The organism is Pseudomonas sp. P7758 (assembly GCF_013386485.1).
Classification (GTDB): domain Bacteria; phylum Pseudomonadota; class Gammaproteobacteria; order Pseudomonadales; family Pseudomonadaceae; genus Aquipseudomonas.
Map to the genome: position 1 here is coordinate 1 of NZ_JACARS010000022.1, position 45,035 is coordinate 45,035.

Consider the following 45,035-nt stretch of genomic DNA (forward strand, 5'->3'; position numbering starts at 1 on the left):
GACTGACAGACCGCCTTCGCGAGCAAGCCCGCTCCCACATTTGTTCAGCGGTGCTTTTGAAAATATTGTGCAATATGTTGCTATCTCACCCCACCCATTGAAACCACTGCCGACCCGCCCCATCTAACTTGCATACTTCCCTATGCAGGTGCCCCATGAGCGACCAGCAAGAATTCCCGGACATCGACCTCAACGACTACGCCGACCCGGAAAACGCTGAACACACTTCCGCCAACACTGGCTTGGCCCTCCCAGGGCAAAACCTGCCCGACAAGGTCTACATCATCCCGATCCACAACCGGCCTTTCTTCCCGGCGCAAGTGTTGCCGGTGATCGTCAATGAAGAGCCGTGGGCCGAAACCCTGGAGCTGGTGAGCAAGTCCGACCACCACTCCCTTGCCCTGTTCTTCATGGAAACCCCGCCTGAAGATCCGCGCCACTTCGACACCTCCAGCCTGCCGCTGTACGGCACCCTGGTGAAGGTGCNNNNCGCTCAACCCGCTGTACAGCGAAGAACTGAAGAACTACCTCAACCGCTTCAGCCCCAACGACCCGTCGCCGCTGACCGACTTCGCCGCCGCCCTCACCTCGGCCACCGGCACTGAACTGCAGCAAGTGCTGGACTGCGTGCCCATGCTCAAGCGCATGGAAAAAGTCCTGCCGATGCTGCGCAAGGAAGTCGAAGTCGCGCGCCTGCAAAAAGAAATCTCCGCCGAAGTGAACCGCAAGATCGGCGAACACCAGCGCGAGTTCTTCCTCAAGGAACAACTCAAGGTCATCCAGCAAGAGCTGGGGCTGACCAAGGACGATCGCAGCGCCGACGTCGAGCAATTCGAACAACGCCTGGTGGACAAGGTCCTGCCGACCCAGGCGCAGAAACGCATCAGCGAAGAAATGAACAAGCTGTCGATCCTGGAAACCGGTTCGCCGGAGTACGCGGTCACCCGCAACTACCTGGACTGGGCCACCTCGGTGCCGTGGGGCGTGTATGGCGAGGACAAACTTGACCTCAAGCACGCTCGCAAGGTGCTCGACAAACACCACGCCGGCCTGGACGACATCAAGAGTCGCATCCTCGAGTTCCTCGCCGTCGGCGCCTATAAGGGCGAAGTCGCCGGCTCCATCGTGTTGCTGGTGGGCCCGCCGGGCGTGGGCAAGACCAGTGTCGGCAAATCGATTGCCGAATCCCTCGGCCGGCCGTTCTACCGCTTCAGCGTCGGCGGCATGCGTGACGAGGCCGAGATCAAGGGCCATCGCCGCACCTACATCGGTGCGATGCCGGGCAAGTTGGTGCAAGCCCTCAAAGATGTGGAAGTGATGAACCCGGTGATCATGCTCGACGAGATCGACAAGATGGGCCAGAGCTACCAGGGCGACCCGGCCTCGGCCCTGCTCGAAACCCTCGACCCGGAACAGAACGTCGAATTCCTCGACCACTACCTGGACCTGCGCCTGGACCTGTCCAAAGTGCTGTTCGTGTGCACCGCCAACACCCTGGATTCGATCCCCGGCCCGTTGCTGGACCGGATGGAAGTGATTCGCCTGTCGGGCTACATCACCGAAGAAAAGGTCGCGATTGCCAAGCGTCACCTGTGGCCCAAGCAGCTGGAAAAAGCCGGCGTGTCGAAAAACAGCCTGTCCATCAGCGACGGCGCCCTGCGCGCCCTGATCGATGGTTACGCTCGCGAAGCCGGGGTGCGCCAACTGGAGAAACAGCTGGGCAAACTGGTGCGCAAGGCGGTGGTCAAGCTGCTGGATGAGCCGGACTCGGTGATCAAGATCGGCAACAAGGACCTGGAAGCCTCCCTGGGCATGCCGGTGTTCCGTAACGAGCAAGTGCTGTCGGGCACCGGTGTGATCACCGGCCTGGCCTGGACCAGCATGGGCGGCGCGACCCTGCCGATCGAGGCGACGCGCATCCACACGCTGAACCGTGGCTTCAAGCTCACCGGGCAACTGGGTGAAGTGATGAAGGAGTCGGCCGAGATTGCCTACAGCTACATCAGCTCGAACCTGAAGTCGTTTGGCGGTGACCCGAAGTTCTTCGATGAAGCCTTCGTGCACCTGCACGTGCCGGAAGGCGCCACACCGAAAGACGGCCCGAGCGCGGGCGTGACCATGGCCAGTGCGCTGCTGTCGCTGGCGCGTAACCAGCCGCCGAAAAAAGGCGTGGCGATGACCGGTGAACTGACGCTGACCGGGCATGTGCTGCCGATTGGCGGGGTGCGCGAGAAGGTGATTGCGGCGCGGCGCCAGAAGATTCACGAGTTGATCTTGCCGGAGCCTAACCGGGGGAGCTTTGAAGAGCTGCCGGAGTACCTGAAGGAAGGGATGACGGTGCACTTTGCCAAGCGCTTTGCGGATGTGGCGAAGGTGTTGTTCTGATAGTTATGTAGCGCCTGAGCTGGCCTCTTCGCGAGCAAGCCCGCTCCCACACTTGACCGAGTCCATGCTTTGGAATGCGGTCGAATGTGGGAGCGGGCTTGCTCGCGAAGAGGCCGGTGCAGCCAACACAACGCCATCTGTCATACCTTGTCTCATCTTCGGTTATGCTCGCCCTTCGTCGCCAAACAACGGAGCCCCCATGACCGCTGCCCGTCTGCTTCTCCCCCTGAGCCTTTGCCTGCTCGCCGCCTGCGCCAGTGCGCCGAAGCAAAACGTCACCGTGGAAAAACAGAGCGCCTGCCCGCTGCAACTCAAGACCGGGCAAAACCTGATCCTGACCCTGCCCAGCAATCCCACCACCGGTTACCGCTGGGCCATCCAGGACTCGGCCGGCGGCGTGCTGCGCAGCCTGAGCCCCGAGGTCTACAGCAACACCGACGACACCGGCGTGGTCGGCAGTGGCGGCCAATCCACCTGGCGCTTCCAGGCCTTCAACGCCGGCCAGGGCCGTTTGCGCCTCACCTCACAACAACCCTGGGAGCCGGAAGCTGAACCGGCCGAAACCTTCGACTGCGCCATTACGGTGAACTGATATGCCATGGATGATCCTTGCGTTGATGGGGGCGGTAACCTTTATCTACGGCCTGAGCACCCACGCCACCCTGCTCTGCCTGTTGGTAAAGCCATTGCCGGTACTGGCGCTGCTGGGCTGGCTGCATGATGCGCCGCCCACCGACTATCGACGCTGGATCAGCCTGGGGCTGATTTTTTCCCTGGTGGGCGATGTGCTGCTGGCCTGGCCCGGCGACCTGTTCATCTTCGGCCTCGGTGCGTTTTTGTTCGCGCACCTGGCGTACCTGAAAGCCTACTTGAGCGACTGCCGCCGCCCGGCCATTTTGCCGCTGGTGTTGGCGCTGGTGGTGGGTGCGATCTTGCTGAGCATCCTGATTTCCCATGGCCTGGGCCCATTGCTGGTGCCGGTGGTGGTTTATGCACTGGTGATCAGCGCGATGCTGTGGCGAGCGCTGGCACGATTGGGCAGCGATGTACCCAAGCGCTCGGCATACCTGGCGGCCGCAGGTGCGGCGTCGTTCGTGTTTTCCGACACGCTGATCGGGATCAATCGGTTTGTGGTGGCGTTTGAAGCGGCGCCGTATTTGCTGATTGTCAGCTACTGGCTGGGGCAGTGGGGCATTACGGCCTCTTCCTTTCCTCAGAAAAAAACCGTCAACCTGTAGGAGCTGGCTTGCCAGCGAAAAAACCCACAGTTGCCGCGTTCATCCAGAAAGTCCGCGTCATCGTTAACGAACATCGCCGGCAAGCCAGCTCCTACGCTAAAATGCCCGGCTTTCCCCCTTCGTCGCCGGAACAGCCGTGAGCAAAGAACCCGATCGCCTATTCGCCCAGCCCCTGCCCCAGGTGCCGGACTTCGCCTTCAACGAAGACGTGGTGCGGGTTTTCCCGGACATGATCAAGCGCTCGGTGCCCGGCTACCCGACCATCGTCGAAAACCTCGGCGTGCTCGCGGCGCAATTTGCCCAGCCCAATAGCGTGCTCTACGACCTCGGTTCGTCCCTCGGCGCCGTGACCCAGGCCCTGCGCCGTCACGTGCGCACCGACGGTTGCCGGGTGATCGCGGTGGATAACTCGGCGGCGATGGTCGAGCGTTGCCGCGAATACCTCAACGGCCAGGACTCGATGTTCCAGGAGTTGCTGCCGGTGGAGGTGATCGAGGGCGATATCCTCGCCCTGCAATTCCAGCCGGCTTCGGTAGTGGCGCTGAACTTCACCCTGCAATTTATCGCCCCCGAACAACGCCTGGCCTTGCTCTCGCGCATTCGCCAATCGCTGCTGCCGAGCGGCGCGCTGATCCTTTCGGAAAAGCTGCGCTTCAATGACCCGGAAGAACATGCGCTGCTCACCGATTTGCACATCGCCTTCAAGCGTGCCAACGGCTACAGCGAACTGGAAATCGCCCAGAAGCGCAGCGCCATCGAAAACGTCATGAAGCCCGACAGCCTCGAAGAACACCGCGAACGCCTGCTGGCGGCCGGGTTCTCGAAAGTCGTGCCGTGGTTCCAGTGTCTTAACTTTGCTTCGTTGATTGCCTTGCCATGATTGATCTGTCTCCCCTCGCCCGCCATCTGGTCGGCACTCCCCTGGCCGTATGGGCCCAGGGCCTGCAAGCGCAACTCGATGCAAAGATGGAAAAAGGCCATGGCGACCTGGAACGCTGGCAGAGCGCGCTGGATGCGCTGCCGAAGATCATGCCCAGTGAAATCGACCTGCTGAACGGCCTCGTGCTCGATACCGACTGCGACGACGACACCCGTGCGCAAATGCGTACTGCGCTGATGGGCCTTTGCCCGTGGCGCAAGGGCCCGTTCGATCTGTTCGGCGTGCACGTGGACACCGAGTGGCGCTCGGACTGGAAATGGTCGCGGGTCGCGCCGCACCTGGACCTCAAGGGCAAACGCATCCTCGATGTGGGTTGCGGCAACGGCTATTACATGTGGCGCATGCTCGGCGCCGGCGCCGACAGTGTGATTGGCGTTGACCCGAACTGGTTGTTCTTCTGCCAGTTCCAGGCGGTGCAGCGTTATCTGCCGACGCCCAAGGCCTGGCACCTGCCGTTCCCGTTTGAAGACCTGCCGTCGAACATGGAAGGCTTCGACACGGTATTTTCCATGGGTGTGTTCTACCATCGCCGCTCGCCCATCGAGCATTTGCTGGCGCTGAAGGATTGCCTGGTCAAGGGTGGGGAGCTGGTGCTGGAGACGCTGGTGGTTGAAGGCGATCAGCAGCAAGTGCTGGTGCCGGAAGACCGCTACGCGCAGATGCGCAACGTCTGGTTCCTGCCGTCGGTGCCGGCGCTGATGCTGTGGCTGCGACGCGCGGGCTTCAGTGAGGTGCGCTGTGTGGACGTGAGCGTGACCACGGTCGAGGAACAGCGCGGCACGGCGTGGATGAAGTATCAGTCCCTCAGCGACTTCCTGGACCCTGAAGATCACAGCAAGACCATCGAAGGGCTGCCGGCGCCGATGCGGGCGGTGATTGTCGCGAAGAAATAAGACTGCTGTTGTGTTGAAGAAATAAGACTGCTGTTGTGGCGAGGGAGCTTGCTCCTGCTGGAGTGCGCAGCGCTCCCCAGATTTTGGGGCCGCTACGCAGCCCAGCGGGAGCAAGCTCCCTCGCCACAGGGTATCGCGTCAGCCTTTGGCTCTTCGCGCCTTGAAGAACTCGCTCAACACCGTCCCGCACTCCTCGGCCAACACCCCGCCCTCATACAGCACCCGATGGTTGAGAAAGCCCTGGGTAAAAAACTGCCCCTGGCTTTGCACAATCCCGGCTTTCGGCTCCAGCGCGCCGTACACCACCCGGGCAATCCGTGAATGCACGATCAGCCCGGCGCACATGCTGCACGGCTCCAGCGTGACGTAGAGCGTACTGCCCGGCAGTCGATAATTACTGACAGCCTGAGCAGCGGCCCGAATCGCGACCATCTCGGCATGCGCACTGGGGTCGTTGCCGCTGATGGGGCAGTTGAAGCCGCGCCCGATTACTTCGCCATCCTGCACCAGCACCGCGCCCACCGGCACTTCGCCCAGCGCGGCACCCTGGGCAGCCAGGGCCAGCGCTTCACGCATGAAGTCCTGGTCGCGGCTGCGGTCGATAATCGCCGTGGGGCGAAACTGGCGCATCACGCCACCTCGATGGCGGCCATCAGGCCGGTTTCCATGTGGTCGATCACATGGCAGTGGAACATCCAGACACCCGGGTTATCCGCCACCAGCGCCACGCGGGCACGCTCGTTCTTGCCCAGCAGGTAGGTGTCGGTGAAGTACGGAATCACCTTGTGGCGGTTCGAGGCGATGACCTTGAAACTCATGCCGTGCAGGTGGATCGGGTGTTGGTACTGGGTCATGTTCTTCAATTCGAAAATGTAGCTCTTGCCCTTTGCAAGCTTGGCAATCGGGCGGTCGGCGCAGGTCTTGTCGGTGATGTCCCAGGCCTGGCCGTTGATCTGCCACAGGCTCGGTGGCTTATTGTCCACGTTCACCGAGACCGATCCAACCCATTCGAAATTGAAGTTGAGTTTCTCGGCATTGGCCAGGTCCGGCTCGGCAATCGGGTTCGCCGGCAACGCAGGCGGCCATTCGGTCGCCGTGTCGGTGCTGGCCACCGAGCGGAAGGTGCCCAGGCGTACCGGGCCGTTGCGGATCGACAATTCTTCACCGGCGGGCGGCGCCTTGATCGCCAGGCAGATGCGCATGCCAGGGCCGAGCCAGTATTCCTTGCCCAGCGGGCGCGGTTCGATGGGGTTGCCGTCCAGGGCATAGATCTGCGCTTCAACGTCGGGGATGTTGATGCGATAGGTCAGGGTGTTATCGAGGTTGAGCAGGCGCACACGGGTGATCTGCCCGGCCGGCAAATCAATCACCGCCTGGGACACGCCATTGATGGTCGACAGGCGTCCGGCGGTGCCGCCCCGGGCCGCTTCGCGGGGAATGCTGAAGGCGACAAAAGCGCCCTCTTCGTCCACGTGCCAGCTTTTCAGGCTCAGGGTGCGTTCGTGCTTGAAACCGGTGGGTTCGCGCTCCTCGATGATCAGCGGGCCCACCAGGCCACGGCCCAGTTCTTCGCTGCTGTTCACGTGGGGGTGATACCAATAGCTGCCGGCATCGGGCACGCGGAATTTGTAGTCGAAGTATTCGCCCGGCAGTACCGGCAATTGCGAGACATACGGCACGCCGTCCATTTCCAGCGGCAGGCGTATGCCATGCCAGTGGATGGTGGTGGCGACCGGCAGGTGGTTGATAAAGCGTACCCGCAGCCATTCACCCTGGCGCACTCGCAACTCGGTGCCCGGCGCCGAAGGGCCGAAGGCCCAGGCCTGGGTCTTGTGCCCCGGCACCAGCTCCACGTCCAGCGGCGCGGCGATCAGCTCGTAATCGTGCCCCGCCTCGGCCTCGGCCACCTTCCCGAGCCAGTAGCGATAGGCGCCACCGGCACCGACGCCCACCACCGCGAGACCGGCAAGACCACCCAGGATTTGTCGACGGGAAAACGATTGGGACACAACAACCTCACGTATCTGCCGCGGGTCCGAGACCCGCAAAGGGCAGATACCATACACCGGCATCACCTAAACAGTAAGGGTTCGCATTGCCACATGTGGGAGCGGGCTTGTGTGGGAGCGGGCTTGCTCGCGAAAGCGGCGTGTCAGACGATGCATGAGTAACAGACCCACCGCCTTCGCGAGCAAGCCCGCTCCCACATTGGATCTTCAGCGCTCTTTTTAATGTTTGGCGGCGGCCAGAATCAAGGCTTTCATCTCGGCGACGGCGCCTTTGAAGCCGACGAACAGCGCATGAGCCACCAGCGCATGGCCGATGTTCAGCTCGTTGATGCCCTTGATCGCAGCCACGGCTTCGACGTTATGGTAGTGCAGGCCGTGGCCGGCGTTGACGATCAGGCCTTCGCCCAGGCCGCAGTTGACGCCGTCGATGATGCGCTGTAATTCGTCGGCAACTTCGGTCGGCGTGGTCGCGTCGGCATAACGGCCGGTGTGCAGTTCGATGGCCGGGGCACCGACACGGCGCGAAGCTTCGATCTGGCGCTCATCGGCATCAATGAACAGCGAGACTTCACTGCCGATCTTCGACAGGCGCTCCACGGCAGCCTTGATCCGCGCTTCCTGGCCAGCCACATCGAGGCCGCCTTCGGTGGTCAGTTCCTGGCGGGTTTCCGGCACCAGGCAGATATGCGCCGGGCGGATGCGCTCGGCGAACGCCATCATTTCCTCGGTGACGCCCATTTCGAAGTTCATGCGGGTTTGCAGCACGTCCTTGAGCAGCAGCACGTCGCGCTCCTGGATGTGGCGCCGGTCTTCGCGCAGGTGCACGGTGATGCCGTCGGCGCCCGCTTCTTCGGCGTCCAGCGCGGCCTTGACCGGGTCCGGGTAACGGGTGCCCCGGGCCTGGCGCAGGGTGGCTACGTGGTCGATGTTCACGCCGAGAAGAATGCGATTGCTGGTGGTCACGAAAAGCGCTCCTGAAGAGGGAAGGAATCGCTGCACAGCATACACGGGGATGTCAGGGCTTTCGAAACAACTCGCGGCTGACCAGTGGTCGACCGCCCAGATGCACGGCCAGGGCTTGGCGCATCAGGCGCTTGGCGGCGGACAGGGCGCCGGGGGCGGTCCAGTCGGCTTCACTCATGGCGAGCAATTCGGTGCCCTGGAACAAGCCGGGTTGCAGCAGGTAGACCCGCTCCAGGCCTGCGTCCACTTGCAGGCGATACATGCCGTCGGCGGCGATGGGCTCGCCGTGCAGGTCGTTGCTCAGTTCGAAGCCGTAGCCCAAGTCATCCAGCAGGCGCCATTCGAATGCGCGCAGCAGCGGCTCCAGGGGACGGCCTTCGGCGAGGGCGAGCAAGGTGGCGGCATAATGATCGAAGACGCCGGGGTGCGGGTCTTCGGCGGGGAGCAGGCGGATCAGCAATTCGTTGAGGTAGAGGCCGCTGAACAGCGCCTCACCGTTGAGCCAGTTGGAGGCGCCGGCAGCTTCCATGCGGCCGACGTTCTTCAGCTCGCCGCGTCCACGAAACTCCACTTCCAGGGCCACGAAGGGCCGCGCCAGGGTGCCGGCCTTGCCGCGTGCACTGCGCAAGACCGCGCGCAGGCGGCCTTGGGGCGTGAGGAAGTCCACCAGGGCGCTGGTCTCGCGGTAGGCGCGGCTGTGCAAGACGTAGGCGGGTTGGCCGGTGGGTGGGGTTTGAGACATGGGGTTCTCGCTGCGGGAACACGGTCTGGAAAACAACGACTATCCAATGTTGGAGCGGGCTTGCTCGCGAATGCGGGGTGTCAGTCAACACATCTGGTGACTGACACCCCGCATTCGCGAGCAAGCCCGCTCCCACATTTGTCCTGCGGTGTTCCGGAGACCTGTTACAGGTCGCCGTAACCCAACGAACGCAACGCACGCTCATCATCGGACCAACCACCCTTAACCTTCACCCACAGGTTGAGCATGATCTTGGAATCAAACAGCAACTCCATGTCCTTGCGCGCTTCGGTGCCGATGCGCTTGATGCGCTCGCCCTTGTCGCCAATGATGATTTTCTTCTGGCCGTCACGCTCGACGAGGATCAGCGCATGGATATGCAGGGTCTTGCCCTGCTGCTTGAACTCTTCGATTTCGACGGTGATCTGGTACGGCAGCTCGGCACCCATCTGGCGCATGATTTTCTCGCGTACCAGTTCGGCGGCGAGGAAACGGCTGCTGCGGTCGGTGATCTGGTCTTCCGGGAAGAAGTGTTCGTTCTCCGGCAGGTAGCCAGCAATCACACGTTCCAGGGCTTCAAGGTTGTGCCCGTGCTGGGCCGAGATCGGCATGATCTGGGCGTTCGGCAGTTGTTCCTGCAGCCAGCTCAGGTGCGGCATCAGCTCGGCCTTGTCTTCGATGCGGTCGGTCTTGTTCAACGCGACGATCAACGGGCCGGTGACGTACTGCACGCGCTCCAGAACCATCTGGTCTTCGTCGGTCCACTTGGTGCGGTCGACCACGAAGATCACCACGTCGACGTCTTTCAACGCTGCCGAAGCGGTTTTGTTCATGTAGCGGTTGAGGGCCTTTTCGCCGCCTTTGTGCATGCCCGGGGTATCAACGTAGACAGCCTGTACGGCGCCTTCGGTCTTGATGCCCAGCATGTTGTGGCGGGTGGTCTGGGGCTTGCGCGAGGTGATCGCCAGCTTCTGTCCCAGGATGTGGTTCAGCAACGTGGACTTGCCCACGTTCGGACGGCCGACGATGGCAACATAGCCACAGCGAGTTGCGGTTGAATCAGTCATGGCCATTCTCCACGCCCAGGGCAATCAGTGCTGCAGCGGCCGCTACCTGTTCGGCAATACGACGGCTCACACCCTGACCTCGGCTTTTTTCATTCAGTAAGGTGATTTCGCATTCGACGAAGAAGACTCGGCAATGCGGTTCACCCTGGATATCCACCACTTCGTAACGCGGCAGGTCGCAACCACGGGACTGCAGGAATTCCTGCAGGCGGGTCTTTGGATCTTTGTTGGTGTCTACCAGCGTCAGGCTTTCGATTTCGGTCGACAGCCAGGCGACGACGCGCTCTTTCGCCGCTTCCATGCCCGCGTCGAGGTAGATCGCGCCGATCAGTGCCTCAAGGGCGTCGGCCAGGATCGACTCGCGACGGAAACCGCCGCTCTTCAGCTCGCCGGAGCCCAGGCGCAGGTAATCACCCAGGTCGAAACCACGGGCCAGTACAGCCAGGGTCTCGCCTTTCACCAGGCGCGCACGCAAGCGCGACAACTGGCCTTCGCGGGCCAGCGGGAAGCGATTGAACAGGGCTTCGCCGGCGACGAAATTGAGGATGGCATCACCGAGGAATTCCAGGCGCTCGTTGTTACGCCCGGCAAAACTGCGGTGTGTGAGGGCAAGGATCATCAATTCCTGATCCTTGAAGGTGTAGCCGAGCTGGCGCTCGAGACGGCTTAGAGAAACGCTCACGGTTTACCCACATTCAGTTCGAGGCACCGGTGGCCTGCGACGATTAACGCTGTGTTCAAATTCAAATCCTGGTGGTTGCTGCATGGGGCCTGGTTTTGTCCAAGCCCCAGAAAAGCATTCGGCGCTGTGTTCACAGCGCCGCATGGATTACTTGATCAGCCCGACCCGCGAGAAGTTCGGCAGGTGGCTGAGCTTGGGTTCCGGCCAACTCATCCATACCGCGAAGGCCTTGCCGACGATATTCTGGTCGGGGACCATGCCCAGCAGGTCCTTGGGAATATTCGGGTCATCCCAGTAGCGGCTGTCGTTGGAGTTGTCGCGGTTGTCGCCCATCATGAAGTAGTGCCCGGCAGGCACTGTCCACTGGTTGTCAGGCGGCGAACGGTAGCGGCTCATCTCCTTGCGGATTTCGTGCTCTACCGCCCCGAGTTTTTCCTGGTACAGCTCGGCGCTGCCCAGGGTGTTCGGCTCGGAGCCGATCAGTTTTTCTGCCACCGACTCGCCGTTGACGAACAGGCGCTTGTCGCTGGTGTAGCGAATCACGTCGCCCGGCAGGCCCACTACACGCTTGATGTAGTTGACGTTCGGGTCGCTTGGGTAGCGAAACACCATCACATCGCCGCGCTGCGGGTCACCGATCTCGATCACTTTCTTGTCGATCACCGGCAAGCGGATCCCGTAGGAAAACTTGTTCACCAGGATGAAGTCGCCCACGTCCAGGGTAGGTTTCATCGAGCCCGAAGGGATCTGAAACGGTTCCACCAGGAACGAACGCAGCACCAGCACGATGAACAACACCGGGAAGAACGACTTGCCGTATTCAACCAGCATCGGCTCTTTGTTCAGTTTCTCGATCACCGCCACATCGGGCTGGCTGACGCTGCCCTGATAGGACGCGATGGCTGCCCGGCGACGCGGGGCGAAGAACACCAGATCGAGCAACGCCAATAGACCGCAAACGGCAACGGCGATGACCAGCAACAGCGGGAAATTTAGTGACATAGGACCTAACTATCCAACCTGAGCACCGCAAGGAAGGCTTCTTGTGGAATTTCCACGTTACCCACTTGCTTCATGCGTTTTTTACCGGCCTTTTGCTTCTCGAGCAGCTTGCGCTTACGGCTGACGTCGCCGCCATAGCATTTGGCCAGTACGTTCTTTCTGAGTGCCTTGACGGAAGTCCGTGCAATGATCTGCCCGCCAATGGCGGCCTGGATCGCAACGTCGAACATCTGGCGCGGAATCAGTTCTTTCATCTTTTCGGTCAACTGGCGACCTTTGTAGTGCGCGTTGTCCTTGTGCACGATCAGCGCCAGGGCATCCACCTTGTCGCCGTTGATCAGTACATCCAGCTTCACCAGATTAGCTGATTGGTAACGGTCAAAATGGTAATCCAGCGAAGCATAGCCGCGGCTGGTGGATTTGAGACGGTCGAAGAAGTCCAGGACCACTTCGTTCATCGGCAAATCGTAGGTCACTTGCACCTGGGTACCGAGGAACAGCATGTCGTGCTGTACGCCACGCTTTTCGATACACAGGGTAATGACGTTGCCCAGATGCTCTTGCGGCACAAGAATATTGGCCCGCACGATCGGTTCGCGCATGTCTTCGATGGAAGACAGATCCGGAAGCTTGGACGGGTTGTCGACGTAAATCGTTTCACCGGTTTTCAGCGCCAGTTCAAAAATAACCGTCGGCGCGGTGGTGATCAGATCCAGGTCGTATTCGCGCTCGAGGCGCTCCTGGATGATTTCCATGTGCAGCATGCCCAGGAACCCGCAGCGGAAACCGAAGCCCAGGGCGTCGGAGCTTTCCGGGGTGTACTGCAACGACGAGTCGTTGAGGGTCAGCTTCTGCAGGGCTTCGCGGAAATCCTCGAAGTCGTCGGAGCTGACCGGGAATAGGCCGGCGTAAACCTGCGGCTGGATGCGTTTGAAGCCCGGCAGCACGTCGACGTCAGGGGTGGAGCTCAAGGTCAGGGTGTCACCTACCGGTGCACCGTGGATGTCCTTGATACCGGCGATGATGAAGCCTACTTCGCCGGCTTTCAGATCAGTGGTAGCCGTGTGCTTCGGGTTGAATACACCGACGCTGTCCACCAGGTGGATCTTGCCGGTGGACTTGACCAGGATCTTGTCGCCCTTCTTCACACGGCCGTGGCGTACGCGTACCAGGGAAACAACACCCAGGTAGTTGTCGAACCAGGAGTCGATGATCAACGCTTGCAGCGGATCTTCGTAGTTGCCGGTGGGGGCTGGAATGGTCTTGACCAGGCGCTCGAGCACCTCGTCGACGCCCAGGCCGGTCTTGGCGCTGCACTCGACGGCGTCGGTGGCGTCAATGCCGATGATCTTCTCAATCTCTTCCTTGACGCGGTCCGGATCGGCCTGTGGCAGGTCGATCTTGTTCAGCACCGGCATCACCTCCAGGCCTTGCTCGATGGCGGTGTAGCAGTTGGCCACGGACTGGGCTTCAACGCCCTGGCCCGCATCCACTACCAGCAACGCACCTTCGCAGGCCGCCAGGGAACGGCTGACTTCATAGGTGAAGTCGACGTGACCCGGGGTGTCAATGAAGTTGAGCTGGTACTTGATACCGTCTTTGGCGGTGTAGTACAGGGTTACGCTGTGGGCCTTGATGGTGATCCCGCGCTCGCGCTCGAGGTCCATGGAGTCCAGCACCTGGGCTTCCATTTCACGCTCGGCAAGGCCGCCGCACATCTGGATGAATCGATCGGCCAGCGTCGACTTGCCATGGTCAATGTGGGCGATGATGGAGAAATTGCGGATATGACTCAAATCACTCACGGATCAACACTCAAAAAGGCTGCAGGCAGACTGCCCGCTGAAAAATAGCCGGGAATTGTACCTGATGCGCAGACCAGACGTCATCCATGGCGACCAAGAACAAAAATGCCCCGGTCGTTCGAACGGGGCATTTTTTGTTCATAAGCGCGGGCTCAACCGGCCCGACGCAACAGCCAGAAGCCGGCCACGGCGCAGATGGCGGTCGGCACCAGCACCGCAAACAGCGGCGAGAAACCGAATACCAGGCTGGACGGCCCCAGCAGGTCCTGGGCGATACGAAAGGTGAAACCCACCAGTACGCCGGTAAACACGCGCTGGCCGAGGGTCACGGAACGCAACGGGCCAAAGATGAACGAGATCGCCATCAGCACCAGCGCAGCCGTCACCACCGGCTGCAACACCTTGACCCAAAACGCCAGCCAGTAACGGCCGTTGTTCAAGCCCTGGTCCTTGAGGTAATGGATATACCCCCACAGGCCGGAGATAGGCAGGCTTTCCGGGATCATCACCACGGTATTCAGCAATTCGGGCTTGAGGGAAATATCCCACTGCTCCGTCGGCACATTGATCACTTCGGTGGTCGATGCCGCACCCTTGCCGATATCACGGAAATAGGTGGTGGTCACATCGCTCAGTTGCCACTTTTCGTCGGCGTACTGTGCACGTTTGGCGAAGCTCGACGACAGCAGGTGACGTTCCTTGTCGAAGTGGTAGCGGGTGACACCCACCAGCAAGCCACCCGGCTGCACGGCGTTGATGTGGATAAACTCCTCACCCTGGCGGTGCCACAGGCCATGCTTGGAGCTCTGGGCGTCGCCCGAACCCTGGGCCAGGGCACGATTGGCCTGGGCCGTGGACTCGGCGGGAGGCGCCACGTATTCACCGATCAGCACGCTGACCACCATCAGCAACAGCATGGGCTTCATGACCGCCCACACGATGCGACCGATGGAAACACCCGCCGCGCGCATGATGGTCAGCTCGCTGTTGCTGGCCAGGCTGCCCAGGCCGATCAGGCAGCCGATCAGCGCAGCCATCGGCATCATGTCGTACAGGCGACGGGGCGCCGTCAGCGCCACGTAGCTCAGGACGTCGGTGACGGTGTAGGTATCGCTGACGTTGCCGACTTCATCAATGAAGGCGAACAACGAGGCCAGCCCCAGAATAATGCCCAATACCGCAAGGATTGCGACCAGGACGCTGCTACCAATGTAGCGGTCGAGCTTAACCACGGGCCATCTCCTTCACGCTGCGACGACTCCGCATCTTCAACCGCATCGGTTCCCAATAAAGCAGCCCCAGGCCAATGGCCAGGAAGACCCCGTGGACCCACCACAACCCAAGGGCCGGCGGCAGTTTGCCCTTCTCCAGGGAGCCGCGGGCGGAAATCAGGATGGTCAGGTAAGCCATATAAAGCAGGATCGCCGGCAGCAGCTTGAGGAAGCGGCCCTGGCGCGGGTTGACCCGGGACAGCGGCACTGCCATCAAGGTCACGATAAACACCAGCAACGGCAGGGAAATCCGCCATTGCAGCTCGGCGATCGAACGCAGTTCCTTGCTGCCGATCAGGTCTGGGGTCGGGATCGCGTCGCGGTCGGTGACCTCATCGCTGACATCCGGCCGGGCCAGCATCACGCCATAGGTGTCGTACTTGATTGCGCGGTAATCGGCCTGACCGGGGCTGCCGTCATAGCGATAGCCATCTTCCAGGATCAGGTAACGGCTGCCATCCGGACGCACTTCCTGGCGCCCCTTGTCGGCCACCAGAATCGAAATACCACGGTCTTTCTGGTTCTGGCCGAGGTTTTTCTGGGAGATGAACACCCCTCCCAGGTTGGCACGGTCATCCGACATTTGCTCGGTATAGGTCACCCGGGTGCCGTCGTTGAGCGCTTGGAAGCGGCCCGGCTCCAGGGTGTCGAATTCGGTCATGGCGTCCTGTTTGTTCAGCACCAGCTGGAACTGCAGGGCACCCTGGGGTGCCAGGCTCAAGCTCAGCCAGGCCACCACCAGCGCGATACCGGTGGCCGGAACCATGGTCATGGCCAGCAAACGTTGCTGGCTCATGCCGGTGGCCGACAACACGGTCATTTCGCTTTCAAGGTACAAGCGGCCGTAGGCCAGCAGAATCCCGAGAAACAGGCCCAATGGCAGGATCAACTGCAGGAAGCCCGGCAGGCGAAAGCCCATGATCAGGAACAGCGAACCCGGATCCAGGGCACCCGAGGCAGCCTGGGCGAGGTATTTGACGAAGCGACCACTCATGATGATGACCAGCAATACCGCACTCACGGCACTCAGGGTCAACAGGACTTCGCGGGATAGATAACGGAAGACGATCAAACCAGACACTCCAGGGTTGTCAGGCTAAGGCGGCCAAACAAGCAAGCATATCGAGTCGACCCATTGCTGCAGGCCGGCTAAAAAGATGGCGCATTATCCTGTGATTGACCGCACCTGTCACGGAGCTTGCTCATACGCGTGCACAAAGCTGCCCGCAAGGGTTGTCAGGCTCGGGCGGCGAGGTTCAAACTGCGGCCTTTGTCGCGGGCGGCCTACAGGCTGCCAAGCTTACAAGCCGGAGTACAGACTCCTGGCTCACTGACCTTTATAAGGGACCCGAAAATGGAACTGGTTGTAAAAAGCGTTAGCCCCGAAACGTTGAAAACCGCCACCCTCGTGGTCGCTGTCGGCGAAGGCCGCAAGCTGGGCGTTGCCGCCAAGCAACTGGACGAACTGAGCGGCGGCGCCATCAGCGCAGTCCTCAAGCGCGGCGACCTGGCCGGCAAGGTCGGCCAAAGCCTGCTGCTGCAAAGCCTGCCTAACCTTAAAGCCGACCGCGTATTGCTGGTGGGCGTTGGTAAAGACGCCGAACTGGGCGACCGTCCGTTCCGCAAGATCATCGCCGGCATCCTCAACACCCTCAAGGGCCTGGGCGGCACCGACGCGGCCCTGGCGCTGGACGAAGTCGTGGTCAAGGGCCGCGACAGCTACGGCAAGACCCGCCTGCTGGCCGAAAGCCTGCTGGACGGCGGCTACGTCTTCGACCAGTTCAAGAGCACCAAGGCCGAACCCCGCGCCCTGAAGAAAGTCACCCTGCTGACCATCAAGGCGGCCCAGGCTGAAGTCGAACGCGCCGTGACCCACGCCCAGGCCATCGCCGGCGGCATGGCGTTCACCCGTGACCTGGGCAACCTGCCACCGAACATCTGCCACCCAACCTACCTGGGCGAGCAAGCCAAGGCGCTGGGCAAGGAATTCAAGGGCCTGAAAGTCGAAGTCCTGGATGAGAAGAAGATCAAGGAACTGGGCATGGGCTCGTTCTATGCCGTGGGCCAGGGCAGCGACCAGCCGCCACGCCTGATCGTGATGCAATACAACGGCGGCAAGAAGTCCGAGAAGCCATTTGCCCTGGTCGGCAAAGGCATCACCTTCGACACCGGCGGCATCAGCCTCAAGCCGGGCCTGGGCATGGACGAGATGAAGTACGACATGGGCGGCGCCGCCAGCGTGTTCGGCACCCTGCGTGCCGTGCTGGAACTCAAGCTGCCGATCAACCTGGTGTGCATCCTGGCCTGCGCCGAGAACATGCCGAGCGGCGGCGCGACCCGTCCGGGCGACATCGTCACCACCCTCAGCGGCCAGACCGTGGAAATCCTCAACACCGACGCCGAAGGCCGCCTGGTGCTGTGCGACGCCCTGACCTACGCCGAGCGCTTCAAGCCGCAAGCCGTGATCGACATCGCCACCCTGACCGGTGCCTGCGTAGTTGCCCTGGGCGCCCACACATCGGGCCTGCTGGGCAACAATGACGAACTGATCGGCCAACTGCTCAGCGCCGGCCAGGCTGCAGACGACCGCGCCTGGCAACTGCCGCTGTTCGATGAGTATCAGGAACAGCTGGACAGCCCGTTCGCCGACATCGCCAACATTGGTGGCCCGAAAGCCGGCACCATCACTGCGGCGTGCTTCCTGTCGCGTTTCGCCAAGAACTTCAACTGGGCGCACCTGGACATCGCCGGCACTGCCTGGACCAGCGGCGGCAAGGACAAGGGCGCCACTGGCCGTCCGGTTCCATTGCTGACCCAGTACCTGCTGGACCGCGCCAAAGCCTGAAACTGAAGATCCCCGGGCGCCTGTAAAGCCGCCCGGGGCTCAGGAACCGCAATGACCCAAGTCGACTTCTATATATTGCCCAGCGCCGATCCTTCCGCGCGCCTGGACTTTGCCTGCAAGCTCACCGAAAAAGCCTGGCGCATGGGCCACCGTATCTACCTGCATTGCAGCGATGCCGCCCAGCGTGACGACCTCGACGCCCGCCTGTGGCGCTTCAAGGGCGAAAGCTTCGTGCCCCACGGCCCCGCCGAATCAGAGCCGGAAGGCCTGGTGGTACTGGGTTTGGGCGACAGCTGTGGCGATCACACAGACCTGCTGGTCAACCTTGACCTGAAAGTACCGGCCTTCGCCAAGGGTTTCGCCCGCGTGGCGGAAGTGGTGGTGGAAGACCCGGCTATTCGTCAGGCCGCGCGGGAGAGTTTCCGTTTCTACCGCGAACAGGGCTATTCTCTGCAAGATCACCGGCTACAACGACTTTGAGCACACGATGGACACTCCAAACCCGCTAAAAGACTCTGACCACCTGCTGGACGACCTTGAGTCGATCCGCAAGCTGCTCGGTGATGATGACCTGCAACCGCCATTGCTGACCGATGCGGTCAACGGTGACGTACAAATTCCCCTGCTGTTCGATATGGTGGGTGGCAAGCCGGTTACGCCGGAACCTGTCGAAACGCCCGCGGTGCAAGCTGCGCCGGCTGCGGCTGTTGCCGTACCTGCCGCCGAAAAAGCCCCCGACGCCCTGCTGCTGCACCTGGACAACGAACTGCGCGCCGCCGCGCAACTGATCATGCAAGACGTGATCGACGATTTTGCCCCGCATATCGAAACCGAGATCAAGCGCCGGCTGGATGCGCGCATGGAACGGTTGTTGAGCCAGTACCAGAACTAAGGCTGACACATATCCCCTGTGGGAGCGGGCTTGCTCGCGAAGGGCGTGAACGATAACGCGTACATCCTGAATGAACGCGCCGCCCTCAGGTTTTTCGCGAGCAAGCTCGCTCCTACCCCTCTCCCCTATCCCCCGTTATACTTGTCGGCTTTCCTGAATTAATGCCAACTAGGGTCCCGCCGCGCATGGATAAGACCTACCAGCCGCACGCTATTGAAACTTCCTGGTACCAGACCTGGGAGTCCGAGAATTATTTCGCTCCGCAAGGCGCGGGCGATGCCTACACCATCATGATTCCGCCACCGAACGTCACTGGCAGCCTACACATGGGCCATGGCTTCAACAATGCGATCATGGATGCCCTGATTCGTTTCCGCCGCATGCAGGGTCGCAATACCCTATGGCAACCAGGTACAGACCACGCCGGTATCGCCACCCAGATGCTGGTGGAACGCCAACTGGAAGCCACCGGCCAGAACCGTCACGACCTGGGCCGCGAGAAATTCCTCGAGAAAATCTGGGAATGGAAGGATCAGTCCGGCGGCAATATCAGCCGTCAGATCCGTCGCCTGGGCTCGTCCGTCGACTGGAGCCGCGAGCGCTTCACCATGGACGACGGCCTGTCGGAAGCCGTGAAGGAAGCCTTCGTGCGCCTGCATGAAGACGGCCTGATCTACCGCGGCAAGCGCCTGGTCAACTGGGACACCAAGCTGCACACGGCGATTTCCGACCTTGAAGTGGAAAACCACGACGAGAAAGGTTTCCTGTGGAACCTCAAGTACCCGTTGGCTGACGGCGCCAAGACCGCCGAAGGCAATGATTACCTGATCGTCGCCACCACCCGTCCGGAAACCATGCTCGGCGACGCCGCCGTCGCGGTCAACCCGAATGACGAACGCTACCAGGCGCTGATCGGCAAGTTCGTCGAGCTGCCGCTGGTTGGCCGTCGCATCCCGATTATCGCGGACGACTACTGCGACCCTGAATTCGGCACCGGCTGCGTGAAAATCACCCCGGCCCACGATTTCAACGACTACGAAGTCGGCAAGCGCCACAACCTGCCGCTGCTGAACATTTTCGACAAAAACGCCGCTGTCCTGCCGGCCTGCCAGGTGTTCAACCTCGACGGCACGCTGAACGAGAGCATCGACGGCAAGATCCCGGCTGAATACGCCGGCCTCGACCGTTTTGAAGCGCGCAAGCAGATCGTTGCCGCCTTCGACGCCGCCGGCCTGCTGGTGAGCGTTGACGACCACGGCCTGAAAGTGCCGAAGGGCGACCGCTCCGGCACCATCATCGAGCCCTGGCTGACCGACCAGTGGTACGTGTCCACCAAGCCGCTGGCTGAGCCGGCGATCGCTGCCGTGGAAGACGGCCGCATCGCGTTCGTGCCGAAACAGTACGAAAACATGTACTTCTCGTGGATGCGTGACATCCAGGATTGGTGCATCAGCCGCCAGCTGTGGTGGGGCCACCGGATTCCGGCCTGGTACGACGAGTCGGGCAAGGTCTACGTGGGCCGCGACGAAGCCGAAGTACGTGCCAAGCACAACCTTGGCGCGGACGTGGCGCTGCAACAGGACAACGACGTACTGGACACCTGGTTCAGCTCGGGCCTGTGGACGTTCTCCACCCTCGGCTGGCCGCAACAGACCGAATTCCTGAAGAAATTCCATTCCACCGACGTGCTGGTCACCGGCTTCGACATCATTTTCTTCTGGGTTGCCCGGATGATCATGCTCACCATGCACTTGGTGAAGAACGAAGACGGCACCCCGCAGGTACCGTTCAAGACCGTGTACGTGCACGGCCTGGTGCGTGATGGCCAGGGCCAGAAGATGTCCAAGTCCAAGGGCAACGTCCTGGACCCGCTGGACATCATCGACGGCATCGACCTGGAAACCCTGGTGCAGAAACGCACCTCGGGCCTGATGCAGCCGAAACTGGCGAAGAAGATCGAGAAGCAGACCCGCGACGAGTTCGCCGATGGCATCGCCAGCTACGGCACCGACGCCCTGCGCTTTACCTTCTGCTCGCTGGCGTCCACCGGTCGCGACATCAAGTTCGACATGGGCCGCGTCGAAGGCTATCGCAACTTCTGCAACAAGATCTGGAATGCCGCGCGCTACGTGCTGGATAAAGGCGAAGACTGCGGCCAGAACGGCGAGGCCATCGAGCTGTCCCTGGCGGACCGCTGGATCATCTCCCAGTTGCAGCGCACCGAAGCCGAAGTGACCCGTCAACTCGACCAGTTCCGCTTTGACCTGGCGGCACAGGCCCTGTACGAGTTCATCTGGAACCAGTATTGCGACTGGTACCTGGAACTGTCCAAGCCCGTGCTGTGGGACGAGAACTCGCCGATCGAACGTCAGCGCGGCACCCGTCACACCCTGGTACGCGTGCTGGAAGTGGCGTTGCGCCTGGCGCATCCGTTCATGCCGTTCATCACCGAAGAAATCTGGCAGCGCATCGCGCCGCTGGCCGGCAAAGACGGCAAGACCATCATGCTGCAACCTTGGCCGGTGGCCAACGAAGCCCGCATCGATGAGGCGGCCGAAAGCGATATCGAGTGGCTCAAGACCCTGATGATGGGTACGCGCAACATCCGCGCCGAGATGAACATCGGTCCGGGCAAGCCACTGGCCGTGTTCGTGAAGAATGCCAGCAGCGAAGACCTGCGTCGCCTCACCGAGAACGACGCGCTGCTCAAGAAGCTGGCGAAGCTGGAGTCGATCACCGTATTGGCCGCTGGCGAAGAAGCACCGCTGTCCGCCACCGCACTGGTGGGCGAGATGGAAGTGCTGGTGCCGATGGCCGGCCTGATCGACAAGGGTGCCGAACTGGCGCGCCTGGACAAGGAAATCCTGCGCCTGCAAGGCGAAGTGCAGCGGGTGGGCGGCAAGCTGTCCAACGCGGCGTTCGTCGACAAGGCTCCGGCTGAAGTGATCGAGAAAGAACGCGCCAAACTGGCTGAGGCTGAACAGGCTTTGGGCAAGCTGGCGGAGCAACACGCGCGGATTTCCAGCCTGTAAGGGGCTGCCCGTGCGGAAAAAGAGACCTTCGGGTCTCTTTTTTTTGCTTGGAAAAACACCGCTGTTTCTCTTTGGAAACCCGACCAATGTGGGAGCTGGCTTGCCTGCGATGGCATCGCCTCGGTCTGGCAGATACACCGAGTCACCTGCATCGCAGGCAAGCCAGCTCCCACATTTGACCGAGTTCGACCAAGGAATGTGTGACAATACCCACCACTTTTGAAACAAACGCAGAATCGACGCAGCCCATGACCGCCCCCAGCACACCCAAAGCACCGCGCAAGAAGCCAAAATCCAGTACGCCGGCCAAGCCCGTCGTTCCGCGCAAAGAGGCCACCTTGCACCCGCGTAACCGCCACCAGGGCCGTTACGACTTCCAGGCGCTGATCAAGACCACGCCCGAACTGGCGCAATTCGTGATCATCAACCCGTACGGCAAGGAAAGCATCGACTTTGCCAGCCCAGACGCGGTGCGGGTGTTCAACCGGGCGTTGCTCAAGGCGTTCTACGGCATCAATCACTGGGACATCCCGGCTGACTACCTGTGCCCACCGGTACCGGGGCGTGCCGACTACGTGCACTTCCTCGCCGACCTGCTGGCCAGCGTCAACGAAGGCGTGATCCCCCGTGGCGCGCCGGTGAAGGTGCTGGACATCGGCATGGGCGCCAACTGCGTCTATCCGTTGATTGGCTACAGCGAGTACCGCTGGAATTTCCTCGGCTCGGAAGTCGACCCGACGGCCGTGGCCGCCGCCAAGGCGATCGTGCAGTCCAACGGGCTGAACAAGGCCATCCAGCTGCGCCAGCAAACCAACCCCAAGCAGATCCTGCTGGGCTTGCTGGAGCCGGGCGAGCGGTTTGACCTGACAATGTGCAACCCGCCCTTCCACGCGTCCATGGATGAGGCGACCAAGGGCAGCGAGCGTAAATGGCGCGCACTGGGCAAGGCTGATCCGAAACGCAAGCTGCCGGTGCTGAACTTCGGTGGCCAGTCGGCGGAATTGTGGTGTGAAGGCGGTGAAGCGCGGTTTGTGACGCAGTTGATCGCTGAAAGCGCGCATTTCCAGCACAAGGTGCTGTGGTTCAGCACGCTGGTGTCGAAAGCGTCGAACTTGCCGGCGATCCAGACAGCGCTGAAAAAGGCCGGTGTGCTGGAAAGCCAGGTAGTGGAGATGTCCCAGGGCCAGAAGCAGAGCCGCTTCGTCGCCTGGACGTTCCAGACCCCGAGCGAGCAACAGGTGTGGCGCCAGCGTTGGGCCCGTAAAGACTGATAAATCGCAGGCAACAAAAAACCGTGCCCGGATCGCTCCGGAGCACGGTTTTTTTTGCTGCGTCTTACTTGTTAACAGCGTCGGTCAGGCCTTTGGCCACAACCAGCTTGATAACTTTCTTGGCAGCGATTTCGATGGCAGCGCCAGTCGAAGGGTTACGGCCAGTACGGGCAGGACGCTCGGTCACTTTCAGTTTGCCAACGCCTGGCAGAGTGATTTCGCCGCCGTTTTCCAGCTGATCAGCAACGATCTGGCTCAGTTGGTCCAGCAGAGCACGCACGGTGGTTTTCGGTGCGTCTACAGCTTCAGCCAGATCAGCGATCAGTTGGTCTTTAGTAATAGCCATTGTGGTGTTCCTTCCCTATCAAATTCATTTGGATTGCAGAGTGCAGTGTCAGCCATCGAGCCCTGCCATCAAGGCCTGGCACCCAAGGGCTATAACCACGAAGATCGGGGTTATAGATACCTGAAACCGGGTTTGGTTCGACCTGACAAATGCTGAATGCACGCTTAACGCCCAGACTGCGCGTAAGACGGGGCAAAACTAGCACAGAGACGGGGAAATATCCGCCTCAACATACCCATTTGGTCAGCTTTATCGCTCTAAACCGTGAAAAAAAGGCATATGGCCCGTCGGATGGCGCTCAAAACGCCCTCCGAACAGCGCCATCCCCAGCGGGTGCGGTACACTGGCGACTTTTTCCGGGAGCCCCACCCCTCCCCTTCAACCAGCCGAGAAGCCCATGCCGATCCGTCATTGCATCGTCCACCTGATCGACAAAAAACCCGACGGCACACCCGCAGTTCTCCACGCCCGCGACTCCGAGCTTGCCGAGTCGGCAGCGATCGAGAACATGCTCGCCGACCTCAACGAGAGCTACAACGCCAAACAAGGCAAGGCCTGGGGCTTTTTCCATGCCGAGTCCGGCGCGCATCCGTTCAGTGGCTGGTTGAAGGAATATTTCGACGGTGGCAAGGATTTCACCGCCTTCAGCCGTATTGCCGTGGAACACCTGCAGAAGCTGATGGAGGAGTCCAACCTCTCCACCGGCGGCCACGTGCTGTTTGCCCACTATCAACAGGGCATGACCGATTACCTGGCGATCGCCCTGCTGCACCACAGCGAAGGCGTGGCAGTGACCGACCAGCTGGACGTGACGCCGTCGCGCCACCTCGACCTTGGCCAACTGCACCTCGCAGCGCGGATCAACGTGTCCGAGTGGCAGAACAACAAGCAGTCCAAGCAATACATCTCGTTTATCAAGGGCAAGAACGGCAAGAAGGTCTCGGAGTACTTCCGCGACTTTATCGGCTGCCAGGAAGGCGTCGACGGTCCGGGCGAAACCCGTACCCTGCTCAAGGCCTTCAGCGACTTCGTTGAAAGCGAGGATCTGCCGGACGAGTCCGCCCGCGAGAAAACCAAGACCCTGGTGGACTACGCCAGCAGCCAGGCCAAGCTCGGCGAGCCGATGGGCCTGGAAGAGCTGTCCGGGTTAATCGATGAAGATCGGCCAAAAGCCTTCTACGATCACATCCGCAACAAGGACTACGGCCTGTCGCCGGAAATCCCGGCGGATAAACGCACCCTCAACCAGTTCCGCCGTTTCACCGGGCGTGCCGAAGGCTTGTCCATCAGCTTTGAAGCGCACCTGCTGGGCGACAAGATCGAATACGACGAAGCCGCCGGCACCTTGATCATCAAGGGCCTGCCGACCCAACTGACCGACCAGCTCAAGCGTCGCAACTGATGCTGGGCGGGGTTCTGAAGAAAGTCCTGCTGGTGTTGCTGGTGGTGGTGGTTTTCCAGAACTGGGGCAAGATCGAGCGGTTGTTCAACCCCTCCCAGGTGGTGCCGGAGCAGACACGCGCGGCAGCGCGCGTGGTGCTGTATTCCACCGAGTGGTGCGGCTACTGCAAACAGATCCGGCGCTTTCTGGATTCCAAGGGGATTCCCTACCAGGCGTTTGATATCGAGAAGGACGCCCAGGCGCGCAAGGCGTACGAGGCGTTGGGGGGCGGCGGGATTCCGTTTGTGGACGTGAACGGCACGCTGATTCGCGACTACAACCCGGAAGCGATCATGGCGGCCCTGAAGTAACTCACTCTGTAAAATACCGCAGATCAAATGTGGGAGCGGGCTTGCTCGCGAATGCGCTGGTTCAGTCAATACATCTGGCGACTGATCCACCGCTTTCGCGAGCAAGCCCGCTCCCACATTGGGTTTGCGTACGCGTTAGAAATTGGCCTCCAGGGAAACCATCGCCGTACGCTCTTCACCCACGTTGTAATACGCCGAACTGGCCGCCAGGCCATTCACCGGCGCCGAGTTGAACGATACGGTGCGCGCCGAGCTCAAGTATTCCTTATCAAACACATTGAGCATCGAGAAGCGCAGCGCGGCCGACTTGAAGACCTTCTTGTCCACCGGCAGGTAGATACCGGCGTTGAGGTCGAACACGGTGCGCCCGGAGATTTTCTCGTTGTTGGTCAAATCACCGTAGAACGCCCCGACATACTTGCCGGCAATGTTGCCGTAGTAGCGCTTGTCGTCGTAACCAAACACCAGGTTGAGCATGTTTTCCGGCACGTTGGCCAACTGGTTGCCCTTGGTCGGTAACAACACGTTCTTGCTGACAAAGTCGTCCTGCTGCTCGGACTTGGTATAGGTGTACGACGCGTAGTAGTTGAAGTTGTACGGCAGCAGGCCGCTCCACTCCAACTCCAGGCCTTTGTTGGTCACGTCACCGACGTTGGCCATCACGTAGTCACCGTTCAAGTCGGTGGTCGACAGCTGACGGTCCTTGAAGGTGATGTAGAACAGGGTGGCGCTCAGGGCCATTTTCTCTTCGGTGTAGCGCCAGCCCAGTTCCTGGTTCCAGCTCAGTTCGGGGTTGAGGTTGAGCGAGTCACCCTTGTTGTACAGCACGTAGTTCTGCGGTGTGCGCATGTTGCGAGTGACGTTGTAGAACGCCTGGTTGCTCTCGTCGACCTGGTACTTGGCACTGAAGTTCGGCAGGAACTGATGGTAGCGGGCGTTACGCTTTTCCGGCTTGTCGTACAGGCTACCGAGGTTGTCGCCGTCACGTTCGACGTACTGGTACGCCAGCCCGCCGACAAAGCTCAGGTCTGGCGTGGCTTGCCAGCTGTCCTGCACCCACAGCTTCTGGGCCGGGGTCACGGTGTACTGGTGGCGCCCCTGGACAGTCTTGCCGTTCTTGTCGACCACCTGGCCGCCGCTGTTGTAATCGCCCCAGACGTCGTCCGGTGCACCTTCGCTGTTGATCCCGATATACGGCTGGGTCTGGCGCTGGCGAGCGCGCTCGTACCAGTAACCGTAATCCAGGCTGTGCTCCTCGTTGATGTCCCATTTCATTTTGACCGTGACGCCAGGGCGCCAGGTTTCGGTCCACGACGGCCGGTAGTAGTTGGCCGACTGGAGGTTACCCAGGTCGTAGTTACCGGCCTTGTCGGACTTCGGCCCCAGGTTGGTCGCGGTCTGGCCGCTGAAACTGCCGCCGTTGCCCCAGTAGTAGTAAGGCGCAACTGTCAGGGCCAGGTCATCACGCAGGCGCCAGCGCTGGGTGAAGGTGGTCATGACACTTTCGAAAGGGTTGCGGTTGAGCTTGTAGGAAGACGACAGCAAGCCGTTTTTGTAGACCGGGGTTTCCGAGTAATCCAGGCGCCGCCCCTGTTGTTGGAACTGGGCCTTGCTCAGGGTGTTGTAGTTGTAGTTTTCCTGCTTGTTGTACTTCATGGTGAAGTTGCTGGAGTTGCCATTGTCGTCTTCGAACAGCGTGCTCCACTCCACCTTGTCACCGCGCACAGTGCCCTTGCCGCGCCACTTGTCGCCTTCGGTGTGAGAGGCCGAGACCCAGCTCTTGAAGCCGCCCAGGTCGCCGGTGTTGAGCCGTGCGAAGGACTTTGTCAGGTTGTTCGAGCCGATGGATTGTTTGACGAACAAGCCTGGCTCTTTGGTCGGACGGATTGTGACCATGCCGATATTGCCGCCGCTGGAACCAATGTGTGGGCCATCCGCTTCGGAGGAGCCCTGGGTGACAAATACTTCGCCGACGTTTTCCGGGTCGCCCAATTGGTTGGCGTAAACACCGTAGCTGCCGGAGTCGTTGATCGGCACGCCGTCCATGGAAACCCCGACCTGGTCGGAGTTCATGCCGCGCATGGTGAAGCTGGTGCCGCTCATGCCGCTGGCGTCGTCGTTGGAAACGTTGATGCCCGGGGTGTACTTGAGCTTGTCGATGGCGTTGGCCGTCGGGGACATTTCGTCCATGGCTTCCTTGGTCACGGTGGACCGGGCCTTGGCACTTTCTTCCTGAATCATGTGGCCGGTGCCCAGGGTACGTTCGCCGGCGACGTGCACCGAACCGACATCCTGGGAATCGTCTGCCAGAACCAGCGGCGCAAAGCCGCCCAGGCCCGATGCTAAAAGCAGGGCATAGAGTTTGTTGTAGGTCACGAGTAGATCCCTTACATGCATCTATCTGTTGTTATGGGGGAGGTATTGGCGATCTCGGCCGGGTGAACAGCGCCGCCAATCTTCCTGACCACCTGCTCAGGAATCCGAGGATCATCCGTGCATCACGTAACGATTTGGTTACAGGTTTTGGCGATTGCGATGAAGGTTAAATGAAAGGTCCACACACACGGATGTGCCAAGGCATGGGGATTTTCAAGGGAAGGTGGTGCAAGTAATGACAGCGCCACGCCATTGCGGCGTAGCGCTCTGTATCTAGCGCAGTACGATCATCCGACCGAGCAGCGAGTGTTGTTCAAACCCCAAGACCGCCTGCAACGCATTGAGCACCGCCTGGGGGTCCTTGCTCGGGAAACTGCCGCTGACACGCCGGGCGCCGAGGTCTTCGTTGAGCAGCAGAATGCGCCCCGGATAGTAGCGGCCGAGGTCTTGCACCACATCGGCCAGCGGCGCCTTGTAGTAGTTGAGCCAACCATCGCGCCAGGCCAGGCGCGACTCGCTGTCGACCGCGTGCAGCTCATCGGCGACACCGTCGGCGTAGGCCACTTGCTGGCCGGCCGTCAGAATCTGTTGCTGAGCATACTTCGACGGCGTTACCCCAACCCGACCGGACAACACCGTCACCTGCGCACCTGCCGGTTGCAGGCGCACCTCAAACTGCGTGCCGAGCACCCGTGCTTCGCCGCTGCCGGCCTCGACCACAAAGGATTCGCCAGTGTGGGTCACACTGAAAAAACCGGCGCCACGGCGTAGCTGGATATGGCGCTCGCCATGCTTGAAATCCACTGCGATCGCACTGTCGGCGTCCAGGGTGACCTGGCTTTGATCGGCCAGGGTCACGGTCTTCACCTCACCCGGCGCGGTGACGTAATCCGCGCCGAAGTCATCGACCCAGCGTGACGGCTGCCAGCCGGCGCCCATCGAGATCATCACCAGCAGGCAGGCGGCCATGGCCAGGGCGCCAGACCAGCGCCGCACGCTGGAGCGTTTCGAGGTATTCATCGCGTTCAAGTAACCCTGCAGCGCCAGGGCATCCTCATCCGCCAACGTTCTGGCCGGTACTTCACTCAATTCCCACAGCACCTGGGCCTGGGCATAGGCTTCCACATGCGCAGGATCGGCCCGCAGCCAACGGCTGAACGTGGCCTGGTCGCCACTGCTGGGCTGGTCGTGCAACAGGCTCAACCAGGCCAGTGCGGCCTGTTCCTGGTCGGGCGTCGGGGTGACGCGGGCAGTGGCGTTCACGGAGCTTTCCTTGGCGATGGTTCACGAAGGCTGGCCTTGCAGGCTTCGAGGGCACGCATCATATGTTTTTCCACGGCGCTTTGGGACAGGCCCATGGCCTTGGCGATTTCCGCGTACTTGCGGCCATGGATGCGGTTGAGCAGGAAAATCTGCCGGGTACGTTCCGGCAGGCTGCGCAAGGCTGCTTCAACGTGACGCAGATCATTGCCCGCCTCCAGCGCGGCCTGGGGTTCGCAGCCCTGGTTATCCTGTTGTTCCGGCAGCCAGCCTTCGCTGCTGCGCACCCGGGCGCCTTCGCTGCGCAGGTGGTCGATGGCGATATTGCCGGCGCAGCGCAGCAGGTAGGTGCTGAGCTCCTCGACCTGCACCAGCGGCCGGCGCCAGAAGCGCAGGAACAAATCCTGCACCAGGTCCGCCGCCGTCGCACGGCAGCCCACGCGGCGGCTGACCAGCGCTTCCATCTGCGAGCGCTGGGACAGGAACACCTGCAGGAAATGCGCCCGTCCGCCCGCCGCGTCTGCGTGCTGCTCTGGGTGTTCGGGAGGCGTGGTGATCATCAACGGTGGACTCAAAGGGTCGCGAAGGCCGCAACCGGGCTGGCCAGCAGGCCGAGGCCCGCCAGGATCAAGGCCAGCCTTGGCCGATACGGCAACAGCAACACCAGCAACAACCCGCTGAGCATCAAGACCGCGCACCACTCCACCAACCCCTGGCTCCACCCGGTCGCGAGCACCGCCGGCCAGATCGAGACAATCAACAGCAGCCAGCCGCCCACGCGCAAACCCAGGCGCCGACGAGGCGAAGGTTTACTGTGCAGCAGTTCGCCATGGTGCCGGTCCATGGACAGGCACAACGCGGTAAATCCTGCGTAACACAGCAATAGCGCCAGGAGCATTCAGTTCACCTCGCCCTTGAGGGTCAATGGCCGGGCACGTTCGGCCTTGGGCTGAGGGACGCGGCGGTGCTGCATTTTCCAGGCAGTCCAGGCGAGGAACACACCGCTGCCCAGGCACGTCAGGTCAAAACCGGCCATGGCCCAGTCGCCGTTGGCCAGGGTCACACCCAAATGCTGGGTCGTGGTCAGCGCGTTGAGCACCGGCACGCCGATAAACAGCAGCGCGCCCACACTCAATTGCTCAACCCAGCCGCGGCGCCCCTGGCGAACAATCGCGTGCAGGACGCTCAAGCCCCAGGCAATAAAGAAGGCTTGTACTTCCCAGTCCGAGCGCCCGGCAAAGCTGGCCGGCAACAGGCGGTTGGCCCAGAAGAATGCAGCGATGGCGATCATCAAGCCGGACATGCTGGCGATGTTCAGCACTTCCACCAGCCGCAGCTCAAAGGGCAGCACACCGGTTTTGGTGTGCTTGAGCTGACGCTTGCCCAGCCACATCACCAGCCCGGTGCCGATCATTGCCGTGCCCGCGAGGCCGCAGATGAAATACAGCCAGCGCAATACCGGGCCGGCGAAATGGCCCATGTGCAAACCGTAGAAGCTGCCACCAATCGCCGCCGGCAGCGACTGCTCGCCGCTCACCCGCAACAGTTCGCCGGTAGTGCCGTTGAATGACACGGTGCTGCCAAAGTCATGCACCACTCGATCCGACCCGGCGCGGAACACATTGACCGAAGCGTTTACATCGCTTGGATTATTCACCACCAGCCGCCCGACATGCCCGCCGGCCCATTGCCCGCGCGCCTGCTCGTACATCGGGCCCAGTGGCAGCAATTGCCCCGGCTGGCCGAGGGCCGGCGCATTGTCGGTGGCCGGAAACACATCGTTGAAGAACGCACGGGTGTCGTTGCCGTAGGAAGCGAGGATGCTCGCCGGCATCACCATGCTCATGAAAATCACCAGGCTGCTGTAGGTGATCATCAAGTGGAACGGCAACACCAGCACGCCCACGGCGTTATGCCCGTCTAGCCAGGACCGCTGGCCCTTGCGCGGGCGGAAGGTGAAGAAGTCCTTGAAGATTTTCTTGTGGGTGATGATCCCGGTGATCAACGCCACGAACATCACCATCGCGGCGATGGTCGACAGCCAGCGCCCCCACGGATAGGGCATTTGCAGCTGGAAGTGGAAACGATAGAAGAATTCGCCGCCCATGCTTTCCCGGGCCTGGACCTGCTGGCCGCTGACGGGATCGAGGAGTTTTTCGACGAAATTGCCGCGTTTGCCCGGGTCGACCTTGTCTTGCCACATCACCGACAGGCCCGGCTCACGGCTGCTCGGCAAGGTGATAAACCAGCGCGCGGCATTGGGCGCCTGGTGTTGCAGATAGGTTTGGGCGGCGGCCAGGCTACGGGCGTCATCGACGGGATGCGCCTGCACTTCGGGCTGCATCCAGTGGGTAATTTCGTCCTTGAAATACGACAGGGTGCCCGTCAGGAAAATCGCAAACAGCAGCCAGCCAAAGATCAACCCGGCCCAGGTGTGCAACCAGGCCATGGCCTGGCGGAAGCCCTCTTTCATGTGCGCGCCATCCAGTACGCCAACCCGGCGAACGTGGCCATTATCGCGCTGGGCAGCAACACGCCAAACCAGGCGCGCCAGGCCGTGCGGCAGGCGAAGCACCAGATGACCGCCAACAGGTAGAACACAAACGAACTCAGCATGCCGCTGATCACCGCATCGGCGCGGCTGGTGGGCAGCCACAGCGTCATGCACACGCTGGCCAGCGAGGCCAGCAGGTAACCGCCGACCACAGCCGCCAGCACCCGCGAAGTCACGGCAAGACGGTAGGAAACGGGAAGTGAGGTTTTGCGTTTCATGCACAAGGCGCCAGGTTCGTCAGTGCGCAATATTAATGATAAAGGTTCTCATAAGCAAAAGAGAACGCATCACTGGCAATTGCCGAACCCGCCTGCGCGCCCTACAATGCGAACAATTCTTGTTCTCTAAAGCATGCCCATGCTGCCGGAGTGTGCGCGTTGCAGCCGTCCAACACCGTCGAAGTCCTGTACCACGACCATCACCACTGGCTCACCGGCTGGTTGCGACGCAAGCTCGGCTGCCCGGAAAGCGCCGCCGACCTGGCCCAGGACACCTTCATCCGCGTGCTCACCGCACGGGAAACACCGACGCTGATCGAACCTCGCGCCTTCCTCACCACCATCGCCAAGCGTGTGCTGTGCAACCATTACCGCCGCCAGGACCTGGAGCGCGCCTACATCGACGCCCTGGCACAAATGCCCGAACACGTGGCGCCGTCGGAGGAAGAGCGGGCAATCATCCTGCAAACCCTGATGGAGCTGGACCAGTTGCTGGATGGCCTGGCGCCCCTGGTCAAACGCGCGTTCCTGCTGTCCCAGCTCGACGGCCTGACCTACGCGCAAATCGGCGCGGAACTGGGCATCTCCATCGCCACGGTCAAGCGCCATCTGAATAAAGCGGCGATGCGCTGCTACTTCGCCCTATGAGTTTCTCAACGCAGGTCGCCGAACAAGCGGTGCACTGGCTGATGGAAATGCAGCAGGGCCCGCTCAACCCACGCAAACAGGCGGCCTGGCAACAGTGGCTGGACGCCCACAGCGAACATCAGCGGGCCTGGGAGCACATCCAGCGAGTGAACCAGCGCTTGCGCGGGATGCCATCACCCCTGGCCCACGCCGCCTTGAATGCACCGAAATCCAACAGTCGTCGTCAGGCCCTGAAGTTGTTGCTGATACTCGGCGCCGGGTCGGCAGCGGCCTGGGGTTTGCGCCAGCAACATATATTGCCGCCGTTGAGTGCCGACTACCGCAGCCCCATCGGCCAACGGCGCAAGTTCCAGCTGGCGGATGGCAGCCAGTTGCAGCTCAACACCGGCAGTGCGGTGGATGTGCATTTTGAGGGCCAGCAACGCTTGATCCGCCTGCTCGAAGGCGAAATCCTGCTGACCGCCAAACCCGGCAACGCCCCGCTGCGGGTCATCACGTCCCAGGGCCTGCTCAGCGCCCAGGCCGCGCGGCTGAACGTGCGGCAATTCAACGATCACACACAACTGGCGGTGTTTGATGGGCACGTTGACGTGATGCCCAACACCTATAGCGGTTTGCCGTTGTCGGTGGAGAAAGCCCATCAGGTCAATTTCACCCGCAAAGGCTGGGACACCGCCCGCCCCACCGACGCCGGCAGCGGCGCCTGGGCCGACGGCATGCTGGTGGCGGCCCACATGCGCCTGGAAGATTTCCTCGCCGAATTGAGCCGTTATCGCCGTGGCCAGCTCAATTGCGACCCGCAGGTGGCCAACCTGCTGATTTCCGGCAGCTACCCGCTGGACGACAGCGAACGAATCCTGGACCTGCTGCAAGTCAGCCTGCCGGTCAGGGTCCGGCGGTTTACCCGCTACTGGGTCACTGTCGAAGCCCGTGCCTGAAATATTTTCAAACCCCGTGAGCCGTTTTCCGCACCTCGCGTGACAGAGAAGGAAAGCCACCTTGATCCTTCCTTCTCAGGACCGCACTTCATGCCCCAGCAACCGACTCGCCTGACGCCACTCGCCCGCACCCTGCGCCACTTGTTGCTGGGGGCCAGCCTCAGTTTCAGCACCGTTCCCTACGTAATGGCGGCCGACGCCAAGCCCTACCGCATCGCCCCTACGTCACTGGAAGCGGCGCTGAATCAATTTGGCCGGGAAGCCGGCGTGCTGATTTCATTTGGCTCGGACGTGACCGCCGGCGTGCAAAGCCACGGCCTGTCGGGCAACTACACCGCTGAAGAAGGCTTGAATGCGTTGCTCAAAGGCACCGGCCTGCAAGCCCGTGCCGAGGGCAACAACGCCTTCAGCCTGCAACCGGCGAATGTTCCGGCCACCCTCGAATTGGGCACCTCCAACGTGGTCGGCGACTGGCTGGGGGACGCGGCGCAAACCAACGTCTTCGAGCACCCTGGCGCCCGGGACGTGATCCGCCGCGAAGAATTCGAACGCCAGGGCGCCACCCAGGCCCGCGACGTGCTCAACCGCATTCCCGGGGTCAACGCCCCGGAAAACAACGGCACCGGCAGCCACGACATGGCGCTGAACTTCGGCATTCGCGGGCTCAACCCACGCCTGGCCTCGCGCTCCACGGTCTTGATGGACGGCATCCCGGTGCCGTTCGCGCCGTATGGCCAGCCGCAGTTGTCGTTCGCGCCCATCAGCATGGGCAACATGGATGCCGTGGACGTGGTACGCGGCGGCGGCGCAGTGCGTTATGGCCCGCAGAACGTCGGCGGCATCGTCAACTTCGTCACGCGCGCGATTCCCGATGCGCCAACGGTGAAAGGCGGCCTGCAAACCGAAACCAGCCCGTCTTCCAGCCACGATGGCTTCAAGACCACCGGCAACCTGCTGGCCGGCGGCACGGCGGACAACGGCCTGGGCGGCGCGATCCTGTATTCCGGCACCCGTGGTGGTGATTGGCGCGAGAACAGCGACACCCGCATCGACGACCTGATCCTCAAGGGCAAATACCAGCTGGACGACGCCAACAGCTTCAACGCCATGGCGCAGTACTACGAAGGCAAAGCCGATATGCCCGGTGGTTTGAGCACTGCGGCCTACAAGGCCGACCCGTATCAGTCCACCCGCCCCTACGACCAGTTCTGGGGCCGGCGTACCATGTTCAACGCGGGCTATCGCTACCAGGAAGATCGCCGGGAATTCACGGTCAACAGCTTCTTCACCACCACCCTGCGCAGCGGTTACCTGGACCAGGGCAACTTCCTCTCCCTGTCGCCCCGCGAGTATTGGGTACGCGGCCTGGAAACCCGTTTCGCCCAAGGCTTCGACCTCGGCCCAACCAGCCACGAAGTCGGCGTGGGCTACCGCTACATCAACGAGGCCGGCCACGAACTGCGCTACCGCACGCCGATTTCCGCCAATCAGCAACTGCCGACCACCGACAGCCGCAACGACCGCGACACCCGGGGCAGCACCGAAGCCAATGCGTTCTTCGTCGACGACCGGATAGATATCGGCAAGTGGACCATCACTCCGGGCATCCGCTACGAGATGATCGAGTCCCAGCAGACCAACAACCTCAGCAACGTCAAATACAAAGGCGACTACAACACCGCCCTGCCGGCGCTGAACGTGCTCTACCACCTGACCGACGACTGGAACCTCTACGCCAACACCGAAGGTTCGTTCGGCAGCGTGCAGTACAGCCAGATGCCCAACCGCGTGACCAGTGGCGAAGTGAAGCCGGAAAAAGCCCGCACCTGGGAACTCGGTACCCGTTACGACAATGGCACCCTGCGGGCCGAAATCGGCGCGTTCCTGATCAACTTCGACAACCAGTACGACAGCAACCAGACCAACGACACCGTGATCGCCCGCGGCGAAACCCGCCATCAGGGCATCGAGTCCAGCATCAACTACGCCCTCGACGGCTTGAGCCCGGCGCTCGCCGGTTTTGATGTGTACGCCACCTACGCCTACGTCGACGCCACCATCCGCGAAGACGGCCCGAACAAAGGCAACCGCGTACCCTTCTCCTCCAAGCACAAGGGCACCCTGGGTGTGGGTTACACCGAAGGTCGCTGGAAGTTGAACGTGGACAGCAGCTACCAGAGCAGCCAGTTTGCCGACAACGCCAACACTGAAGCAGAAAGTGCTGATGGCAGCACCGGACGCATTCCTGGCTACATGCTGTTCAGCAGCCGCGCGGCGTACGACTTTGGCCCGCAGCTGTCGGATTTGAACGTGGCGGTGGGTGTGAAAAACATCTTCAACAAGCAGTACTACACCCGCTCGTTTGACGATAACAACAAGGGCAAATACGTCGGCGAGCCGCGCACGCTGTATGTGCAGACGTCCATCGCGTTCTGATCAGCTACCCGCCAGGCACGACGGTGTGCCGGCCACCAACGCGTCGATGGCGCATCGGGTCTTGGCCGGCATGTGCGTCGCCGTGGGCCAGATGACATGGATCGGCATCGGTTGCTCGCGGTGGCCCGGCAGCACCGCCTGCAATTGCCCGCGCAACACGTAGTGGGCGATCAGCCAACTGGGCAACCAGGCCAGGCCGACCCCGGCGATGGCGGCATCGGCCACGGCCTGCAGGTCATCGAGGATCAACGGCGAGGCGACTCGCTCGCGGTGCGGGGCATTGCTGCGATAGGCAATGCCCCGATGCCCGGCCAGGTCGTCGATGGAGTCAATCCGAGGTGTGCGCTGCAAGTACGCGGGTGACGCCGCCAGGGCAATCGCCTGTTCCCCCAGGCGGCGGGCGCTCAGACGGTCGGTGTCAGGCAGCGCGCCAATGCGTACCGCCAGATCGAAGCCTTCCTGGGCCAGGTCGATCAGTCGGTCGGAGAAGGAAATTTCAATCTCCAGTTGCGGAAAACGGTCCATCAGCCCCCACAACGCAGGCGCCGCATAGTGGTGGCCGAATGCCAAAGGCAAGCTGGCCCTTAACCGTCCACGTGGCTGCTGACGGCCACTTTCCAGCACGGATTCGGCGGCTTCCAGTTCCGCCAGCGCACGCAGGCAATGCTCGTAATAGGCCTGCCCGTCCTCGGTCAAACGCTGACGCCGGGTGGAGCGTTGCAACAGCGACGTCCCCAACCGCGCCTCCAGCCGCGCCAGGCCTTTGCCCACCGCCGAGCGCGTGAGGTTCAGCCGTTCGGCGGCCTCCGTCAGATTGCCGCTCTCGACGATCTGCAAAAACAGTTCAACACCATCAAAACGCGGAGTGGCCATGGTCGTTTGTCGCCCTATATTCCCTTATCACAGGAAGAAGTATCGCTAATAAAGAATCAGATTCCCGTGAAAATGACACCTTCCCCCATTGAAAGGAAGAGGCCATGCCACCCGACGCCGTTGTATCCGCCATCAACCCGCCACGTACCGCCCGGGACGGCCTTGCGCTCACCGCCGTGTGCCTGGTGGCGCTGATGTTCGGGCTGGAGATTTCCAGCGTGCCGGTCATCCTGCCCACCCTCGAGCAGCAACTGGGCACCGGCTTCCAGGACGCCCAATGGATCATGAACGCCTACACCCTGGCCTGCACCAGCGTGCTGATGGCCGCCGGCACATTGGCCGATCGTTTTGGCCGCCGACGCATGCTGGTGCTGTGCCTGTGGGTATTCGGGCTGGCTTCGCTGGCTTGTGGGCTGGCGAACGATGCGTCCACGCTGATCGCGGCGCGTTTTGTCCAGGGCGTGGGTGGCGGGGCGATGATGATATGCCAGTTCGCGATCCTGTCGCACCAGTTCCGCGAGCCGGCGGCCCGAGCGCGAGCCTTTGCGGTGTGGGGCGTGATCGCCGGGGTGGGCCTGGGTTTCGGGCCGATGGTGGGGGCATTGATCCTGGCGGTGGCGGATTGGCGCTGGGTGTTCCTGGTGCATGTGCCGTTGACCTTGTTCACTCTGGTGTTGCTGCGCATCAGCGTGCAGGAATCCCGTGACCCGGCGGCCCATCGCCTCGATATAGCCGGTATGGCCACCCTCACCCTGGCAGTGTTCGCCCTGGTTTATTTCATCACCCAGGGCACCGAGAGCGGCTTTGCCACCCCGGCCATGCTCGGCTGGGCCGGACTGTCGGTGGGCAGCCTGTTGTTGTTCGTGGTTGTCGAGCGGCGCAGCCTGCATCCGATGTTCGACTTCTCGGTGTTTCGCATCCAGCGCTTCAACGGCGCGCTGATGGGCTCGATCGGCATGAACTTCAGCTTCTGGCCCTTCATGATCTACCTGCCGCTGTATTTCCAGGCCGGCCTGGGCTACGACACCATGCTCACCGGGCTCGCCCTGCTCGCCTATACCCTGCCCACGTTGGTGGTGCCGCCGCTGGCTGAACGCCTGGCCCTGCGCTATGGCGCCGAACGCATCATTCCATTGGGCCTGGGCCTGATGGGCGTGGGGTTTGTGACAATGGCGGCGATCAATCATAGCGGCCAGCCCAGTGTGGTATGGGTCCTGATCGCCTGTGGGATTGCCGGCAGCGGCTTGGCGTTTACCAACTCGCCCACCACCAACACCACCACCGGATCAGTTTCATCCGACCGCGCGGGGATGGCCTCGGGCATCGACTTCAGTGCACGGCTGATCACCCTGGCGCTGAATATCGCGTTGATGGGGTTGGTGTTGATACTCGGGATCGCTCATTATCTGGCTGGCGTATTGCCTGGCACGGCACAGTTGGCCACCCTCAGTCAGGACATCGCCGCCGGCAAGCTGGACGTGTTGCCGCAGGGCCCACTGATCGCCCAGGCCGCGCTGCGCAACGGTGCGGGATGGGCCATGTTGTATGCCGGCGTTGGAGCGTGCGCACTGGCGGCCTTGAGCGCCTGTTTTTTCCGGCGCAGCCCGCGCTGACCTTTTGCGCATAAAAAAACGGGCCTGCATCTGCAGGCCCGTTTTCAGTGGGGTTGAAAAAAGTATCAGCTATCAGCCGTTAAGCGCAGCCTGTTCGTTTTCCAGGAATTCCTCTTCTAGCTCGGCCTCGTCGGCCTTGGTATTGGGCAGGCTTTGACCCGCGGCGCGTGGTTTGCCGCGCAGTTTGCCGTACAGATGCTCCAGGGCATGCTCCAGCTTGGTCGCTGCGCCATCGATCGCCTGTTCCAGCGTATCGGCTTTATGGAGGACCGAAAGCGGTTGATGGCCTTTTGGCCGTGCTTCCAGTCGGCAACTCAGATCGTGTGGGCCGGGCTTGTCACCGTTCTCGTCCCGCAGGTAAACCTCGACGCGGGTCAGATCTTCTTCGTAACGTTCGAGCGTGCTCTCAATGGTGGTACGTACCCACTCCTCCAGTCGGATGCTGCTTTCAATATGGTTATCGCTATTGACTTGGATTTGCATAGTTTTCCCTTATTTCAGCTAGCTCGCCGAAGGCCATTCCTGCTTCACCGGATGGGTGAAAACCATGACCTCCTGATTACACAATTGAGCAGACAGAGGAACATTTCAACCCCTTTGCAAAGATAAATCCCACATTACAAATTAACCCTGACTACAACCAAAAACGCTGTTAGGGTGGGGAGTTGGTTACATCTTCTTACCGCCAACTTCCTTACAATTGCCCCTCTCCCAACGGGTGCAATCCGCGAAAAATCTCCGCTTCCTCCACCAGCCAGTCATGCACCGCCCGCACGCCCGGATGGCTCAACGCACCCGGCGCGTACAGCAGCACATAGCGTTTGTGGTTGGGAACGGCGAGGCCGAATGGCACGATCAAGGTGCCGCGTTCCAGTTCGTCATTGAGCAAGGTACGCCGGGCAATCGCCACGCCCATGCCGGCAATCGCCGCCTCGATGGTCAGGTGATTGCGGTTGAAGGTATGCCCGCGCCGTACGTCGGCAGCGTCGTAGCCGATGGCATTCAGGTAGAACTCCCACTCTGCGTACTCATAACTCCCACGCCAGGCAGTGATGTCGTGCAGCAGCGGGAAATGCACCAGGTCAGCGGGGCCATGCAGTGGCGGTCGCCCCCGCAGCAGGCTCGGTGCGCACACCGGGAAAATCTGCTCGTCCAGCAAGGCTGTGGACAACAAGCCGGGATAGCTGCCGTCGTTAAGGTCGATGGCCAGGTCGAAGTCGCCCTCGTGCAGGGCGACGCTGCTGTCTTCGGCAACCATGCGCAGCTGGATATCCGGGAAGCGCTGCTGCAAACGCGGCAAACGCGGGGTCAGCCATTTGCCGAGAAACGACGGGATCGAGCGCAGGCGCAAGGTGCCGCTGATCATCCCGGCGTCCAGCCGCTGCAACTCGGCATCGATGCTGCCATAGGCCTCGCCCACGGTGATCGCCAACCGCTGGCCCTCTGCGCTCAGCTCAACCCCGCGTGCGCGCCGATGGAACAGGCGAAACCCCAGACGCTCCTCCAACTGACGGATTTGCTGGCTGACCGCGCCCGGGGTGATGTGCAGTTCCTCGGCGCAGCGGGTGAACGACAAATGCCGTGCCGCGCAGGAAAAAACGTGCAACCAGACGTAGGTCTGGCCATGAAGCGGGCGAGCCATAGGGTTTAGTCCTGCTAAAGGGTGTCTTAGGATAATTCGTTGGTCAGTGCCGATCCAGAGGCTCAGTATCGCGCCAATTCCGCTTGTCCTACAAAACATGGCAGCGATTCCTACTCCATTGCTTGTAAGGGTTTAGCATGGCTATCAGTGTTTTCGATCTATTCAAAGTGGGCATTGGTCCTTCCAGCTCCCATACCGTCGGCCCGATGCGGGCCGCGGCGACCTTCGTCCAAGCGCTTATCGACCAGCAATTGCTCGACGAAACCCGTCGGGTAGAAGTGCGTTTGTACGGCTCGCTGTCCGCCACCGGTGTCGGCCACGCCACCGACCGCGCCTGTGTGATGGGCCTGATGGGCGAATGGCCAGACAGCATCGACCCCACCAGCATCGGCCCACGCATCCAGCAACTGCGCGAGTCCGGCCAATTGCTGCTCGGCGGCCGCACGTCGATTGCCTTCAACTGGCAACACGACCTCCTGCTGCTGGACGAAAGCCTGCCCTACCACCCCAACGCCATGTCCCTGCATGCCTACGGCGAGAACGGCCCGTTGAGCGAGCAAACGTACTACTCGGTGGGCGGCGGTTTCATCATCGAAGCGGCAGAAGCCGAGTCCGGTATCGCGCCGACCAGCGAAGTGCAATTGCCCTACGACTTTTCGAGCGCCGTCGAACTGCTGGCCTTGTGCAACAAGCACGGCCTGCGGGTTTCCGAGCTGATGATGGCCAACGAGCGGGCCTGGCGCAGCGATGCCGAGATCCGCAGCGGCCTGCTGCATATCTGGTCGGTGATGCGTGAATGCGTCGAACAAGGCCTGCGCCACGAAGGCATCCTGCCCGGCGGTCTGGATGTGCCACGGCGCGCGGCGAAATTGCACCGCAGCCTGCTGGAAATCGGCAAACCCAACGTTATCACCTCGACCTTGTCGGCCATGGAATGGGTCAACCTGTTCGCCCTCGCCGTCAACGAAGAAAACGCCGCCGGCGGGCGCATGGTGACGGCACCGACCAATGGCGCGGCGGGAATCATCCCGGCGGTGCTGCACTACTACATGAAGTTCAACCCGGACGCATCCGACGATGACGTGGTGAATTTCTTCCTGGCTGCCGCCGCCGTCGGCATCCTCTGCAAGAAAAACGCCTCGATCTCCGGCGCCGAAGTCGGCTGCCAGGGCGAAGTCGGTTCCGCCTGCGCCATGGCCGCTGCCGGCCTTGCAGACGTGCTCGGCGCATCCCCGGAGCAACTGGAAAACGCCGCCGAAATCGGCCTGGAACATAACCTGGGGTTGACCTGCGACCCGGTTGGCGGGTTGGTCCAGGTGCCGTGCATCGAGCGCAACGCCATCGCCGCGGTCAAGGCGATCAACGCCACGCAAATGGCCCTGCGCGGCGACGGCAAACACTTCATCTCCCTGGACCGGGTGATCCGCACCATGCGCGACACCGGCGCCGACATGCACGACAAATACAAAGAAACTTCACGGGGCGGCCTGGCCGTCAGCTGGGTGGAGTGCTGAGGAGCATTCCCTGATCGCCCCAACGTGAGCCCGCGCAAAAATAATAACGAGGCAATAACGATGACCGATGTACGTACACCTGCTGCCGAAAATACCGCTGTAGACCTGACGCCGACCACCGTTACACAAGGCTGGAACAAACACGACACCACCTGGATGCTCGGCCTCTACGGCACCGCCATCGGTGCCGGCACCTTGTTCCTGCCGATCAACGCTGGCGTGGGCGGCTTCTGGCCGTTGATCGTGCTGGCGCTGCTGGCCTTCCCGATGACCTTCTTCGCCCACCGTGGGCTGACGCGCTTTGTGTTGTCGGGCAAATCCGGCGACATCACCGAAGTGGTGGAAGAACACTTCGGCATCGGCGCCGGCAAGCTGATCACCCTGCTGTACTTCTTCGCGATCTTCCCGATTTTACTGGTGTACAGCGTGGCGCTGACCAACACCCTGACCAGCTTTATGGAACACCAACTGCACCTGGCTGCACCGCCCCGGGCAATCCTGTCGCTGGTGCTGATCCTCGGCCTGATGGCCATTGTGCGCTGCGGCCAGGGCGTGATCGTCAAGGCCATGAGCGTGCTGGTGTACCCCTTCGTCGCCGCCCTGCTGCTGTTGGCGGTGAGCCTGATCCCCAACTGGAACGGCGCATTCTTCGCCTCCGCCAGCGAAGGCATGCCCCTGCCGGCCTTCTTCAAGACCTTGTGGCTGGCGATCCCGGTGATGGTGTTTTCCTTCAACCACTCGCCGATCATCTCCGCCTTCGCCGTCGACCAGAAACGCGTGTACGGCCCGCAAGCCGAACGCAAAAGCAGCGGCATCCTGGCCATGGCCCACAGCATGATGGTGCTGACGGTGATGTTCTTCTGCTTCAGCTGCGTGCTGGCCCTGTCGCCGGCTGACCTCGCCGCCGCCAAGGCGCAGAACATCTCGATCCTGTCGTACCTGGCGAACCACTTCCAGACCCCGGTCATCGCCTACGCCGCACCGTTGATCGCGCTGGTGGCGATCACCAAATCCTTCCTGGGCCACTACATCGGCGCCAGCGAAGGCTTCCAGGGCCTGATCGTCAAATCCCTGCGCGGGCGCAACCGCAGCATGTCGGCCAAGTGGCTGGAGCGCTGCACCGCGCTGTTCATGGTGCTCACCTGCTGGGCCGTGGCCACCTTCAACCCGAGCATCCTCGGCATGATCGAAACCATGGGCGGGCCGATCATCGCCTGCCTGTTGTTCTTGATGCCGATGTACGCCATCCGCCGAGTGCCATCCCTGCGCCAGTACTCGGGCCAGGCGTCCAACGTGTTTGTGGTGTTGATCGGTTTGATTGCGCTGTCTGCGATCGTTTTTTCGGTCATGCCCTGAAACGGATCACCGAACTCAAAAACACCACCCACCCAATGTGGGAGCGGGCTTGCTCGCGAAAGCGGTCGTTCAGCCGAGCAATCATTGGCTGACACACCGCATTCGCGAGCAAGCCCGCTCCCACAGTGGAAATTTGATGGCAGGCAGATTGCTGTACGGCACGCCCCTTGCTGTACAGCTACTGAGGAAAACGGACCTTGTGAAAACCTCAGCGAGCGAATGGCCGGTGGTCAGGAAACGCGAACTAATCCCGACACCGGTCGTCAATGACTGCATGTTCTTATCAGGCGGTAACGCACCATGGACAACCCTTTTCAGATCATCACCGACACCTTCGCCCCGAAATACCGGGTCAATTTAAGCATCCAGCGGCTGGACGGCAGCATCATGCTGACCCTGTCCGATGAAGACGGCGTCGTGGCCAAACGCATGATCAGCGCCGAACAACGCAACGACCCCCAGCGCCTGAAACGGCTGGTGCAGAGTGTGCAATTCGGGATTGCGATCGAGCAGGGGCACAGCGCGATGGAGATATTGGCGGTGATGACCGATGGGGACAGCCACCAGGTACTGCAGCGGCCGCCGGTCAGCAGGCCGCCGCTCAACGCAGGGTTCTAGAGCTCGCCCTTCTCTGTTTCAAAGCTCGCTTCACCCTTGCGGCGCGGGCCTTCGACCTTCACCGACGGAAATGCCGACGACGCATACCGCACCACCAGAATCGCGAACGCCAGCAGCAGAATCCCACCGCACAGGTAGATGATGCCGATGTCGGGCGGGTTGTGGTGGGACACGTTGGAAATCAGCAGACGGGTCAGCGCCGTGATCGCCACGTAGATCAGGAAACGCACCGGCATGTGGTTGGTCTTGAAATAAATCCCGACCATCGCCCCCAGTTCCAGGTAGATGAACAGCAGCAAGATGTCATCGATCTTGATGTGCCCCGTCTCCAGCATCCCCAGAAATTCCATCACCGCGGCATAGGCGGTCACCGCACCAATGGCGAACAACGCCAGGTAGTGGAACGTCTCGACGAACAGATTTCCCAAGGACTCGGCCAGTTGGTGCACGGTCTTGCGCAGGTTTTCAGCCCAGTTGATTTTCACGATGATGCTTCCTTAGGTCGGCTCGACCGGATAATGCGGGTTGGACGTGACGGTTTCTCTGCATGCAGAAAAAAGGCCAGGGAACAGGAAGTGAGATGGTGGCGGGGTGATATGAGGCACTTATCTTGCTGCTTGATGATCGTTCCCACGCTCCGCGTGGGAATGCCGCCCCGGACGCTCCGCGTCCCATGCCCCAGGGTTTCGGGTAGAGGTGACGCGGAGCGTCACGGTATGCATTCCCACGCAGAGCGTGGGAACGATCAATGGTGGCGGGGTGACATCAGGCACTTATCTTGCTGCTTGATGATCGTTCCCACGCTCCGCGTGGGAATGCCGCCCCGGACGCTCCGCGTCCCATGCCCCAGGGTTTCGGGTAGAGGTGACGCGGAGCGTCACGGTATGCATTCCCACGCAGAGCGTGGGAACGATCCAGGTGACCGGGTGATTCAGGTCAGGTCGGGGCGACTTGATCCAACGCTTGATCGACCAATAAACCACTCATTTCCAGCAGTTGATGGATCGCCAGAAGCAAACTTCGCTGTGGTCCTTCAAGCTCAAAAGCCAGGCTACTGGCCATTTCACGGGCACTGTTCAAGGTTTCGCTGGCATTGGCGAGTAATGTTTCAGTGTCAGTATTTGGGGTCACAGCGAAAAGCGCGGTAGGCGGCTTTATAGGCGATTCAGAAAAACAGGCAGTCATTTTTACCATGGTGCATTCCTTGGATTTACAAGATGTTTGCTCCTTAAATTCGAGCCGCCAAACTCGTGTACCGCATAAGCGAAGCCCGGAGAAGGTAAGCCACTGAATGACGCTCCTGCAACCCCACCAACCTGTGAGAAGTTTCCGATAGGGCAAACCAGCATTTGCCAGCTACATTGAAAAGCCACTACCCAAAGCCCATGGATTGGCTTATGCTTTTAGCTGTATATAAATACAGTGGTCGCAAAAACGCTTGGCGACACTCGAACCAAGGGCAACTCCCTTCAATACTGCACCGATGACGAGGCCGAAAAATGGCTGTTGAAACCCTGTATCGCAGTACCCGTGACCTGGAGACTACATTCGTGGATCGCAAACTTGCCGACGCACACGACCAGATGCTTGAACTGGCAGAGTCCCTGATGGAAGTGCTGTTGAAAAACGTCGAAGGCTTGAGCGAGAAGCAGGCTGAAGATGCCGGTATTTTCATGGCCAAGAACCGCGCGGCGTTTGCGGCGGCGTTCAAGAACAATGCGAGTGCATTGGCGGAGATTGGGCAGCCAGCGGCTGAGTGATGCATTGCCAGTAGTGGCGAAAGGGCTTGCTGTGGCGAGGGAGCTTGCTTTGAGCAAGGGCGCTTGCTGTGGCAGAGGGAGCTTGCTGTGGCGA

The 45,035-nt window shown here is 61.3% G+C and carries 41 protein-coding genes and 1 pseudogene; 20 read left to right on the plus strand and 22 right to left on the minus strand.

Annotated elements, in window-relative coordinates:
* Positions 1-155 precede the first annotated feature (155 nt).
* The 5 genes and pseudogenes from lon (at position 156) to cmoB (ending at position 5,456) form a co-directional block, all read left to right on the plus strand.
* A pseudogene (gene lon / locus HX873_RS05820) lies at positions 156-2,385 on the plus strand (endopeptidase La).
* Positions 2,386-2,584: 199 nt separating this feature from the next.
* Entirely contained in the window at positions 2,585-2,977 is a 393-nt protein-coding gene (locus HX873_RS05825) for a protease inhibitor I42 family protein (RefSeq protein WP_003210413.1), read from the plus strand.
* Position 2,978: 1 nt separating this feature from the next.
* Positions 2,979-3,623 carry a lysoplasmalogenase gene (locus tag HX873_RS05830; protein WP_177035654.1) on the plus strand — a complete coding sequence of 215 codons (645 nt, stop codon included), beginning with the start codon at positions 2,979-2,981 and terminating at the stop codon, positions 3,621-3,623.
* Between the two features lie 136 nt (positions 3,624-3,759).
* A complete protein-coding gene (cmoA, locus tag HX873_RS05835) occupies positions 3,760-4,503 on the plus strand; it encodes a carboxy-S-adenosyl-L-methionine synthase CmoA (RefSeq protein ID WP_177122469.1) in 744 nt (247 codons plus the stop codon).
* Complete coding sequence (gene cmoB / locus HX873_RS05840; protein ID WP_177008181.1) at positions 4,500-5,456, plus strand: tRNA 5-methoxyuridine(34)/uridine 5-oxyacetic acid(34) synthase CmoB; 957 nt, start codon at positions 4,500-4,502, stop codon at positions 5,454-5,456. The genes cmoA and cmoB overlap by 4 nt, the downstream gene beginning before the upstream one ends.
* 138 nt (positions 5,457-5,594) lie before the next feature.
* Here cmoB and tadA read toward each other — a convergent pair whose 3' ends face one another.
* The 10 genes from tadA to lptF form a co-directional block, all read right to left on the minus strand.
* Positions 5,595-6,086: a tRNA adenosine(34) deaminase TadA gene (tadA, locus tag HX873_RS05845; protein WP_003210422.1), complete on the minus strand. Its 492-nt coding sequence runs from the start codon at positions 6,084-6,086 to the stop codon at positions 5,595-5,597.
* On the minus strand, positions 6,086-7,465 hold the full coding sequence (locus tag HX873_RS05850; protein ID WP_087695164.1) for a multicopper oxidase family protein: 1,380 nt from the start codon (positions 7,463-7,465) through the stop codon (positions 6,086-6,088). The genes tadA and HX873_RS05850 overlap by 1 nt, the downstream gene beginning before the upstream one ends.
* Before the next feature lie 219 nt (positions 7,466-7,684).
* The gene (gene pdxJ / locus HX873_RS05855; protein ID WP_003210427.1) at positions 7,685-8,428 is read right to left on the minus strand and encodes a pyridoxine 5'-phosphate synthase; all 744 of its coding nucleotides are present in this window, start codon (positions 8,426-8,428) and stop codon (positions 7,685-7,687) included.
* 52 nt (positions 8,429-8,480) lie between these two features.
* Entirely contained in the window at positions 8,481-9,170 is a 690-nt protein-coding gene (gene recO, locus HX873_RS05860; protein WP_003210428.1) for a DNA repair protein RecO, read from the minus strand.
* A gap of 164 nt (positions 9,171-9,334) precedes the next feature.
* Positions 9,335-10,237: a GTPase Era gene (gene era, locus HX873_RS05865; RefSeq protein WP_003210432.1), complete on the minus strand. Its 903-nt coding sequence runs from the start codon at positions 10,235-10,237 to the stop codon at positions 9,335-9,337.
* Positions 10,230-10,919 (minus strand): ribonuclease III, encoded by a 690-nt coding sequence (gene rnc / locus HX873_RS05870; protein WP_003210434.1) that lies wholly within the window; start codon positions 10,917-10,919, stop codon positions 10,230-10,232. The genes era and rnc overlap by 8 nt, the downstream gene beginning before the upstream one ends.
* Positions 10,920-11,066: 147 nt before the next feature.
* Positions 11,067-11,921 carry a signal peptidase I gene (gene lepB / locus HX873_RS05875; protein ID WP_003210437.1) on the minus strand — a complete coding sequence of 285 codons (855 nt, stop codon included), beginning with the start codon at positions 11,919-11,921 and terminating at the stop codon, positions 11,067-11,069.
* A 5-nt stretch (positions 11,922-11,926) separates the two neighbouring features.
* Positions 11,927-13,726, minus strand: a complete 1,800-nt coding sequence (lepA, locus tag HX873_RS05880; RefSeq protein WP_003210439.1) for a translation elongation factor 4 — start codon at positions 13,724-13,726, stop codon at positions 11,927-11,929.
* Positions 13,727-13,878: 152 nt separating this feature from the next.
* Positions 13,879-14,958 (minus strand): LPS export ABC transporter permease LptG, encoded by a 1,080-nt coding sequence (gene lptG / locus HX873_RS05885; protein ID WP_003210440.1) that lies wholly within the window; start codon positions 14,956-14,958, stop codon positions 13,879-13,881.
* The gene (gene lptF, locus HX873_RS05890; protein WP_008438514.1) at positions 14,951-16,069 is read right to left on the minus strand and encodes an LPS export ABC transporter permease LptF; all 1,119 of its coding nucleotides are present in this window, start codon (positions 16,067-16,069) and stop codon (positions 14,951-14,953) included. The genes lptG and lptF overlap by 8 nt, the downstream gene beginning before the upstream one ends.
* A 282-nt stretch (positions 16,070-16,351) precedes the next feature.
* Here lptF and HX873_RS05895 point away from each other — a divergent pair, with 282 nt between their 5' ends.
* The 5 genes from HX873_RS05895 (at position 16,352) to rlmF (ending at position 23,037) form a co-directional block, all read left to right on the plus strand.
* Positions 16,352-17,842 (plus strand): leucyl aminopeptidase, encoded by a 1,491-nt coding sequence (locus HX873_RS05895; RefSeq protein ID WP_177035651.1) that lies wholly within the window; start codon positions 16,352-16,354, stop codon positions 17,840-17,842.
* 51 nt (positions 17,843-17,893) lie between these two features.
* Positions 17,894-18,322, plus strand: a complete 429-nt coding sequence (locus HX873_RS05900) for a DNA polymerase III subunit chi (protein ID WP_102605183.1) — start codon at positions 17,894-17,896, stop codon at positions 18,320-18,322.
* A 7-nt stretch (positions 18,323-18,329) separates the two neighbouring features.
* A complete protein-coding gene (locus HX873_RS05905; RefSeq protein ID WP_177027932.1) occupies positions 18,330-18,734 on the plus strand; it encodes a DNA polymerase III subunit chi in 405 nt (134 codons plus the stop codon).
* Positions 18,735-18,919: 185 nt separating this feature from the next.
* The gene (locus HX873_RS05910) at positions 18,920-21,766 is read left to right on the plus strand and encodes a valine--tRNA ligase (protein ID WP_177021376.1); all 2,847 of its coding nucleotides are present in this window, start codon (positions 18,920-18,922) and stop codon (positions 21,764-21,766) included.
* A gap of 248 nt (positions 21,767-22,014) precedes the next feature.
* Positions 22,015-23,037, plus strand: a complete 1,023-nt coding sequence (gene rlmF / locus HX873_RS05915) for a 23S rRNA (adenine(1618)-N(6))-methyltransferase RlmF (RefSeq protein ID WP_003212741.1) — start codon at positions 22,015-22,017, stop codon at positions 23,035-23,037.
* 64 nt (positions 23,038-23,101) lie between these two features.
* Here the strand turns inward: rlmF and HX873_RS05920 are convergent, their stop codons facing one another.
* Positions 23,102-23,383, minus strand: a complete 282-nt coding sequence (locus HX873_RS05920; protein ID WP_003212743.1) for an HU family DNA-binding protein — start codon at positions 23,381-23,383, stop codon at positions 23,102-23,104.
* Between the two features lie 397 nt (positions 23,384-23,780).
* On the opposite strand from HX873_RS05920, the gene yejK reads away from it, so the two are divergent.
* Together yejK and HX873_RS05930 are read left to right on the plus strand one after the other, a co-directional pair.
* On the plus strand, positions 23,781-24,785 hold the full coding sequence (gene yejK / locus HX873_RS05925; RefSeq protein WP_003212745.1) for a nucleoid-associated protein YejK: 1,005 nt from the start codon (positions 23,781-23,783) through the stop codon (positions 24,783-24,785).
* Positions 24,785-25,135: a glutaredoxin family protein gene (locus HX873_RS05930; protein WP_003212747.1), complete on the plus strand. Its 351-nt coding sequence runs from the start codon at positions 24,785-24,787 to the stop codon at positions 25,133-25,135. The genes yejK and HX873_RS05930 overlap by 1 nt, the downstream gene beginning before the upstream one ends.
* A gap of 135 nt (positions 25,136-25,270) precedes the next feature.
* Here HX873_RS05930 and HX873_RS05935 read toward each other — a convergent pair whose 3' ends face one another.
* The 6 genes from HX873_RS05935 to HX873_RS05960 form a co-directional block, all read right to left on the minus strand.
* Positions 25,271-27,511 (minus strand): TonB-dependent receptor, encoded by a 2,241-nt coding sequence (locus HX873_RS05935; protein WP_177122470.1) that lies wholly within the window; start codon positions 27,509-27,511, stop codon positions 25,271-25,273.
* Between the two features lie 273 nt (positions 27,512-27,784).
* Positions 27,785-28,774: a FecR family protein gene (locus HX873_RS05940; protein ID WP_003212751.1), complete on the minus strand. Its 990-nt coding sequence runs from the start codon at positions 28,772-28,774 to the stop codon at positions 27,785-27,787.
* Positions 28,771-29,331, minus strand: coding sequence for an RNA polymerase sigma factor (locus HX873_RS05945; RefSeq protein ID WP_003212753.1), 561 nt, complete (start codon positions 29,329-29,331; stop codon positions 28,771-28,773). The genes HX873_RS05940 and HX873_RS05945 overlap by 4 nt, the downstream gene beginning before the upstream one ends.
* Before the next feature lie 11 nt (positions 29,332-29,342).
* On the minus strand, positions 29,343-29,669 hold the full coding sequence (locus tag HX873_RS05950; protein ID WP_003212755.1) for a DUF3325 domain-containing protein: 327 nt from the start codon (positions 29,667-29,669) through the stop codon (positions 29,343-29,345).
* Entirely contained in the window at positions 29,670-31,244 is a 1,575-nt protein-coding gene (locus HX873_RS05955) for a PepSY domain-containing protein (RefSeq protein WP_177122471.1), read from the minus strand.
* Positions 31,241-31,543, minus strand: coding sequence for a DUF3649 domain-containing protein (locus tag HX873_RS05960; RefSeq protein WP_003212759.1), 303 nt, complete (start codon positions 31,541-31,543; stop codon positions 31,241-31,243). Before HX873_RS05960 ends, HX873_RS05955 begins: the two co-directional genes overlap by 4 nt.
* Before the next feature lie 159 nt (positions 31,544-31,702).
* Here HX873_RS05960 and HX873_RS05965 point away from each other — a divergent pair, with 159 nt between their 5' ends.
* From HX873_RS05965 to fecA, 3 genes are all read left to right on the plus strand, one after another.
* Positions 31,703-32,191: a sigma-70 family RNA polymerase sigma factor gene (locus HX873_RS05965; protein ID WP_087695173.1), complete on the plus strand. Its 489-nt coding sequence runs from the start codon at positions 31,703-31,705 to the stop codon at positions 32,189-32,191.
* Complete coding sequence (locus HX873_RS05970; RefSeq protein ID WP_177008186.1) at positions 32,188-33,129, plus strand: FecR domain-containing protein; 942 nt, start codon at positions 32,188-32,190, stop codon at positions 33,127-33,129. The genes HX873_RS05965 and HX873_RS05970 overlap by 4 nt, the downstream gene beginning before the upstream one ends.
* 90 nt (positions 33,130-33,219) lie before the next feature.
* The gene (gene fecA, locus HX873_RS05975) at positions 33,220-35,565 is read left to right on the plus strand and encodes a TonB-dependent Fe(3+) dicitrate receptor FecA (protein ID WP_177122472.1); all 2,346 of its coding nucleotides are present in this window, start codon (positions 33,220-33,222) and stop codon (positions 35,563-35,565) included.
* On the opposite strand, the gene HX873_RS05980 is transcribed toward fecA, so the two are convergent.
* Positions 35,566-36,438: a LysR family transcriptional regulator gene (locus HX873_RS05980; RefSeq protein WP_008438547.1), complete on the minus strand. Its 873-nt coding sequence runs from the start codon at positions 36,436-36,438 to the stop codon at positions 35,566-35,568.
* Positions 36,439-36,542: 104 nt separating this feature from the next.
* Between HX873_RS05980 and HX873_RS05985 the strand changes: the two genes are divergently transcribed.
* Entirely contained in the window at positions 36,543-38,051 is a 1,509-nt protein-coding gene (locus HX873_RS05985; protein WP_177122473.1) for an MFS transporter, read from the plus strand.
* Between the two features lie 72 nt (positions 38,052-38,123).
* Here the strand turns inward: HX873_RS05985 and HX873_RS05990 are convergent, their stop codons facing one another.
* Together HX873_RS05990 and HX873_RS05995 are read right to left on the minus strand one after the other, a co-directional pair.
* Complete coding sequence (locus tag HX873_RS05990; RefSeq protein ID WP_003212772.1) at positions 38,124-38,534, minus strand: HPF/RaiA family ribosome-associated protein; 411 nt, start codon at positions 38,532-38,534, stop codon at positions 38,124-38,126.
* A 211-nt stretch (positions 38,535-38,745) separates the two neighbouring features.
* Positions 38,746-39,693, minus strand: coding sequence for a LysR substrate-binding domain-containing protein (locus tag HX873_RS05995; protein ID WP_003212775.1), 948 nt, complete (start codon positions 39,691-39,693; stop codon positions 38,746-38,748).
* Between the two features lie 137 nt (positions 39,694-39,830).
* Here HX873_RS05995 and HX873_RS06000 point away from each other — a divergent pair, with 137 nt between their 5' ends.
* The 3 genes from HX873_RS06000 (at position 39,831) to HX873_RS06010 (ending at position 43,181) form a co-directional block, all read left to right on the plus strand.
* Entirely contained in the window at positions 39,831-41,207 is a 1,377-nt protein-coding gene (locus tag HX873_RS06000) for an L-serine ammonia-lyase (protein ID WP_008438553.1), read from the plus strand.
* 60 nt (positions 41,208-41,267) lie between these two features.
* A complete protein-coding gene (locus tag HX873_RS06005; protein ID WP_008438568.1) occupies positions 41,268-42,563 on the plus strand; it encodes a serine/threonine transporter in 1,296 nt (431 codons plus the stop codon).
* 300 nt (positions 42,564-42,863) lie between these two features.
* The gene (locus HX873_RS06010; protein ID WP_003212781.1) at positions 42,864-43,181 is read left to right on the plus strand and encodes a DUF3509 domain-containing protein; all 318 of its coding nucleotides are present in this window, start codon (positions 42,864-42,866) and stop codon (positions 43,179-43,181) included.
* On the opposite strand, the gene HX873_RS06015 is transcribed toward HX873_RS06010, so the two are convergent.
* Positions 43,178-43,666 carry a phosphate-starvation-inducible PsiE family protein gene (locus HX873_RS06015; RefSeq protein WP_177122474.1) on the minus strand — a complete coding sequence of 163 codons (489 nt, stop codon included), beginning with the start codon at positions 43,664-43,666 and terminating at the stop codon, positions 43,178-43,180. The two genes, HX873_RS06010 and HX873_RS06015, sit on opposite strands and share 4 nt — an antisense overlap.
* Positions 43,667-44,117: 451 nt before the next feature.
* Positions 44,118-44,375 (minus strand): DUF6124 family protein, encoded by a 258-nt coding sequence (locus HX873_RS06020; protein ID WP_008438570.1) that lies wholly within the window; start codon positions 44,373-44,375, stop codon positions 44,118-44,120.
* Between the two features lie 305 nt (positions 44,376-44,680).
* Here HX873_RS06020 and HX873_RS06025 point away from each other — a divergent pair, with 305 nt between their 5' ends.
* Positions 44,681-44,941 carry a YebG family protein gene (locus HX873_RS06025; RefSeq protein ID WP_003212789.1) on the plus strand — a complete coding sequence of 87 codons (261 nt, stop codon included), beginning with the start codon at positions 44,681-44,683 and terminating at the stop codon, positions 44,939-44,941.
* Positions 44,942-45,035: the final 94 nt, after the last annotated feature.

Coding starts and splice junctions, on each gene's coding strand:
- HX873_RS06010 (WP_003212781.1), top strand. CDS start 42,864: ATGGACAACCCTTTTCAGATCATCACCGACACCTTCGCCCCGAAATAC.
- HX873_RS06025 (WP_003212789.1), top strand. CDS start 44,681: ATGGCTGTTGAAACCCTGTATCGCAGTACCCGTGACCTGGAGACTACA.
- HX873_RS05980 (WP_008438547.1), bottom strand. CDS start 36,438: ATGGCCACTCCGCGTTTTGATGGTGTTGAACTGTTTTTGCAGATCGTC.
- tadA (WP_003210422.1), bottom strand. CDS start 6,086: ATGCGCCAGTTTCGCCCCACGGCGATTATCGACCGCAGCCGCGACCAG.
- HX873_RS05985 (WP_177122473.1), top strand. CDS start 36,543: ATGCCACCCGACGCCGTTGTATCCGCCATCAACCCGCCACGTACCGCC.
- cmoB (WP_177008181.1), top strand. CDS start 4,500: ATGATTGATCTGTCTCCCCTCGCCCGCCATCTGGTCGGCACTCCCCTG.
- lepB (WP_003210437.1), bottom strand. CDS start 11,921: ATGTCACTAAATTTCCCGCTGTTGCTGGTCATCGCCGTTGCCGTTTGC.
- HX873_RS05830 (WP_177035654.1), top strand. CDS start 2,979: ATGCCATGGATGATCCTTGCGTTGATGGGGGCGGTAACCTTTATCTAC.
- HX873_RS05955 (WP_177122471.1), bottom strand. CDS start 31,244: ATGAAAGAGGGCTTCCGCCAGGCCATGGCCTGGTTGCACACCTGGGCC.
- era (WP_003210432.1), bottom strand. CDS start 10,237: ATGACTGATTCAACCGCAACTCGCTGTGGCTATGTTGCCATCGTCGGC.
- HX873_RS05895 (WP_177035651.1), top strand. CDS start 16,352: ATGGAACTGGTTGTAAAAAGCGTTAGCCCCGAAACGTTGAAAACCGCC.
- HX873_RS05995 (WP_003212775.1), bottom strand. CDS start 39,693: ATGGCTCGCCCGCTTCATGGCCAGACCTACGTCTGGTTGCACGTTTTT.
- HX873_RS05900 (WP_102605183.1), top strand. CDS start 17,894: ATGACCCAAGTCGACTTCTATATATTGCCCAGCGCCGATCCTTCCGCG.
- yejK (WP_003212745.1), top strand. CDS start 23,781: ATGCCGATCCGTCATTGCATCGTCCACCTGATCGACAAAAAACCCGAC.
- HX873_RS05950 (WP_003212755.1), bottom strand. CDS start 29,669: ATGCTCCTGGCGCTATTGCTGTGTTACGCAGGATTTACCGCGTTGTGC.
- recO (WP_003210428.1), bottom strand. CDS start 9,170: ATGTCTCAAACCCCACCCACCGGCCAACCCGCCTACGTCTTGCACAGC.
- HX873_RS05930 (WP_003212747.1), top strand. CDS start 24,785: ATGCTGGGCGGGGTTCTGAAGAAAGTCCTGCTGGTGTTGCTGGTGGTG.
- HX873_RS06000 (WP_008438553.1), top strand. CDS start 39,831: ATGGCTATCAGTGTTTTCGATCTATTCAAAGTGGGCATTGGTCCTTCC.
- rlmF (WP_003212741.1), top strand. CDS start 22,015: ATGACCGCCCCCAGCACACCCAAAGCACCGCGCAAGAAGCCAAAATCC.
- HX873_RS05990 (WP_003212772.1), bottom strand. CDS start 38,534: ATGCAAATCCAAGTCAATAGCGATAACCATATTGAAAGCAGCATCCGA.
- HX873_RS05970 (WP_177008186.1), top strand. CDS start 32,188: ATGAGTTTCTCAACGCAGGTCGCCGAACAAGCGGTGCACTGGCTGATG.
- HX873_RS05960 (WP_003212759.1), bottom strand. CDS start 31,543: ATGAAACGCAAAACCTCACTTCCCGTTTCCTACCGTCTTGCCGTGACT.
- fecA (WP_177122472.1), top strand. CDS start 33,220: ATGCCCCAGCAACCGACTCGCCTGACGCCACTCGCCCGCACCCTGCGC.
- HX873_RS06005 (WP_008438568.1), top strand. CDS start 41,268: ATGACCGATGTACGTACACCTGCTGCCGAAAATACCGCTGTAGACCTG.
- HX873_RS05825 (WP_003210413.1), top strand. CDS start 2,585: ATGACCGCTGCCCGTCTGCTTCTCCCCCTGAGCCTTTGCCTGCTCGCC.
- HX873_RS05945 (WP_003212753.1), bottom strand. CDS start 29,331: ATGATCACCACGCCTCCCGAACACCCAGAGCAGCACGCAGACGCGGCG.
- HX873_RS06020 (WP_008438570.1), bottom strand. CDS start 44,375: ATGGTAAAAATGACTGCCTGTTTTTCTGAATCGCCTATAAAGCCGCCT.
- HX873_RS05920 (WP_003212743.1), bottom strand. CDS start 23,383: ATGGCTATTACTAAAGACCAACTGATCGCTGATCTGGCTGAAGCTGTA.
- HX873_RS05905 (WP_177027932.1), top strand. CDS start 18,330: ATGGACACTCCAAACCCGCTAAAAGACTCTGACCACCTGCTGGACGAC.
- HX873_RS05910 (WP_177021376.1), top strand. CDS start 18,920: ATGGATAAGACCTACCAGCCGCACGCTATTGAAACTTCCTGGTACCAG.